40 protein-coding genes and 1 pseudogene are annotated in these 45,628 nt (G+C 54.4%); 29 read left to right on the forward strand and 12 right to left on the reverse strand.

Annotated features, from left to right (window positions below; genetic code table 11):
* Both ADICEAN_RS06145 and ADICEAN_RS06150 read right to left on the reverse strand, forming a co-directional pair.
* The coding region (locus tag ADICEAN_RS06145) for an NAD-dependent epimerase/dehydratase family protein (RefSeq protein WP_040396374.1) at window positions 1-486 on the reverse strand (486 nt) is incomplete at its 3' end.
* Between the two features lie 42 nt (window positions 487-528).
* Window positions 529-1,185: a phosphoadenylyl-sulfate reductase gene (locus ADICEAN_RS06150; protein WP_051068803.1), complete on the reverse strand. Its 657-nt coding sequence runs from the start codon at window positions 1,183-1,185 to the stop codon at window positions 529-531.
* 95 nt (window positions 1,186-1,280) lie between these two features.
* Here ADICEAN_RS06150 and ADICEAN_RS06155 point away from each other — a divergent pair, with 95 nt between their 5' ends.
* Window positions 1,281-2,111 carry a DUF3667 domain-containing protein gene (locus ADICEAN_RS06155; protein WP_009194692.1) on the forward strand — a complete coding sequence of 277 codons (831 nt, stop codon included), beginning with the start codon at window positions 1,281-1,283 and terminating at the stop codon, window positions 2,109-2,111.
* 64 nt (window positions 2,112-2,175) lie between these two features.
* Here the strand turns inward: ADICEAN_RS06155 and ADICEAN_RS06160 are convergent, their stop codons facing one another.
* From ADICEAN_RS06160 to fahA, 3 genes are all read right to left on the reverse strand, one after another.
* Window positions 2,176-2,769: a hypothetical protein gene (locus ADICEAN_RS06160; RefSeq protein ID WP_009194693.1), complete on the reverse strand. Its 594-nt coding sequence runs from the start codon at window positions 2,767-2,769 to the stop codon at window positions 2,176-2,178.
* A 2-nt stretch (window positions 2,770-2,771) separates the two neighbouring features.
* Window positions 2,772-3,680, reverse strand: coding sequence for a flavin reductase family protein (locus ADICEAN_RS06165; protein ID WP_009194694.1), 909 nt, complete (start codon window positions 3,678-3,680; stop codon window positions 2,772-2,774).
* A 72-nt stretch (window positions 3,681-3,752) separates the two neighbouring features.
* Window positions 3,753-5,024 (reverse strand): fumarylacetoacetase, encoded by a 1,272-nt coding sequence (gene fahA / locus ADICEAN_RS06170; RefSeq protein WP_009194695.1) that lies wholly within the window; start codon window positions 5,022-5,024, stop codon window positions 3,753-3,755.
* Window positions 5,025-5,227: 203 nt separating this feature from the next.
* Here fahA and ADICEAN_RS06175 point away from each other — a divergent pair, with 203 nt between their 5' ends.
* Window positions 5,228-7,858, forward strand: a complete 2,631-nt coding sequence (locus ADICEAN_RS06175; protein WP_009194696.1) for a valine--tRNA ligase — start codon at window positions 5,228-5,230, stop codon at window positions 7,856-7,858.
* A 147-nt stretch (window positions 7,859-8,005) separates the two neighbouring features.
* A complete protein-coding gene (locus ADICEAN_RS22935) occupies window positions 8,006-9,178 on the forward strand; it encodes a hypothetical protein (protein ID WP_009194697.1) in 1,173 nt (390 codons plus the stop codon).
* Window positions 9,179-9,227: 49 nt separating this feature from the next.
* Here the strand turns inward: ADICEAN_RS22935 and ADICEAN_RS22580 are convergent, their stop codons facing one another.
* A complete protein-coding gene (locus tag ADICEAN_RS22580) occupies window positions 9,228-9,401 on the reverse strand; it encodes a hypothetical protein (RefSeq protein WP_009194698.1) in 174 nt (57 codons plus the stop codon).
* 8 nt (window positions 9,402-9,409) lie between these two features.
* Complete coding sequence (locus ADICEAN_RS06190) at window positions 9,410-10,285, reverse strand: alpha/beta hydrolase family protein (protein ID WP_009194699.1); 876 nt, start codon at window positions 10,283-10,285, stop codon at window positions 9,410-9,412.
* A gap of 70 nt (window positions 10,286-10,355) precedes the next feature.
* Here ADICEAN_RS06190 and ADICEAN_RS06195 point away from each other — a divergent pair, with 70 nt between their 5' ends.
* Together ADICEAN_RS06195 and ADICEAN_RS06200 are read left to right on the forward strand one after the other, a co-directional pair.
* Window positions 10,356-11,333, forward strand: coding sequence for a polyprenyl synthetase family protein (locus ADICEAN_RS06195; RefSeq protein ID WP_040396377.1), 978 nt, complete (start codon window positions 10,356-10,358; stop codon window positions 11,331-11,333).
* 289 nt (window positions 11,334-11,622) lie between these two features.
* Window positions 11,623-13,737: a TonB-dependent receptor plug domain-containing protein gene (locus tag ADICEAN_RS06200; protein ID WP_009194701.1), complete on the forward strand. Its 2,115-nt coding sequence runs from the start codon at window positions 11,623-11,625 to the stop codon at window positions 13,735-13,737.
* A gap of 243 nt (window positions 13,738-13,980) precedes the next feature.
* Here the strand turns inward: ADICEAN_RS06200 and ADICEAN_RS06205 are convergent, their stop codons facing one another.
* Window positions 13,981-15,246, reverse strand: a complete 1,266-nt coding sequence (locus tag ADICEAN_RS06205) for a TlpA disulfide reductase family protein (protein WP_009194702.1) — start codon at window positions 15,244-15,246, stop codon at window positions 13,981-13,983.
* 564 nt (window positions 15,247-15,810) lie between these two features.
* On the opposite strand from ADICEAN_RS06205, the gene mraZ reads away from it, so the two are divergent.
* The 13 genes and pseudogenes from mraZ (at window position 15,811) to ftsZ (ending at window position 31,216) form a co-directional block, all read left to right on the forward strand.
* Window positions 15,811-16,254 carry a division/cell wall cluster transcriptional repressor MraZ gene (gene mraZ, locus ADICEAN_RS06210; protein WP_009194703.1) on the forward strand — a complete coding sequence of 148 codons (444 nt, stop codon included), beginning with the start codon at window positions 15,811-15,813 and terminating at the stop codon, window positions 16,252-16,254.
* A 6-nt stretch (window positions 16,255-16,260) separates the two neighbouring features.
* Window positions 16,261-17,181, forward strand: coding sequence for a 16S rRNA (cytosine(1402)-N(4))-methyltransferase RsmH (gene rsmH / locus ADICEAN_RS06215; RefSeq protein ID WP_009194704.1), 921 nt, complete (start codon window positions 16,261-16,263; stop codon window positions 17,179-17,181).
* A gap of 12 nt (window positions 17,182-17,193) precedes the next feature.
* Complete coding sequence (locus ADICEAN_RS06220; RefSeq protein WP_009194705.1) at window positions 17,194-17,571, forward strand: FtsL-like putative cell division protein; 378 nt, start codon at window positions 17,194-17,196, stop codon at window positions 17,569-17,571.
* Window positions 17,558-19,651 (forward strand): penicillin-binding protein, encoded by a 2,094-nt coding sequence (locus tag ADICEAN_RS06225; RefSeq protein ID WP_009194706.1) that lies wholly within the window; start codon window positions 17,558-17,560, stop codon window positions 19,649-19,651. The genes ADICEAN_RS06220 and ADICEAN_RS06225 overlap by 14 nt, the downstream gene beginning before the upstream one ends.
* On the forward strand, window positions 19,651-21,114 hold the full coding sequence (locus ADICEAN_RS06230) for a UDP-N-acetylmuramoyl-L-alanyl-D-glutamate--2,6-diaminopimelate ligase (RefSeq protein ID WP_009194707.1): 1,464 nt from the start codon (window positions 19,651-19,653) through the stop codon (window positions 21,112-21,114). Before ADICEAN_RS06225 ends, ADICEAN_RS06230 begins: the two co-directional genes overlap by 1 nt.
* A gap of 83 nt (window positions 21,115-21,197) precedes the next feature.
* A complete protein-coding gene (mraY, locus tag ADICEAN_RS06235; protein WP_009194708.1) occupies window positions 21,198-22,433 on the forward strand; it encodes a phospho-N-acetylmuramoyl-pentapeptide-transferase in 1,236 nt (411 codons plus the stop codon).
* 3 nt (window positions 22,434-22,436) lie between these two features.
* Window positions 22,437-23,798, forward strand: coding sequence for a UDP-N-acetylmuramoyl-L-alanine--D-glutamate ligase (gene murD, locus ADICEAN_RS06240; RefSeq protein WP_009194709.1), 1,362 nt, complete (start codon window positions 22,437-22,439; stop codon window positions 23,796-23,798).
* Window positions 23,799-23,819: 21 nt separating this feature from the next.
* Window positions 23,820-24,976 (forward strand): annotated as a pseudogene (locus ADICEAN_RS06245) (FtsW/RodA/SpoVE family cell cycle protein).
* A gap of 84 nt (window positions 24,977-25,060) precedes the next feature.
* Window positions 25,061-26,170, forward strand: a complete 1,110-nt coding sequence (gene murG, locus ADICEAN_RS06250; protein WP_040396379.1) for an undecaprenyldiphospho-muramoylpentapeptide beta-N-acetylglucosaminyltransferase — start codon at window positions 25,061-25,063, stop codon at window positions 26,168-26,170.
* The gene (gene murC, locus ADICEAN_RS06255; protein ID WP_009194713.1) at window positions 26,167-27,567 is read left to right on the forward strand and encodes a UDP-N-acetylmuramate--L-alanine ligase; all 1,401 of its coding nucleotides are present in this window, start codon (window positions 26,167-26,169) and stop codon (window positions 27,565-27,567) included. The genes murG and murC overlap by 4 nt, the downstream gene beginning before the upstream one ends.
* A gap of 1 nt (window position 27,568) precedes the next feature.
* Window positions 27,569-28,330 (forward strand): cell division protein FtsQ/DivIB, encoded by a 762-nt coding sequence (locus ADICEAN_RS06260; protein ID WP_009194714.1) that lies wholly within the window; start codon window positions 27,569-27,571, stop codon window positions 28,328-28,330.
* Window positions 28,331-28,342: 12 nt separating this feature from the next.
* Complete coding sequence (gene ftsA, locus ADICEAN_RS06265) at window positions 28,343-29,659, forward strand: cell division protein FtsA (protein WP_009194715.1); 1,317 nt, start codon at window positions 28,343-28,345, stop codon at window positions 29,657-29,659.
* 18 nt (window positions 29,660-29,677) lie between these two features.
* The gene (ftsZ, locus tag ADICEAN_RS06270; RefSeq protein WP_009194716.1) at window positions 29,678-31,216 is read left to right on the forward strand and encodes a cell division protein FtsZ; all 1,539 of its coding nucleotides are present in this window, start codon (window positions 29,678-29,680) and stop codon (window positions 31,214-31,216) included.
* 160 nt (window positions 31,217-31,376) lie between these two features.
* On the opposite strand, the gene ADICEAN_RS06275 is transcribed toward ftsZ, so the two are convergent.
* A complete protein-coding gene (locus tag ADICEAN_RS06275) occupies window positions 31,377-31,901 on the reverse strand; it encodes an NADPH-dependent FMN reductase (RefSeq protein ID WP_009194717.1) in 525 nt (174 codons plus the stop codon).
* A 225-nt stretch (window positions 31,902-32,126) separates the two neighbouring features.
* Between ADICEAN_RS06275 and ADICEAN_RS06280 the strand changes: the two genes are divergently transcribed.
* Entirely contained in the window at window positions 32,127-32,948 is an 822-nt protein-coding gene (locus ADICEAN_RS06280) for a purine-nucleoside phosphorylase (protein WP_009194718.1), read from the forward strand.
* Window position 32,949: 1 nt separating this feature from the next.
* Window positions 32,950-33,474 (forward strand): DinB family protein, encoded by a 525-nt coding sequence (locus ADICEAN_RS06285; protein ID WP_009194719.1) that lies wholly within the window; start codon window positions 32,950-32,952, stop codon window positions 33,472-33,474.
* A 70-nt stretch (window positions 33,475-33,544) separates the two neighbouring features.
* Here the strand turns inward: ADICEAN_RS06285 and ADICEAN_RS06290 are convergent, their stop codons facing one another.
* Window positions 33,545-34,165, reverse strand: coding sequence for a hypothetical protein (locus tag ADICEAN_RS06290; RefSeq protein WP_152426332.1), 621 nt, complete (start codon window positions 34,163-34,165; stop codon window positions 33,545-33,547).
* A 308-nt stretch (window positions 34,166-34,473) separates the two neighbouring features.
* Here ADICEAN_RS06290 and ADICEAN_RS06295 point away from each other — a divergent pair, with 308 nt between their 5' ends.
* The 9 genes from ADICEAN_RS06295 to dnaN all read left to right on the forward strand — a co-directional run bounded on the left by ADICEAN_RS06295 (window position 34,474) and on the right by dnaN (window position 43,712).
* Window positions 34,474-35,868: an MATE family efflux transporter gene (locus tag ADICEAN_RS06295; protein WP_009194721.1), complete on the forward strand. Its 1,395-nt coding sequence runs from the start codon at window positions 34,474-34,476 to the stop codon at window positions 35,866-35,868.
* A 237-nt stretch (window positions 35,869-36,105) separates the two neighbouring features.
* Window positions 36,106-36,288 (forward strand): hypothetical protein, encoded by a 183-nt coding sequence (locus ADICEAN_RS22285; RefSeq protein ID WP_009194722.1) that lies wholly within the window; start codon window positions 36,106-36,108, stop codon window positions 36,286-36,288.
* On the forward strand, window positions 36,248-37,663 hold the full coding sequence (locus ADICEAN_RS06300; protein ID WP_009194723.1) for a serine hydrolase: 1,416 nt from the start codon (window positions 36,248-36,250) through the stop codon (window positions 37,661-37,663). The genes ADICEAN_RS22285 and ADICEAN_RS06300 overlap by 41 nt, the downstream gene beginning before the upstream one ends.
* A 255-nt stretch (window positions 37,664-37,918) precedes the next feature.
* The gene (gene gldA / locus ADICEAN_RS06305; RefSeq protein WP_009194724.1) at window positions 37,919-38,848 is read left to right on the forward strand and encodes a gliding motility-associated ABC transporter ATP-binding subunit GldA; all 930 of its coding nucleotides are present in this window, start codon (window positions 37,919-37,921) and stop codon (window positions 38,846-38,848) included.
* On the forward strand, window positions 38,845-39,573 hold the full coding sequence (gldF, locus tag ADICEAN_RS06310; protein ID WP_009194725.1) for a gliding motility-associated ABC transporter permease subunit GldF: 729 nt from the start codon (window positions 38,845-38,847) through the stop codon (window positions 39,571-39,573). The genes gldA and gldF overlap by 4 nt, the downstream gene beginning before the upstream one ends.
* Window positions 39,574-39,578: 5 nt before the next feature.
* Window positions 39,579-40,961: a gliding motility-associated ABC transporter substrate-binding protein GldG gene (gene gldG, locus ADICEAN_RS06315; RefSeq protein WP_236612871.1), complete on the forward strand. Its 1,383-nt coding sequence runs from the start codon at window positions 39,579-39,581 to the stop codon at window positions 40,959-40,961.
* A gap of 2 nt (window positions 40,962-40,963) precedes the next feature.
* Window positions 40,964-41,299 carry a hypothetical protein gene (locus tag ADICEAN_RS23175; RefSeq protein WP_236612872.1) on the forward strand — a complete coding sequence of 112 codons (336 nt, stop codon included), beginning with the start codon at window positions 40,964-40,966 and terminating at the stop codon, window positions 41,297-41,299.
* Window positions 41,296-42,231 carry a hypothetical protein gene (locus ADICEAN_RS22585; protein WP_009194728.1) on the forward strand — a complete coding sequence of 312 codons (936 nt, stop codon included), beginning with the start codon at window positions 41,296-41,298 and terminating at the stop codon, window positions 42,229-42,231. Before ADICEAN_RS23175 ends, ADICEAN_RS22585 begins: the two co-directional genes overlap by 4 nt.
* A gap of 356 nt (window positions 42,232-42,587) precedes the next feature.
* On the forward strand, window positions 42,588-43,712 hold the full coding sequence (dnaN, locus tag ADICEAN_RS06325) for a DNA polymerase III subunit beta (protein ID WP_009194729.1): 1,125 nt from the start codon (window positions 42,588-42,590) through the stop codon (window positions 43,710-43,712).
* 126 nt (window positions 43,713-43,838) lie between these two features.
* Here the strand turns inward: dnaN and ADICEAN_RS06330 are convergent, their stop codons facing one another.
* Both ADICEAN_RS06330 and ADICEAN_RS06335 read right to left on the reverse strand, forming a co-directional pair.
* Window positions 43,839-44,612, reverse strand: coding sequence for a YsnF/AvaK domain-containing protein (locus ADICEAN_RS06330; RefSeq protein WP_009194730.1), 774 nt, complete (start codon window positions 44,610-44,612; stop codon window positions 43,839-43,841).
* Between the two features lie 21 nt (window positions 44,613-44,633).
* Window positions 44,634-45,200, reverse strand: coding sequence for a YsnF/AvaK domain-containing protein (locus tag ADICEAN_RS06335; protein ID WP_009194731.1), 567 nt, complete (start codon window positions 45,198-45,200; stop codon window positions 44,634-44,636).
* Window positions 45,201-45,628: the final 428 nt, after the last annotated feature.

Below are 45,628 nucleotides of genomic sequence, written 5' to 3' on the forward strand. Positions count from 1 at the left end.
AAAAAGACGCTTTACATGTTCTTCTGCTCTGAGCTTGCTGGTGCCGTACAGCGTACTGGGATGGGGCAGGCTTAGCTCATTCATCTCTTCGGCTGAGCTGCCATAGACAGAGGTGCTGCTGGTAAAGATCAGCCGCTGCACGTTACTTTCTTCCAGGGCATACACCAGTTCGGCAGTGCCCCAGTGATTTACCTGCTCGTGCATGTGGCCGTCGGTGTTGGCAAAGGGAGTGGTAACTTTGGCGGCCAGGTGATAGACCACATCGGTGCCCTCCAGCTGTTTGCGCAGCTTTCGGGAATCGAGCAGCTCGCCATGCACAAATTTTACCTTGCCGGCCCCCTGCATACGGTGGCTGATAAACAGGTTGTAATTTCCGCGGCTCAGGTTATCATATACCACTATTTCCTGCACATCGGGCTGTTCGGCCAGCTGTTGCACCAGCGAGGTGCCGATGTAGCCGGCGCCGCCGGTTATAAGAATCTTCATGAGGTGATGGGATGGAGGTGTTTACAAATCAAGCCGAGCAGGTTATTTGGCCACCAGATCGGTGTGCAGGCCGCATTCGGTTTTCTTCAGTCCGTACCAGCGGGCTTCCCGTTCCTGCATGCCCGGATCGGGCCGGCGGGTGCAGGGCTCGCAGCCAATGCTTACATACCCCCTGGCATCCAACGTATGGCGGGGCAGGTCATGCTCCTTGATGTAGCGCCAGATCTGTTGTTTGCTCCAGTTAAGCATGGGGTGGTAGCGCAGGCTTCCGTGGGGGGCAGCCTGTTCCGTGCGCATGGCAGAGCGGGTCTGGCTCTGGTCGGCCCGAATGCCGTTGATCCATACATCGTGCGAACGCAGCACCGCATCCAGCGGCTGGGTCTTGTTCAGGTAGCAGCAATAATCCGGATCGGAGGTAAACAGCAGGCGGCCATCGGCATCACGCTGCATGTGTTTGGGCGTTTGGCTTTTGAGATCGATGAGCGGAAGGCCAAACTGCTGGCAGACCTGCTGGGCAAAGGCAATGGTTTCGGGAAAATGGTAGCCGGTATTGATCAGGTAGACCGGGATGCTGCTGTCGATGCGGCTGAGGATGTGCAGCAGCACCAGGCTATGGGTTTGAAAGGAAGAGGTAGTAAAAAGCCGCAGGCCCTGTGCCTTATAGGCTTCTATTTTATCTTGAATTTCCTTAATTTCCACGGAAAATCTGTTTTGCTCATCAAAGGTACAACACAAAAGTAAAAGGGTTAGCATGCCAGCTGCTTTCTGTTTTCTCACTTGATACCCCAATCGCTATGGAGACCGTAATTCAGCCAGAACTTTCTGCAAAGCCACTTGCTGCCGAAATCCACCACTGCATCCATTGTGGCGAAGCGGTGACCACCCCCTACTGCGGTAGCTGTGGCCAGCGAAAGGGGGTGCCCAAATTAAGCTGGGCCAGCCTACTGCATGAGCTGGGCACTCGCTGGCTGGGCTTTGATAATCAGTTTGCCCGCACCTGGCGAGACCTGAGCCTGCGTCCCGGCCGGGTCATCCACTGCTATCTGGCCGGCGACCGGGTGCGCTATCTGGGGCCGTTTTCCTACTATATTGTGGTTACAGCCCTGGTGCTGCTGCTGATATCCCTGCTGAATATCGACATTGAAGCCATGATGTTAAGCAACAATCAGGCCATGAGCCCGGAAGCCTCCAGCAGCAAATCCCTGGAGATGCAGCAAAAGATCATGCATTACATCAGCCTGGCCTTTCGGTTCTTTGCCATTATTATGCTGCCCTTTTTTGCCCTGGCGCTCAGGTGGGTGTATGGACGTCAAAAGCATAATCTGCTGGAGTATGCTACCATTGTTTTATATGGACTGGCCCATACCTTTGTGCTCAGCTTATTTCAGGGAATCCTCTTTATTACCACCGGCAAACCCTATACCGTACTGGCGCTGCTGTTGAATATAGTTTATTTTGCTTTTCTGATAACAGATTCTCTTTCGCCCCGAAAAAACGGGAAAGCAATTCTGAAGGCAGTTTGGGGATATGTGGTAGGTTACCTGTTATTCATGGGGGGAATATTGCTCGTTTCGCTCTTGCTGGGCGTTATCGTAGGGGTATACATGGGCTATGTCCAGTCCTGATAAGGGAGGGGGGGTAGCAACGTCTGGCTCATGGGTGTATACGAGAAGCATTCGGCCAGACTATTTACATTCGCCCTGTCCAAATCCTAAGCAGGCCATTTTTGGCGTTCTGACCAAACAAAGCAGTGGGAAAGGCGCATGGAGAATAGTGCAGCGCTTTTAGTGCTCCGGGCCGCAGGCTTTCCAAAAGCGATCGGGCCTCATCATGCGGGATGGGCGAACCATCTATAAGAAGAACCGGATCTCCGCTGTTGGAGGATATAGGGGCTGAACGAAAGGCCCGCTTTTCAAAAAGGAGTAAGGCTTCCTGCAGACCTCTTCGAATTTCCCTCCGCTTCTGCTGGTGCAGGCTAGTCAGAATGAGAATGCCGGAGCCGTGCCAATGGGGTAAGGACGCATGTGCCTCCTTAGCTGACAGGTAGTGGATGCTCAGCAGCGCATGGGGACTTAGCCCCTGCTTTGCTTCTTTTCCAAAAAGATCTTCTGCGGAGACAATTACGCCATCCAGAATATACAGGGTAGCGGAGTCCAGGCCTGCCTGGGGGTTGCAGGCCTGTACCCAGGCTTCCAGCTCAGCTCTGATATCTACCTGACCCCTGGCGGTAAAGGCCATCAACCAGAAGCTGGCCAGAAGCAGCAGCCTTGGCAACCAGCCCATGCTTATTGCGGCGTATAGAGCAAAATGCGCCAGGCACTCTCTACTTCATCGCGCTGCAGGTATTTAAGGGCCAGCAGGTGCTGGTGGTACTGGCGTTCGCTTTCCGGCAGGCTGTCCAGGCTATCGGCCAGGCCTTCCAGCTGGGCAAAGGAGCGGATGGAGACCGGGTCGGGCAGCTCCTCTACATTGCCCAGCTTGCCCAGATCATTGCCGGTAAGCACCTTGCTGGTGCGGATACTTTCCGGGATCTGGTCTACGCCAATGCCCTGGTGGCGCAGGGGTTTGGCAACCTCAAAGATGGAGGTACCGCTGGCCCGGCAGTAATAATCGCCGCCCATGCGGGCTACGGCATCCAACTTTTGGGGGTCGATCTTTCCTTTTTCGTTCAGAATACCTTCCTGTACGTGCATCATCAGCACCTCGCAGACCACCAGGTTGCCGGCACCCCCTTCTTCGCCAAGGGGAATGATCTGGGTTACCCGGCACTCAAACGAAGCCGGCGCCTCGGCTACCCGCGGCGGGGCAACGCGCTGGCTGGCAAGGGGGGTAAGGCCGCTTTTGGCAAACTCGTCTACCCCCTTGGGGTACTCGGTACTGGCCAGCGACATTTGCTGCACAATGGGGTAGTTCACAATGTTGATCACCACCTCGGGCACTTCCTGCACATTTTCCAGCGTATGCTTGGTGGTGTTATCGCGCACCCGGCGGGAAGGAGAAAAGACCAGAATAGGCGGGTTGGCGCCAAAACAGTTAAAGAAGCTGAAAGGACTCAGGTTTACATTTCCCTCCTTATCGACCGTGCTGGCAAAGGCAATAGGGCGGGGGGCTACAGCGCCCAGCATCATGCCATGAAATTCGCCAATGGATACCTGTTTGGGGTCAATGCTGATGAACTTCTGTTTTGGGTTCATGGGTCTCTACTTATCAGTGCCTGTTACACAGTTTCTTTTTTTCAGAAAAAGATGGTTAGGTTGGGCAAATGCTTACTCCCTGGCTGGCAGAATGCGGGTGACCACCTCGCCAAAGCCAATACGCACCCCCCCTTTTTCGGCAAAGCCGCGCATGGTAACCACATCGCCATCTTCTATAAAGGTGCGGGTGCTGCCATCGGAAAGCTTCAGGGGTTTGGTGCCTTTCCAGGATAGCTCCAGCATGGAGCCGTAGCTGTCTTTTTTGGGTCCGCTTATGGTGCCGCTGGCATACAGATCGCCCACGCGGATATTACACCCGTTTACTGTCTGGTGGGCCAGTTGCTGGGCCATGTTCCAGTACATGTATTTATAGTTGCTGCGGCAAATGGTGGTTTCTTCCAGCGTATCGGTGCTCAGGGCTACTTCCAGGTTAATGTCGTAATGATGTTTGCCCTCGTACTTCAGGTAATCCAGCGGCTCGGGGTCCTGGGTGGGGCCCTCCACCTTAAAGGGTTCCAGCGCATCCAGGGTCACCACCCAGGGGCTGATGCTGCTGCCGAAGTTCTTGGCCAGGAAGGGTCCCAGGGGTACGTATTCCCATACCTGTATGTCGCGGGCACTCCAGTCGTTGAAAAGAACCAGGCCTATGATGTGGTCTTCGGCCTCGCCCGTGCTGATGCGCTCGCCCAGCCGGGTTTCCCTACAGGTGATAAAAGCCACCTCAAGCTCAAAGTCCAGGCGCTTGCTGGGGCCAAAGGAGGGAGCCTCGGCATCGGGCGCTTTGGTCTGGCCCAGGGGCCGGTGCAGGGGAGTGCCGCTCACCACAATGGAGGAGGCCCGGCCGTGGTAGCCCACCGGCAGGTGTTTCCAGTTGGGAAGCAGGGCATTTTCAGGATCGCGGAACATGGTGCCCACATTGCGGGCATGGTCTTCGGAACTATAGAAGTCGGTATAATCACCTACCTCGATGGGCATGAGCAGTTCGGCCTCCTCCATGGGTACCAGGGCCCGCTTGCGAATGAATTTGATGGTGCCCTTGTCGCAGGCTTCGTTCAGAAATTTGCTGATCTCCTTGCGCACTTTGCCCACTTTTTTGCGGCCCAGGGCAAAGAAGGCATTGAGGCTGGGCTGACGAAAGATCTTGTCGGGCAGCTTGAGCTCTTCCAGAAAACCCCCTTTTTGCAGCATGTGCAGGTCCAGGATGTACTCGCCAATGGCTACCCCGGCCCGGGCCTTTTTAGTGTCGGTCCGGAAAATGCCAAAGGGCAGGTTCTGGATGGGGAAATCGGAACCCTCCGGGATGGTTAGCCAGCTTTTGATCTGTGGGTCATTGGGATGATACATAAAAAAGTAGCGTTCTGGTTAAGGGATAGCAAAGCTAGTTGATAATGCCAATAAAGTAAAATCTTTCTCCGCTTGTTGCAAAGCGGCTTCTGAAAGCACATTGTACCTGTTTTTTCGCTACTTTTGCGCTTTTAGAAGCTACATCCGGAAGGGGCCGCCAGCCGGCATCTTCCTGAGCCACACCCCAATAACCGAGCACGCGCATGTCGATATCCGCCAAATACAACCCCGCCGACGTAGAAGACAAATGGTATGCCTACTGGCTGAAACACAATTTTTTCCACTCCGAGCCCGATGAGCGGGAGCCCTATACCATCGTCATTCCACCCCCTAATGTTACGGGCGTGCTGCACATGGGGCACATGCTTAACAACACCATTCAGGATGTGCTTACCCGCAAGGCCCGCATGGAAGGCAAAAATGCCTGCTGGGTGCCGGGTACCGACCATGCCTCTATTGCTACCGAAGCCCGGGTGGTGGCCATGCTCAAGGAAAAGGGCATTGAAAAGAGCAGCCTGAGCCGGGAGCAGTTCCTGGACTATGCCATGGACTGGAAGGATAAGTACGGCGGCATTATCCTGGAGCAGCTCAAAAAACTGGGCGCCTCCTGCGACTGGGCGCGTACCCGCTTTACCATGGAGCCCGAGATGAGCGCCCAGGTAATCAAAGTATTTGTGGATCTCTATCAGAAGGGGTACATCTACCGCGGCATCCGCATGGTAAACTGGGACCCGCAGGGCAAAACGGCCCTCTCCGACGATGAGGTGATCTACAAGGAAACCCCTGCCAAGCTTTATCACATCCGCTACCAGATAGAAGGCACCACCGATGAGTGGATCACCATTGCCACGGTACGGCCTGAGACCATACTGGGCGATACTGCTATTTGCGTACACCCGGACGATGCCCGCTACCAGCACCTGCACGGCCGCCGGGCATTGATCCCCCTGATCAACCGCCCCATTCCCATCATCACCGATGGGTATGTGGAGCGCGAATTTGGTACCGGCGCCCTGAAGGTAACCCCGGCCCATGACCCCAACGACTACGAACTGGGCCTCAAGCACAACCTGGAGGTGCTGGACATCCTGAATGATGATGGCACCCTCAACGAAAAAGCAGAGATCTACGTAGGGCAGGACCGCTTTGTGGTGCGCAAAAAAATTGCCAAAGAGCTGGAAGAGAAGGAATATCTGGTAAAGACCGAAGACTATAAAAGCAATGTAGGCCATAGTGAGCGTACCAACGCCGTTATTGAGCCCAAAATCTCGCTGCAATGGTTCCTGAAAATGGATACCGTAACCATACCGGCGCTGGAAAATGTACTCAACGATACCGTGCAGCTGCACCCGCCCAAGTTTAAGAACATGTACCGCAGCTGGATGGAAAATGTGCGGGACTGGTGCATCAGCCGCCAGCTCTGGTGGGGCCAGCAAATCCCGGCCTACTACATCAGTGGCAGCCGGGAGTTTGTGGTAGCCGAAACCGCCGAAGAAGCCCTGCAACTGGCCCGCCAGAAAACCGGCAACAACCAGCTGCAACTGGCCGATCTGCAGCAGGACCCCGATGTGCTGGATACCTGGTTCAGCTCCTGGCTGTGGCCCATCTCCGTTTTCAACGGCATTCTGGAGCCTGACAATAAGGATGTGAACTATTATTATCCTACCAACGATCTGGTAACCGCCCCGGAGATCCTCTTTTTCTGGGTGGCGCGCATGATCATAGCCGGATATGAGTACCGGGGCGAGCGCCCCTTTAAGAATGTGTACCTTACCGGCATTGTGCGGGACAAGCAGGGTCGCAAAATGAGCAAGTCGCTGGGCAACAGCCCCGACCCTCTGGAGCTGATGGTGAAATATGGCGCCGATGGCGTACGCACCGGTATGCTCTTTAGCTCACCTGCGGGCAACGACCTTCTGTATGATGAAAAGCTGAGCGAGCAGGGCCGTAACTTCAATAATAAGATCTGGAATGCCTTCCGCCTTATCAAGGGCTGGGAGGTAGATAGCAGCAAGAGGGGCGAGGCCAATGCTGTTGCTATTGCGTGGTTCCGCAACCGCTTTGCCCAGGCGCTGCAAGAGCTGGAAGAGAACTTTGCGGGCTTCCGCATATCGGATGCCCTGCAGACGGTGTACAAGCTCGCTTGGGACGATTTCTGCAGCTGGTACCTGGAGATGATCAAGCCCCCCTTTGGCGAGGCCATTGATGGGGCTACCTACGAGGCTACCCTGGGCTTTATGGAAGACCTTATGAAGGTGCTGCACCCCTTTATGCCCTTTATTACCGAAGAGATCTGGCAGAACTTGAAGGAGCGGCAGGAGGGCGAAAGCCTGTGTGTAAGCGCATGGCCTAAAGCGGATCAGTTCAATGCCGGCTTACTGACCGACGCTACGGTGGCCTTCGAGGTTGTACAGAATGTACGCAACCTGCGCAACAGCAGGGGCATGTCGCCCAAAGATGCGCTGCAGCTGATCATCCGCACCGAGCGTCCGCAGCTGTATCGGGACTGGGACGGTGTAGTGCGCAAGCTGGCCAACCTGAGTGATCTGCAGTTTGGCGACAAGCCCGAAGGGGCCATCAGCATGGTGATTGGGCCGGATGAGCTGTCGATCCCCCTGGCCGGCAGCATCGATGCCGCCGCCGAAAAAGAAAGCCTGCTCAAAGAGCTGGAGTACACCCGGGGCTTTCTGGACTCGGTAGAGAAAAAGCTGGGCAACGAGCGTTTTGTAAACAACGCCAAGCCTGAGGTGGTGGAGGCCGAGCGCAAAAAGAAAGCCGATGCCGAGGCCCGGATAAAGGCGCTGGAAGAAAGTCTTTCAGCCCTGTCAGCCTAAGGTCTTCGAATTATAAAATAAAAGCCAGCTTCCTTCAGGAGGCTGGCTTTTTTGCTGGTGAGCAGACTTGGGCTATTATTTGTTGCTAAAAGCTGAACAGCGCAATTGCTTTACGGGTATACCTACTAGAGAAGAAAAAGGAAAACCATGAGCATTAGCAGCTTTATCAAAAATATCCGCACTGAGGTAAATGTGATCCGGGGCAAGGAGACCAAAGACAAGTATTTTTCGAGCCGCCGCCGCTATCGGGACCGCCAGACGGCCGAGTGGGCCTATGCCCTCTCCAGAGACAAGCTGTTTGCGGTAAACGATTGGTCAAAACTGCCGGGTGTCTCCTCCAGCTTCCGGGTATATGATGGGCAGGGCAACATTAAAGCAAAAGGCATGCCCGAGCTGGGGGACTTTATTTTCATTAATCTGCCTGGCCCCAGCCCGGAGGCCTGGGTGGAAGTGATCGACCTGGTGGATGAAGACTACTGGGCAGAATTTACCGTTTCACCCAGCCATGATCCGCGGGAGCGGGGAGAGAAGGAGGAGGAGATAGAGCACTTTTTTGCCGATGAGGCCACCAGTACCTTTCGGGTAGCCCTCAGCGGCACTACCCTCACTGCCAGCGAAACGGGCCAGGAAGAAGGCGTCAACAACCAGGGAAAAGAAGCAGGGGGAAAAGAACTGGTCAATACCCTGGTGGCGGTAGGGGGCTGGATTGCCTTTCAGGAGATCCAGTGGCGCAAGCTTACCGATTACCTGGTTCATAAGATCGAGCTGGAGGAAGAGGACAGAGACCGCAGCCCCCTGATTCCGGATGATGTGGGCCTGATCCAAAGCCGTTCGGCCCTGGCCCGGCTTGGCATCAGTTCTTTATCCAGCATTGCCGGCACTACGGCCATGACAGCCTTCAGCTATGGTCTTTCCCGCCTTATGCACGAACAGTTTCGGGAGCCGCAGCTACTGAGTTATCTCCTATACAGGAACTCTGTTTTCAAAAGGCTACAGGAGCGCCAGCAGGCAAACCCCAGGGGTTTTCTGCTCCATTACCTGGCCGGGCAGGGCTTTGGTCTGGTGTATGAATATCTATGGAAGCCAGCAGCACGGGAGCGACAGTTAAGCGATGCCGGCCGACCCATGAGCGTGCTGTCAAGCGGCGCAGTCTTTGGTCTGGCGGCCGGTCTGGCAGGGGTAGCCGTATGGGAAGGGGTAATCCGGTTGCGGGAAAAGCCACCCCGGCTCGAGAAGCAAAAGTATTATTCTCACCTGGTGCTGGCCCATGTAGTTTTTGGTGCTACCGCAGCCCTGGTGAGCAGAGCCTTACACAGGTAACAGCTAACAGCGCAGCATTCAGCAAATGGGGAGGGGTACCTCCCTTTTTTTATGCCTCTTTCTTCGCCAGCCAGAAGGAGACCATTACCCCGGCCGGAAAAAGCAGGCTGGCGGCCAGCCAGAACCTGGGGTTAGGCTTGGGCTGGCGCTTTAACCGGCGAAGAACATAGGCAGCCGAAACGCCATGTCCGGCTGCCAGGGTGGCAAATAGTGCTGTAAGCATCGGTATATTTATGATCTGGGGTTCAGGTGTCGTTGCAGAAAGGCTGCCGTAGCCTTTATTACCTCAGTGGTGTCGGCGGGCAATTGGTCCCCCGGCCAGGGGTGCGCCCCCCCAAAGGTATGATTGGCATCGGGTAAAATCAGCAATTCACTCCCTTTTTTCCAGGAAGCAATCTCGTGGGCCATGCTGGAGGGCAGGGTTTCATCGCCGGTGCCATGGATCACCAGCAGGGGCTGCTGCATGCGGGCTACGGCAGCGGGGATGTCGAGCCGCTCCTTATTCTCCCTGAAATTCTCCACCAGCTGGTAATAGAGCGGCATTTGCTGCCCGGTGCGGGCATTGGGAATATGCACCACCCCTTTTTCCTTCCACTCGTCCAGAAAGCTCTTCGGCCAGCGCTGCTCCAAGTTGTGAATGGCCGCCCAGGTAACTACCGCTTTTACGCGGGGGTCTTCGGCCCCCTTGAGCAGCACCAGCCCACCGCCCCGGCTATGGCCAATCAGCGCCAGTCGGTTGGGGTCCATTTCTGCTGCCGGAATGGGGCTTTTCCCTTCTTCCAGTTCATTGATCAGAATGCTGAGATCGTCCAGCTCCAGTATAAAATTATTGTGCCCAAAGGCCTCCAGATCTACAAAATCAAGGGGGTGCTCGGGCGTGGTGCCGTTGTGGGAGAGGTTGAGCTTTGCAAACACATAGCCCTGGCGGGCAAATTCATCGGCAATCAGGGTAAAGGTGCCCCAGTCTTTGAACCCCTTAAAGCCATGCACAAACACAATAACGGGCTTTTTGCGGCCATCGGCCTGGTAGCGGGCATCGTAAATAAAGCGGCGGCTATGCAGAGAGGAGGTGAGAATCTGATCTCCGGTGGTGGTAGGTGTGCTCATACAAAGGTAAAATAAGAAATCATCCTGTTGGTTTGCAAAAATGGGGTTCGTATACTTGTATCCGCTAAAAATGTCGGTTTCGTTAAGCCAAATACAGGATCCCATCGCCACCGAAATGGAGGCTTTTGAGCAAAAGTTCCGTGCCTCCATGCGCACCCGGGTACTTTTGCTGGATAAGATCATGCGCTACATTGTAAAGCGCAAGGGCAAGCAAATGCGCCCCATGTTTGTCTTTCTATCGGCTGGCACGTCTGCCGGCGAGATCAAAGAGCCTACCTACCGCGGTGCCGCCCTTATTGAGCTGCTGCATACCGCCACCCTGGTGCATGATGATGTGGTAGACGATGCCAGCCACCGCCGCGGTTTTTTTTCCGTAAATGCGCTCTGGAAGAACAAAATTGCCGTGCTGGTAGGTGATTACCTGCTAAGCCGCGGCCTGCTGCTGAGCGTGGACAATGGCGATTTTGACCTGCTGAAGATCGTATCCAATGCCGTGCGGGAAATGAGCGAGGGAGAGCTGCTGCAGATTGAAAAGGCCCGGCTGATGGACATTACCGAAGAGGTCTATTACGATATCATCTGCAAAAAGACGGCCAGCCTCATCGCCTCCTGCTGTGCGGTAGGCGCTGCCTCGGTAGGGGGTGCCAAGGATGTAGTAGAGCGCATGCGCCTCTTTGGCGAAAAGGTAGGCATGGCCTTTCAGATCAAAGATGACCTCTTTGATTATGGCGAAGAGGAGATCGGCAAGCCGGTCGGCATCGACATCAAAGAGCGGAAAATGACGCTTCCCCTTATTTACGCACTCAACAAATCGTCCTGGCTGGAGCGCCGCCGCATTATCTACATTGTAAAGAACCAGAGCGACAAGCCCAAAAAAGTGCGGGAGGTGATTGAGTATGTTAAGGCATCCGGCGGCATAGCTTATGCCACCGAGGTGATGAACCGCTACATCAGCGATGCCATGGACCTTCTCAAAGAGATGCCTGACTCAGTCTACAAAACCTCCCTGCAGCAGCTGGTGGTCTACACCATTGAGCGCACTAAATAATCCCTAAAGAGGGTTTTGTAAAAATTTGCTGTAAATCTGCATTTTTTTTCTAAGTATTACTCGTGCCTCATCAGTGCGCCTCTTCATAATATGTATTTCTTTAGCTGAAATTCGGGCCATAAATCATGGCGAAATCGATATTTTTTGTCTGCTATAACTATTCCAAGTCTCTGCTCTACACTTTTCTATCAACTCCATTACATGCGTAAGGTAGGGATAGGGGCAGCTTAAAATATCGAAAAGCGAACCACTACCTTTGGACTGGCTTATTATAATAAGACAATCCTACATGAGAAAATTAGTAAAAACAAGCGTTGTGGCCGCGCTGCTCCTGGGTAGTATGCCGGTGTGGGGACAGGGAACCGAAAAAGATCTCTATGATCTTTCACTGGAAGAGTTGATGAACCTGTCGGTAGTATCAGCATCAAAGCAAGAAGAGCGATTGCGCGATGCGCCTGTTGCAATCTATGCAGTTAGCCGGGAGGAGATCATTAAAGCCGGCGCACTATCCATTCCGGAGGCGCTACGCCTGGTGCCAGGGGTAATTGTACGGGAAACTACCAATGGCAATTATGATGTGCACCTACGGGGATTTGATAATACTGCCCGCTATACGACCACTCCCGATAAGGCCAATAGCCTTACGCTGGTCATGATCAACAATCGCCCGGTATTCAACTACAACATTGGGGGTACCTTTTGGGAAAGCCTGCCGATTGATCTTTCGGATGTTGAACGTATAGAAGTAGTGTTGGGTCCTTCTGCACCGCTCTTCGGGCCAAATGCCGTTACAGGGGTTATCAATATCATTACCAGAAGCTATCAGCAGCAGGAGCTGCTGGTGAGCGGTCAGCTGGTGAGCACCTTTCCCGGTACATCGGCTATAGGCAGCCTGGCCATAGGCAAGTCAGTAACAGAGAGGCTGAGCCTGGGGTTAAGTGGAAACTTTCAGCAACGCCAGCGTCTGGATGATGAGCAATACATTTTCGGTCAGGGAGAGGTGCCGCCGTTCTACGTAAGCAGTCAGGAGTTTCGCAAAGCCGAAGTTGAGAAGAAGGGGCTGGATCCAGAGGCTTCGCTGCGCAGGCAGGGGGTAAATGGGTATGCCACATACGTGCTGTCCGATAAGGTGGAGCTTGATTTTTCGGGCGGATGGCAAAGCAGTCAGGCCCAGAAGGTATTGTTTACGTCGGTTACGCCCCTTACATATAGTGAGTCAAGCAGCTTGTATGGTAACCTTAGCGGCAAGGTGCATGGTCTCTCCATGCGGCTTTCCTATCTGCAGGGCGAGGACGAGTTGCACAAGCTTAGTGAGTATTATACGACAGCCTACACCTATAACTTGCTGGAGGCTACTGCCGAGTATGACCTGCGCCTGAGCAGCAAGCTGCGGCTGCGCCCGGCCCTTAATTACCAGACCACAACCTATAGTGACCTGGACAAGATCTCGGATGCTACCCCTTTAGGAGGGCTTATGAATGCCGAGCAAAGCCTGACGCTGGCTGCAGCCTCGCTTCGTGCCGATTATACCCTGCTGCCGGGCCTGCGCCTGATCGGTAGTGCCCGCATGGATAAGTTTGATGTGCGGGATGATCTGTATACCTCCTATCAGGTTGCAGCTACGTATGCGTTGGGCGATCACTGGACCTTCCGGGCTGTGCATGGCATCTCTTATAGCGGCATGTTCTACAACTATGCCTTTATCGATGCTACCATTCCGGTTAGCCAGAATGCCTACTACCGCCTAACCGGCAATCAGGAGGTAGATCTCACCCACAATACTCTTTCAGAAGTGGGTGCAAGGGTGCAGCTGCGGGAAAACCTGCAGGCTGATCTTACCTTGTTTACCCAGAAGCTCGAAGATGTGATCGGCCTGAAGAATACCGGCATGCAGACGACCCCTATGGGTGTGCTGCTGCTGCACGAGTATCAGGCCATGCCCTACACCGTGCACCAAAACGGGGCTACGCTGGCGCTTAAGTGGATGCCCGGCAAGCAGTGGCAGCTGCAGCCTTTTGTGAGTGTGCAACGCTCAGAACTCCGTAATTTTGATTACCACAACAATCCCAACTATACCGGAAAAACGGTTAAGCATGAAAGTACCCCGGCCATCTATGGCGGCTGGACAGTAAATTATGCACCTGCAGCGCGGTTTAACCTCAACACCTCGGCGTATTTTATGAGCCGGCAACATATTCACCATCAGCAGGATCTGACCTATGCCAATAGCGAGGGTGAGCTGGAGGGCAGATTGCTTATAAACGCGCGTGCTTCCTACCGGCTGATTGACAAGCTGAGCCTGCAAATAGGAGCAAAGAACCTGTTAGATCAGCAAGAACGGGAGCATTATGCTACTGACCGCATGGGGCGCCAGATCTTTGGTGGGATCAGTTATAATTTGTAAATAAGAATACCAGCAAGGCAATTAGGCCTGCCCCGGAAATGTGAAAACTGCCTGCCAGGCTACAGTAGACAGGCAGGCAGTTTTTTTGTTTTTCGGTTCAACAGGTCCGCTACCTGAAGCGTCTAGGCATAAAGCGTTGGCATGAATAAATTTTCTGCTAATGCCACAAGGGCATCGGCTATTGGATAGGCGATTAGTCCCAATAGCAAGGGGCTTGCAGAACCGGAGTTCTAAATTGATAAATTAAGGATTGGCCGGAGCTGGTTCCTGTAGCAGTTCCCGAACCAACTGCTCAAATTCCCTTGTCCATTTTTCATAAGCAGCCCCTGTACCGGGTCCGCTAAAGCCGGTATGGATGCGGCGGATGCGGTGTGCTTTGTCCAGAAAGAGGGTGGTGGGAAATATGCCCACCTCGTTCAGCATGGGCAGGGTCTTGGCGGCTTCCTGCGGGTCAGAGGAACCGGCGATCAGGAAATCATAGCCAACATTCAGTTTCTCTACCATGGTCTGTACCCGCTGTCGGGCGTAGTCGTAGTCCCCTTTTTTCTCATAGGCCAGCCCGATAATGGCTACGTCCTGCTGCTGGTTGCGGCGGTACCAGTCGGCCAGAAAGCGGGTCTCATCCAGGCAGTTGGGGCACCAGCTGCCAAACAGCTGCAGGATTACTACCTTGTTTTGGTAGCGGGGGTCCTCCAGGCTTACCTGTTTGCCCTGCAGATCGGGAAAGCTAAATTCGATCCGTTCATACCCTTCCTTCAGGTAGGTAAGGCTATCGGCAGAGGGCAGGCTCGCCAGGCTATCGCGCCGGGCGGTCCAGCGCTCTTTGCGCCCTTTGCCGCTCCAGAAGGTGCCCTCCAGGCGGTTGCTGTCCTGGGCCTGTCCCTTAAAAAGAAAGGCGCGTTCGCCATCAAAAGCACTCAGGGAAAATGTATTGCCCGAGATGTTGCCCTCCAGATAGCGGTAGTCGCCCGATGGGGTCAGGAAGGTGCCGGTAAGCTGCCCGCCTTTCTGCACAAATTCACCCACGGCCGGGTAGCGCTTTCCTGCTTCCGACTCGCTCGTAAACTGCACTGCCCAGCGGCCGCTCAGGTCGGTAGTTGGCTCACTGTCAGTGGTTTCAAAGCGGTGAGTTTCGCCTTTGCTTGCACGAAAGGGCAGGCGAAAATCGTCCTCATAGCTCTTTTTCCAGTAGCCGGTCAGCTTATCGGTGCCGGTGAGGGCTGCCCGTACTTCCGTATCGAATATGTGCATGGGCATAATGAGCGTATCCTGCTCCAAACGCACCAGTCCGGCATTCAACTGTTCCTCTCCATTAATAAGCGTAAGGGTAAGGCTGTCAGGCAGTTGGCCGCTTAGCCTGAAGTGAAAGGGCAGCTCCTGCTCCTGTAGTTGGATTACCCCCCGCCAAAGGCCGCTCAGTCGGGAACTCTGGCCAGTGGTTTCGGGCTCAGTACAAGAGCTGAAGAGGGCAGGTAAGGCAAGCAGGAAAAGCGCGTAACGGTTTTTCATGGAGCAAAGCTAATGAAATTGGGTAAAATAGCGGTGGTGGGAGAAAGTGGTAAATTTTAGAAGCCTGTGATAGCGCTAAAAATTAGCCCGAACAGCATGATTATGTTAAGTAATATTGGGGAATTGAGAGTAAAAAATGGGGCATATCTCTACAGATCATGGCTGAGAGCTCATTTTATTGTTTAACCAAAATTATGCAAAAATTATACAAACTAAATCTGCGCATGCTTGTCCACAAAATTCATGTGGATAACTTTAAAGTCTACTAAGTAACTACCTGATAACCAGAACTATAGCTGCTGTGGGAAAGTAATGCTTTAAGGAGAGGAAGGCTTCGTAACAGACTGAAATTGAGCGTCTTTGTAAGTAGTAGAGTGCGTAGGATCAAATCTTAATTATTTAATAAAACTAATGACAATGCTTAAAATATTAATTATAAGAGCGTTTGTATTGGATATTTTACATATTGTATGTGGAGTGATTATTTTTCTGTCTTGATGGTGGGAGAAAGTGGTAGAATGTGGATAAACATGTCATGGAAATTTATAGATTTGCAAGAGTACCATGGCATATTTCACCTCCGAATACGAATGCAAGCTGGATGCCAAGGGGCGCATGATGCTCCCTGCCCGCATTAAGTCCGCCCTGCCCGCCTCGGCAGGAGGGGAGCTGGTATTGCGGAGGGGCTTTGAGCCCTGCCTGGTGGTCTATCCCTATACCGAATACAAAAAGATCTTCTCTAAGATTGCTTCGCTCAATGAGTTCAACGAAGAGTTTCGTACCCTTCAGCGCAATTTCTTTCGGGGCAATGTGCAGGTAGAGCTGGATAATAGTGGCCGCCTGCTGATCCCGAAGCCCATGCTGCGCTATGCCGATCTGGACAAGGATGTGATGGTGGTGGGAATGGGCAATCGCTTTGAGCTTTGGAATCCGGAGAAATACGAGGAGTACCTGATCCAGGATGGGGATGAGTTTAGTAAACTGGCCGAGAAATACCTCTCAGAATAAGGTTCTATGCACTATCACCAGCCGGTAATGCTTCGGGAATGCCTGGAAGGCCTGCAACTGCTGCCCCAGGCGCTGGATCCCAATGGAATCTACGTAGACCTGACCTTTGGTGGCGGGGGGCACAGCAAAGCCATACTGGAGCAGCTGGGCCCTGGGGGACGGCTTTTTGGCTTTGATCAGGACAAGGATGCGCAGGAGCAGGCCGCTCAGATAAACGATCCCCGTTTTTCATTTGTGGCGGCTAATTTTCGCCACCTGCGCCGCTACCTGAAGCTGTATGGCGTACGGGCGGTAGATGGCATCCTGGCTGACCTGGGCATTTCCTCGCACCAGATCGATGAGCCGGAGCGCGGATTTTCTACCCGCTTTGATGCCGATCTGGACATGCGCATGAACAGGTCTAGTGAGCTGACGGCCAGCGAGATAGTAAATACATATCCGGAGCGTGAGTTACATCGCATTCTGGGCATGTACGGAGAAATTAAGAATGCCAAATCGCTGGCGGCTGCCCTGGTAGCCCGGCGCATTGGCGGGCCTATTCATACGGTCAATGAGTTAAAGGAAGTGCTGAACCGCTTTGCGCCCAGGGGGAAGGAATTCAAGTACCAGGCGCAGGTATTTCAGGCACTGAGAATTGTAGTGAACGACGAGCTTACGGCACTGGAGGAGATGTTACAGCAGGCGGCGGATGTGCTAAAGCCCGGAGGAAGACTGGTGGTGATGAGTTACCATTCGCTGGAAGACCGGCCGGTAAAACATTTCATGGCCAAGGGTAAATTCTCCGGCGAAGCCGAAAAAGACCTCTATGGCAACCTGCAGCGTCCGCTGGAGCCCGTAACCCGCAAGCCTGTTGAGGCTTCGGCCGATGAAATAACGCAAAATAACCGGGCCCGCAGCGCCCGCTTACGCATTGCCGAAAAATTGTAAGGGAGAAGGGGTATGGCCATTAACAAACCAAAAGTAAAAAAGCCTAAAAAGAAAGCAGCCGGCAAAAGCCTGTTTGCCCGGCTGGAAACCGCTTTTCGCATGCAGCACCTCTTTGATGAGGGGGTGCCGGTGCGCTATTTGCCTTTTGGCCTGTTTCTGATGGTTATTCTGCTAACCTACATTGGCAACAACCACTACGCCGAGCGCATGCACCGCAAGATCCAGAAGCTGGAAAGCGAAGTTGAAGACCTGCGGGCCGATTATACCACCCTTAAGGCCGACTATATGTTTTCCAGCAAACAGTCCGAAGTAGCCCGTAAGGTACAGCCCCTGGGCCTGATCGAAAGCCAGCAACCCCCTGTAAAAATCCTGCTCCATGATAAAGATTAAGCAATCCATACTCCTGCGGGTACGAATTGCTTTCTTGTTTGTATTCCTCTTCGGAGGGGCCATCGTATACCGCATCTTTGACCTGCAAATGGTGCAGGGGCCCAAGTGGCAGAAAATGGCCGAGGCCACCAGCCTGCAGTTTCGGACCATTAAGGCCACCCGAGGCAACATCTATTCTGATAATGGAAGCCTGCTGGCTACCTCGCTGCCCTTTTACCGGGTGTGCATGGATCCCACCATCATGAAAGACGAGGTCTATCGCCAGGGGATTGATTCGCTGGCGCTGGAGCTTTCGCGCTTTTTTGGGGATAGGTCAAAGGCCGAGTACAAGCAAAAGATCAATGATGCCCGCCAGGCCAAGCGCAAATACCTGATCCTGAACCGGCTGCAGATCGGCTATCAGGATAAGAAAAGAATGGAATCCTGGCCCATTTTCCGGGAGGGCCGCTTCAGGGGAGGGGTGATCTTTGAGAAGGTAGAAAAACGCTTTAAGCCCTTCTCCAACCTGGCCAACCGCACCATTGGCTACATCAATGAAAGCGAATCGGGCGCCGGGCTGGAATTCAGCTTTAACGACAACCTCAGGGGCAAGCATGGCGAAGCCCTTTTTCGGCGTGTAGCCGGCGGAAGCTGGCAGCAGGTGTTTGGCGATACCGAAAAACGGCCCGAAGAGGGCTATGACATTGTTACTACCCTGGATGTGAACATACAGGACGTAAGCGAATCCTCACTGCTGCGCCACCTGCAGCACCACAATGCCGACCGGGGCTGTGTGGTGGTGATGGAAGTAGCCACCGGCCACATCAAGGCCATGGCCAACCTGAGCCGCACCTCCTCGGGCTATTATGCCGAATCCTACAACCTGGCCGTAGGGCAGCAGGGCCTGCGGGAGCCCGGCTCTACCTTTAAGCTGGCCTCCATGATCGCCCTCTTTGAGGACAGCAACCTGAAGCTGGCCGATACCATCGATACCGGCAACGGGCAGCACCGCTTTTACAACAACTGGATCCGGGATCATAAGCCCGGCGGTTATGGCAAAATTACGGTACAGGAAGCCTTTGAAAAATCATCCAACATTGCCGTGGCCCGCATGGTGGATACCCATTTTGGCCTGAAGCCCGACAAGTTCATGGACTACATCCGTAAGTTTGGCCTGGCCGACCCCCTGGGTTTTCAGCTAAAAGGGGAGGGGTTACCCAACTTTCCGCCCCGCCAGAAGTGGAGCGGCATTACCCTGCCCTGGATGGCCTACGGCTATGGCTTTGAGATCACCCCCCTGCAAACCCTGGCCTTTTACAATGCCGTAGCCAATGGAGGCAAGCTTATGCGCCCCATGCTGGTATCGGCCATTCGCCGGGCCGACCGGGTAGAGCAGGAGTTTGCCCCCGAGGTGCTGGAGCAGAAAATATGCTCTACCCAAACGCTGGAAAGTGTGCGCCGCATGCTGGAAGGGGTGGTAGAGCGGGGCACGGCTACCAACATTAAAAATGCACATTATGCCATTGCCGGCAAAACCGGTACGGCCCAAACGCTGGTAGAGGGCCGCTATGTAAAAAAATACTATACCTCCTTTGCCGGGTATTTTCCGGCCGACCGGCCCAAGTACAGCGCCATTGTGGTGATTGATAATCCCAAAGGCTACAGCCAGTATGGCAGCGATGTGGCCGCACCTGTTTTTAAGGAAATTGCTGATAAGATCTATGCCCGGGACCTGGAAATGCACCCCCCCTATGCGGCGCCGGTAGCGGAGAAAAAAGGAGATTTTCCGGTAGTGCAGGCAGGCTATATGCCTGAGCTTTACGAAATTTGCAAGCTGCTGGGTGTAAAGCAGCGCACCCCCATCGCCGAAGACTGGGTGAAAGCCCAGGTAGATAGTGCATCCATTGACTGGACCCCCCGGGCCTCTACCGTAGGCCGGGTGCCCGATGTGCGGGGCATGACCCTGCGGGATGCGCTTTACCTGCTGGAGAATAAGGGGCTGAAGGTGCAGTATACCGGTAGGGGCCGGGTACAGCAGCAGTCGCAACTGCCCGGAGACCGGGCCATTAAAGGCAGTTATATAAATCTAAAACTTGGATAATGCCGGTTTTACAAGACATTCTCTACAAGATTCGCCTGCTGGCTGTAAGCGGCCCTACCGATATTGCGGTTGTTGACATTGCTTTTGATTCGCGCCAGGTAAGCCCGGGCAGCATGTTTGTGGCCATACGGGGCACCCAGAGCGATGGGCATGCCTTCATTGCGCAGGCCATAGAAAAGGGGGCAGCCGTAATCATGGCCGAAACCCTGCCCACCCAGCAGGCCGAAGGGGTTACCTGGCTGCAGGTGGCTGACACGGCCGCGGCCCTAGGCATAGCAGCGGCCAATTTCTGGGGCAACCCCTCTGAGAAGCTCAAGATTGTAGCCGTAACCGGCACCAATGGCAAAACCACAACGGCTACGCTGCTCTATAAACTCTTTCGGGCACTGGGCTATTCGTCCGGATTGCTCTCTACAGTGCGCAACCTTATCAACGATAAGGAGATTACCGCCACCCATACCACGCCCGATGCCCTGCAGCTGCAGCGGCTGCTGGCCAAAATGGTGGCCGAGGGCTGTACCCACTGCTTTATGGAGGCTTCCTCCCATGCCATTGTGCAGCACCGCCTGGCAGGCATGAAGCTAACGGGCGCCATTTTCTCCAACATCACCCACGATCACCTGGACTATCACCTGACCTTTGAGGCCTACATTGCCGCCAAAAAGGGCCTGTTTGATATGCTGCCCAAAGAAGCCTGGGCACTTACCAACCTGGACGATAAGCGGGGCATGGTGATGCTGCAAAATACCAAAGCCAGCAAATATACCTATGCCCTGAAAAAGCCGGCCGACTACAAGGCCCGCCTCATCAGCAACACCCTGCAGGGGCTGGAGCTGGATGTGGATGGCAAAATTGTCTGGTTTAAGTTGATTGGCGATTTTAACGCCTACAACCTGCTGTCGGTCTATGGCGCCGCCATGCTGCTGGGCGAGGAGCAGGATGAGGTGCTGATGCAGCTGAGCAATATCTCCACTGCCCCCGGTCGCTTTGAGCAGGTAGCCCAGGGCTCCGATGTGGTGGCGGTGGTAGACTATGCCCATACGCCCGATGCCCTTGAAAATGTGCTGCAGACCATTGCCAACTTCCGGACCGGCAGCGAAAAAGTGATAACCGTAGTAGGCTGCGGTGGCAACCGGGACAAGGCCAAGCGCCCCCTGATGGCCGAGATTGCCGCCAGCCTCAGCGACCGGGTGATCCTTACCTCCGATAACCCCCGCAATGAAGAGCCGGCCCAGATCATCGCCGATATGCAGGCGGGCCTTAGTGCCAGCAATACGCGTAAGGTGATTTCAATCCTGGATCGCCGGGAGGCCATTCGCACCGCCTGCATGATGGCCGAGCCGGGTGATATCATTCTGGTGGCGGGCAAGGGACATGAAACCTATCAGGAAATTGCGGGAGTGAAACACCCCTTCGACGACAGGGAGGTGCTGGCGCAATTTGTGCAGGAGCTGCGACCCTGAAAACTTAGCCCTGATTTGCAGTGATTCCATCTGAAAAAAATATAATTTACAGCCAGCCATTCCTTTAACCCCATCAGCCCCCGATGCTGTACTATATCTTTGATTTTCTAGAACGAGAATATGATTTCCTAGGTGCGCAGGTGTTTCAGTACATTTCGTTCCGGGCCGGCAGTGCCGCCTTCCTGTCGCTGATCATCAGCCTGCTGATCGGAAAAAAGATCATCCGCTACCTGCAAAAGCGCCAGATTGGCGAGATTGTCCGCAACCTGGGCCTTCAGGGGCAGATCGAAAAAAAGGGAACCCCTACCATGGGGGGCATTATCATTATAGCCGCCATTGTAATCCCCACCCTGCTGTTTGCCCAGCTCGATAATATTTATGTGATCCTGATGCTGGTAGCCACCCTCTGGCTGGGCTTTATCGGCTTTATGGACGATTACATCAAGGTATTCCGTAAGAACAAGGAGGGCCTGGCGGGCCGCTTCAAGATTGTAGGGCAGGTAGGTCTGGGCCTGATTGTGGGCCTTACGCTCTACTTTCACAACGACGTGGTAGTGCGCCAGTTTCTGGTAGGCGACCGGCTGGAGATTGAAGTGGACGAGGAACTGGCCGAACCCATTACCGAGCTTACCCCTTATCAGGATGTGAAAAGCACCTCTGCCACCATCCCCTTTGTGAAGCAAAACGAATTTGACTACGCCAACCTGCTGCCCCAGGGCCTGCGCGACTATACCTGGGTGGTGTATGTGCTGGTGGTGATCTTTATTGTAACGGCGGTATCCAATGGCGCCAACATTACCGATGGTATCGATGGGCTGGCAGCCGGGGTCTCGGCCATTATCGGGCTTACCCTGGCTATTTTTGCCTATGTATCCGGCAACGTTATCTTTTCCGACTACCTCAACATCATGTACATCCCCAATACGGGTGAGCTGGTGGTGTTCTGCTCGGCCTTTGTGGGGGCCTGCATTGGCTTTTTGTGGTTCAATGCCTATCCGGCTCAGGTATTCATGGGTGATACCGGCAGCCTTTCGCTGGGCGGCATCATTGCCGTACTGGCCTTCTCGCTGCGCAAGGAATGGCTCATTCCGGTACTCTGCGGCATTTTCCTGATCGAAAACCTGTCGGTCATGTTGCAGGTGAGCTATTTTAAATACACCAAAAAGAAATACGGCGAGGGGCGGCGCATCTTTAAGATGTCGCCCCTGCACCACCATTACCAGAAGATGGACTACCACGAAAGCAAGATCGTAACCCGCTTCTGGATTGTGGGCATTCTGCTGGCCATCATTACCCTGGCAACCCTTAAACTGCGCTAGGCTATGGGCAAACGGGAACAGGTGGTGGTTTTGGGCGGTGGCGAAAGCGGCACCGGAGCTGCGCTGCTGGCAGCCCGTATGGGCTGGGCTGTTTTTCTGTCGGATAAGGGGAAACTGGGCGATGCCTACCGGCAACAGCTGGTGGAAAAGGGGATTCCCTTTGAGGAGGAGGGGCACCATAGCGAAGACTTGATTCTGCAGGCGGCCCTGGTGATCAAAAGCCCGGGAATTCCTGACACAGCCCCGCTGGTACAGCAGCTGCGTCAAAGGGGGGTACCCGTGATCGATGAGCTTTCCTTTGCCCTGCGGCATACCGCTGCAAAGGTGCTGGCCATTACCGGCACCAACGGCAAAACCACCACTACCCTCTTGCTCTATCACCTGCTCAAAGAAGGGGGGCTGAACGTAGGCCTGGGCGGCAATGTGGGCCGCAGCCTGGCCGCCCAGCTGGCTGAGGGTGAACAGTTCGACTGGCTGGTACTGGAGGTGAGCTCCTATCAGCTGGATGGTATGCCGGGCTTTGCACCCCATACGGGTATCCTCACCAACATTACGCCCGACCATCTGGACCGCTACGACTACAAATTTGAAAACTACATCGCCTCCAAAATGCAGCTGGTGCAGCACATGGGCCAGGAGGAGGCGTTTATCTACTATGCCGAAGATCCGGTGATCCGCCAGGCACTGGAGGGGAGAGGCGTAAAGGCGCAGCTGCTTCCTGTAGCGGCAGCCGGACGGCCCGAGGCGGCGGCGATGCTGGAGGCTGAGTGGATCCGCATCAAGGGACCTGTACGGGATACCCTTTTCCTGTATGCCGATATGGTACTGCAGGGAAAACACAATTACATCAATACCGCCTGTGCGGTGCTGGCGGCGTACAGGGCAGGGGTATCGGAACAAGCCATCAGCCGGGGGCTGCGCAGCTTCCAGAATGCACCGCACCGTCTGGAGCCGATCGCTGAAATAAAAGGGGTGGCCTGGATCAACGATTCCAAAGCCACCAATGTGGATTCGGCCTGGTATGCGCTGGATGCCATGCAGCGGCCCATTGTCTGGATAGCAGGGGGTACCGATAAAGGAAATGACTACAGCCAGCTCCTGCCCCTGGTGCAGGAGCGGGTAAAAGCACTGGTGTGCCTGGGGGTAGATACTAGCAAGCTGCAGCAGGCTTTTGAGGGGGTGGTACCGATGCTGTTCCAAACGGGGAGCATGGAAGAAGCGGTGCAGGCGGCCGCCGCCGCTGCCCAGGCAGGTGATGTGGTACTGTTGTCGCCGGCCTGTGCCAGTTTTGATCTTTTTCGAAACTACATCGACAGGGGCGATCAGTTTCGCAGGCAGGTAATGGGGTTATACAACGAGCAGTAATAAGGAGGAGGGCATATGACGATGGAAAGCATAAAACTGTGGATGCAGCGCAACCTGATGGGCGATCCGGTGATCTGGATGGTGGTGTTTGGCCTGTCGGTGATCAGTATACTGGTCGTATACAGCGCTACGGGCTCGCTGGCCTATAAGCGGGATGTGGAGGTAGAGCAATACCTCATCAACCACTCGCTGCTTATGATCCTGAGCCTTGGCGCCATGTGGCTCGCTCATAAGGTAGACTACCGCTACTACAGCCGCTTGTCCCGGGTGGCCATGCTGCTCCCATCCCGCTGCTGCTGTACGCCTATTTCTTTGGCTCCAACATCAACGAGGCCAGCCGCTGGATCGAGATCCCCCTGATCAACAAGACCTTTCAGCCCTCCGACCTTGCCAAGCTGGCCCTTATTGCCAACCTGGCGGCCATGCTCAGCAAGCGGCAGATGAACATCGATGATTTTAAGAAATCCTTCTTTCCCATGATCCTGTGGGTAGGGGTGATCTGCGGGCTTATTGCCCTCTCCAACTTCTCCACAGCCGTGCTGCTGCTGGTTACCTGCCTGCTGCTGATGTTTGTAGGCCGGGTACCGCTTAAGTATATTTTTCTGCTGGTCTTTGTGGGGGTGTTGCTGGGCGGAACAGCCCTGGCTCTGGGCCAGCGCCTGGGTACGGTAATCAGCCGGGTAGAGGATTATATGGATCCCGACCAGCTCTCCTATCAGGCTGAGCAGTCGTTTATAGCCGTCTCCACAGGGGGCATTGCCGGCAAGGGACCGGGCAATAGCGAGCGCAAAAATCTGCTGCCGCACCCCTATTCCGACTTTATTTACGCCATTATCATAGAAGAATACGGCCTTTTCGGGGGCATCACCGTCCTGTTTCTGTACCTGGCGCTACTCTACCGGGGCATGCGGCTGGTCTCCCAAAGCGAGCGGGCCTTTGGAGGGCTCCTCTCAGCCGGGCTGGCCTTTGCGCTGGTGCTGCAAGCCTTTGTGAACATGGGGGTATCGGTGGGCCTTCTGCCCGTAACCGGTCAGCCGCTGCCCATGATCAGCATGGGGGGTACCTCGCTCTTGTTCAACGGATTGGCGCTGGGCATCATCCTGAGTGTAAGCCGGGGCAGAAGCGAGGCTCAGATCGAAGAGCCCAAAGAGGTGGGGAATTATGCCAAATCAGCCTAAGGGGAATGTGGATAAATAATTTAAGTGCAGATTTCCTGAAAACAGGCAAATAGCTGTACATTAATAGGTAAAATTTGTTACGCTATCGCTCCTTCTAAACCATATCGCATCATTATCAGTGGCGGCGGCACCGGCGGTCATATCTATCCGGCTATTGCCATTGCCGATGCGCTGCGCCATCTCCATCCAGATACCGAAATTCTCTTTGTAGGTGCCCAGGGCCGCATGGAAATGCAGAAGGTGCCCGAGGCAGGCTACAAAATAGAGGGTCTCTGGATCAGTGGCCTGCAGCGCCACCTGACCCTGGATAACCTGGCCTTTCCCCTTAAGGTGATCAGCTCGGTGGCCAGGGCTACCAAGCTGGTGAAGAACTTCAAGCCCCATGCCGTGGTGGGGGTAGGGGGCTATGCCAGCGGTCCGCTGGTGTTTGCCGCTACTCGACAGGGGGTGCCTGCCCTGCTGCAGGAGCAAAACGGCTATGCAGGCCTTACCAACAAGCTGCTGGCCCGCTATGTGCAGAAAATCTGTGTGGCCTATCCCGGTCTGGAGGCCTACTTTCCGGCCCAAAAGCTGGTGTTTACCGGTAACCCGGTGCGCCGCGATATTCTGGAGGCGCGCCACCTGAAAGCACAGGGCCTGAAACACTTTGGGCTACGCCCGGAGCGCAAAACACTGCTGATCATAGGGGGTAGCCTGGGAGCACGCACCCTCAACAAAAGCATTCAAAAAGGCCTTGATCAGCTGCTGGAGCAGGGGGTGCAGGTGATCTGGCAAACCGGCAAGTTTTACTATGATACCCTGTATGAAGCAACAAAGCATCAGCAGGGAGAGCTGCTCCGGATCATGCCCTTTATCAAAGAAATGCCCCTGGCCTACGGTGCCGCCGATGTGGTGATCTCCCGGGCCGGGGCCCTGAGCATATCCGAGTTGTGCCTGGCCGCCAAGCCCAGCATTCTGGTGCCCTCGCCCAATGTGGCCGAAGATCACCAGACCAAAAATGCCCGGAACCTGGTGCAGGAGGGAGCCGCCCTGCTGGTGCGCGATGCGCAGGCCCCAGAGGAGCTGGTACCCGAGGCCCTGCGCCTGCTGCAGGATGCAGCACAGCAGCAGGAGCTGAGCCGGAACATCAGCCGGCTGGCCAGACCACAGGCAGCAGAACATATTGCCAACGAAATACTGGGCCTGATCAAGTGAGCATAAAGGACTACCATATCATCTACTTTTTAGGCGTAGGCGGCATTGGCATGAGCGCCCTGGCCCGCTGGTTCCGCACAAACGGGTACCAGGTAGCGGGCTATGACCGTACGCCTACCCCCCTGACCGAAGCTCTGCAGAGCGAAGGCATTGCCATAGGATTTGAAGATAGCCTGGAGGCCCTGCCCGCAGCGGTAAAGGAAGATAAGGCGCATACCCTGGTGATCCTAACGCCGGCCGTACCGGCCCGGCATGCGCAGCTCAACTGGCTAAAGGAGCAGGGCTACACCATCAAGAAAAGAGCCGAGGTGCTGGGCATGCTTACCCACAGCCACCATACGGCGGCGGTAGCGGGCACCCATGGCAAAACCACCACTTCTTCCATGATCGCCCACCTGCTGAAGGATTCCGGCACCCCCTGTTCGGCTTTTCTGGGGGGCATCGCCGCCAATTATGGCAGCAACCTGATTTTGCACGAGGGGCCCGAAGACCCCATTGTGGTGGCCGAGGCCGATGAGTTTGACCGCTCGTTTCTGTGGCTGGAGCCCGAGCTGGCTGTGGTAACCGCCACCGATGCCGACCACCTGGATATTTATGGCGAGGCTGATGCGGTGGTAGAAGCTTTCCGGCAGTTTGTGGGCAAAGTGCTGCCCGGGGGTACTGCCTTTATCAACACCCGCTGCGATGCCTCGCTACTGCAGGCCGCAGGGGAGGGGGTTCGCCTGCTGCGCTATGGGCTGGAGCAGGCCGACTGCCAGGCCAGCCAGGTATGGGTAGCAGAGGGCGCTTTCTATTTTCACTACCAGGGGCTGGGCCATGAGCTGCGCAACCTGGAGCTGGGCATTCCCGGCTTTCATAATGTGGAGAATGCCGTAGCCGCCATCTCGGTGGCGCTGTCGGTAGGGGTAGGGCCGGAGGCCATCCGGCGGGCCCTTAAAAGCTACCGGGGTGTTAAGCGCCGCTTTGAGCTGGTGTACAAGGGAGCAGAACGGGTGCTCATCGATGACTATGCCCACCACCCCGAGGAGATCCGTGCCTTTCTGACTTCGGTGCGGGCGCTCTATCCCGGAAAAAAAATTTCAGTTATTTTTCAGCCTCATTTATATACCAGAACCCGTGATTTTCATGCCGGATTTGCCCAGGCACTAAGCCTTGCAGACGAGGTAATTCTTACAAATATATATCCGGCCCGTGAGGAACCACTTGAAGGAATAGAATCACACATCATCTATAACTTGCTGACTGCGAAAGAGAAGCAGCTGGTAAAGCTGCAGGAGGTTAAAGCATTGGTAGAAGCAGGTGATTTTGATGTATTACTAACGGTTGGAGCGGGTGATATTGACCGACTTATACCCGATCTAAAACGCATATTGGAGCAGAAGGAGCACAGCAGGTAGAATGGATAAGAAAAAGATTTTACGTATATTACCCTGGGGGTTTGTTATAGGCATTCTCCTGTTTAGCATCAGCTGGGTAAGCCTGCGCAGTGATCAGCGCAGCGTACGTAAGGTAGTGGTCACAATTGATAACCAAATCAATAATTATTTTCTGGACGAAGGCGATGTGCTCAGGCTGCTGTCAGATGGAGGAGAGCAAAAAATAGTTGGCGCAGCTGTAGAAAACTTAAGCCTTAAAGTTCTTGAAAATCGACTGAAGAATCATAAGTTTGTAAGAAACACTGAGGTTTCGACCGACTTTCAGGGCAACCTGTTCGTTCGTCTCACCCAGAACAAGCCAATAGCCCGCATTTTGCGGCCAGACGCCCCCGGCGCATACATCAGCAACGAGGGTCAGGTTTTGCCGCTTTCAGACAAATACACAGCCCGGGTGGTAGTGGTAAGCGGCGAGTATAACCGGCAGTTGTGGCTCAACAACCTTAACGAAACCCCCTATGGGCAGCAGTTATTAGCGTTGTTACTTTTTATTGATAATGATCCTTTTTGGAAGGCACAGATTGCAGAGGTTAACATAGACCGGACGGGAGACATACGTCTTTATCCGCAGGTAACCCGGCAGGTTGTAGAGTTCGGCAAGGCCGACGACATTGAAGCGAAATTTGAAAAATTGAAGATTTTTTATACCCGCATACTCCCTGCAGAGGGCTGGGGAAGCTATGAACGGGTAAGCTTAAAATTTGGGAATCAAATAGTTTGTGAATAAACAAGCGCAGGCATGCAGGAAGATAAAATCGTTGTAGGCTTAGACATAGGCACCACTAAGATCTGCGTAATCGTAGGACGCAGAAACGAGTATGGCAAACTCGAGGTGATGGGGATGGGCAAGGCTGTTTCAGACGGTGTTGTTCGGGGAATTGTGACCAACATCGACAAGACCGTTATTGGCATTCAAAAGGCCATAGCCGAGGCAGAGGAGCAATCCGGTATTGATATCCGGGTTGTAAATGTAGGCATTGCCGGTCAGCACATCAAAAGTTCCATCCACCATGGCAGCATCACCCGCAACTCAGCGGATGATGAGATCACGGTAGAAGATATCAATCGGCTCACCAATGACATGTACCGGATCGTAATTCCGCCGGGCAGTGAGATCATCCACGTAATGCCCCAGAGCTATACGGTGGATTATGAAGAGGGCATCAAGGATCCGGTGGGCATGTCGGGCGTAAAACTGGAGGCTGATTTTCACATTATTACCGCTCAGACCAACGCCATTAACAACATCAACAAGTGCGTTCGCCGGGCCAACCTGGAAATTGAAAACCTGATTTTGGAACCCCTGGCCAGCTCGCTGGCCGTACTCAGCGATGAGGAAAAAGAAGCCGGGGTATGTCTGGTGGACATTGGTGGCGGTACTACCGACATTGCCATCTTCCATGACAACATCATTCGCCATACAGCGGTGATCCCCTTTGGCGGCAACATCATAACCTCCGACATCAAGCAGGGCTGCATGGTCATGCAACACCAGGCCGAGCTGCTCAAGACTAAGTTTGGCCGCGCCATTTCCGAAGAGGCCAGCGAAAATGAGATCGTTTCCATACCCGGGCTGCGCAACCGTCCGCCCAAGGAAATCTCCATCCGCAACCTCTCGCACATCATTGAGGCGCGCATGGAAGAGATTGTAGAGCTGGTGCATGCCGAGATCATTGCCAGCGGCTATGACGGGCGCCTGGCAGGGGGTATTGTGATCACCGGTGGTGGCTCGCAGCTGATGGGCATTCGCCAGCTGTTTGAGTACATGATAGGCATGGATGCACGCATTGGCTACCCCAATGAGCACCTGGGCAAAAGCAAGATTGAACTAGTAAAAAGTCCGATGTACGCTACCTCGGTAGGCTTGGTGCTGACGGGCTTTAAGGCGATCGACGACCGCGAAAATATGTACAACGAGCGTCGCCCGCATACCAACAACACCTCTCGTCAGGTAAGGAAAGAGAAAGAAAAAGCATCAGGTGGGTTTTTCAAGAACATTCTGGATCGTACCCGCAACCTGCTGATTGATGATATGGAAGACCAGGACCAGTACTAACGCTAAACGAGAACGATCATGCCGGAGAATAAATACCAATTTGAACTACCTACCCATCAGCGTTCTATCATTAAAGTGATTGGCGTAGGCGGCGGCGGCAGCAATGCCGTAAATCATATGTACAACCAGGGCATCCGCGATGTGGAGTTTGTGGTGGTGAATACCGACTCACAGGCCCTCAAGAGCAGCCCCATTCCCAACCGCCTGCAGATCGGTACCAACCTTACCGAAGGCCTGGGAGCCGGCGCCAATCCTGAAAAAGGAAAGAATGCCGCCATTGAAAGCAAGGAAGAAGTACGGGACCTGCTGAGCAAGGATACCAAAATGGTGTTCATCACCGCCGGAATGGGGGGTGGAACAGGAACTGGTGCAGCCCCTGAGCTGGCCCGTGTAGCCAAGGAGCTGGGCATCCTTACCGTAGGCATTGTAACCCTGCCTTTTGCCTGGGAAGGCAAGAAAAAGCTGGCCCAGGCGGCCAGTGGCATTAACCTGCTGAAAGAAAACTGCGATACCGTAATTGTCATCCTGAACGACAAGCTGCGGGAAATTTACGGCAACCTGCCCATCCGGGAGGCCTTTGCCGAAGCCGATAACATCCTGACCACTGCCGCCAAGGGCATAGCCGAGATCATTACCGTGCCTGGCTATGTGAACGTGGACTTTGAAGACGTTAAGACCGTTATGAAAGACAGCGGTGCTGCCGTGATGGGCTCTTCACTGGCCAAAGGGGAGAACCGTGCCCGCCGCGCCGCCGAAGAAGCCATCTCCTCGCCGCTGCTCAACAGCCGCAATATCCATGGTGCGCAGAAGATCCTGCTCTCCATTATTTCCGGAGAAGAAGCCGAGCTGCAGATGGACGAGCTTACCGAGATCACCGAGTACATTCAGGAAAAAGCCGGCGAAGATGCAGAGATGATCTTCGGCCATGGGGTAGATCCTGAGCTGGGTGAGAACATCCGCGTAACCGTAATTGCCACCGGCTTTATTTCAGAAGAAGAGCCCATTTCCAGCAACGCCCCCTATGTGGAAAATAAGCGGGTGATTGACCTGGAATCGAACAAAACCATCGAAAATAAGCAGAATGCTTTTTTTCAGGCCCCGCAACCGCAGCCTCAGCCAGAGCGGGAGCCAGAAACCACTAACAAGGGCTATGCCTTTGAAAAGCCTGTAGCTGCTTCACCACGGCCCGAGCCACAGCCCGAGCCCGTGCAGCAGGTGCCATTTGAATTCTTCACACACCAGGATGAGACGGATAATGAGCAGGATGAGTGGGTAGATGAGGACCTGATTCGGGAAGAAGAACTGCGCATGAAGCGTCAGGCGCTGATGGACAAAGCCAAGGACCGGGTGCGCAATATCAAGAACCTGCGCCCTGCCACCAACCTGGGCGAGCCTGAGGAATTAAAAGGCCTGCTGGATGTGCCAGCCTATCTGCGCAAGAATGTTCGGCTGAAGGAAGTACCCCACTCCTCAGAAAAGAACATTTCCCGTTACAACCTGAACGATGAGAACCAGATCCTTGGAAACAACAAGTTTCTGCATGATAATGTAGACTAGTGATCGTGTTTGTTTAATTGTTATACCAGAAAGCCCCGCAGGTCAATGATCGGCGGGGCTTTTTTTTGCAGGCTTTCTATGGACATGAAGGCTTTACAGCAAATGGGGAGAAGCTGCAGGAACCTGGCTGCTCAAGACGCAGATTGCTATTGCGCAGCGTTCAGTATACCAATAAGCTCTCTACCTGCTCCTCCAGCAGCTGCTGGTAGAGAGCGTTGGTAAGCCTGTCGCCCTCCAGATTTTTTTCAATCTGGGCCAGGCGGGGTTTTTGGGCCAGCACATGCATGCCCAGGTAATTGAAGATATCCGTCAGGTGGCTCATGGCCATACCGCCGCCCTGCACCCCGGAAGATACGCCTACCAGGGCACATTTTTTTCCCTTAAAGGGGCTGGGGTAGTCCATGCCATCAATAAAGGCTTTGAGCACACCAGGAAAAGAATTGTTGTATTCCGGCACAATAAAGACCATTTTCTGTACCTGCCGCAGGCGGTTGGCCAGCCGGTTAAAGGCTTCATTGGCGCCGGCATTGTCATAGAGGGCCGATACGGTAAAGTCGGCAGGCAGTGCGCTGAGGTCTACAATCTCGCAGCTCTGGCCCCGCTGGCGTAGCAGGTCTGCATAAATTTCTGCAATAGTAGCCGATACAGAGCCCGGCCGGTTGGTGCCGCAAACAATTTCAATCATGGCGTGTAGTCTTTTTAAGGGGCTGTAAAAGGAGTCGCTGGCTGAGTACTTGCAAATAGAGGGATTATTTTTGTATTTGAAAGCGCAAGGGGGAGAGAAAGCAGGGGGAGGCCGAATGGAAACGAACGCCTTGCGGAAAGTTGGGCTTCTCCAATGATAAAAGTCATTTTTCTGCAGTAGCTAAGCTGCCTCCTTTGTAGCGATTTTTAAAGAATACCACCATACATGCAAACACAGATACACGAGGCCGTAGCCGCCATACGCCGCATTACCGATGCAACCCCTCATATAGGCATTATCCTGGGTACCGGCCTGGGACAGCTGGTCAATAAAGTAAGCATTCAGCACCGCATCCCCTATACCGACATTCCCCACTTTCCGGCAGCCACCGTCGAGAGCCATCAGGGCTACCTGATCTTTGGCCAGCTGGGCGGTAAGCCGGTGGTGGTGATGCAAGGGCGCTTCCATTATTATGAGGGCTACAGCATGCAGCAGATTACCCTGCCGGTGCGGGTCATGAAGCTGCTGGGCATCCGCAAACTGTTTATCAGCAATGCAGCCGGCGGCCTTAATCCGGACTACCAGCTGTCCGACCTGATGGCGCTGAACGACCACATTAACCTGCTGCCCGAAAACCCCCTGCGGGGCCCCAACATGAATGACTTCGGTCCGCGCTTTCCCGACATGTACAAGCCCTACGATGAAACCCTTTTGGAGCAGGCCGGTCAGCTGGCGGAAACCCTTGGATTTCCCCTTCGTAAGGGCGTATATGCGAGCGTAACAGGACCTAACCTGGAGACGCCGGCCGAATACCGCTACCTGCGCATTATCGGCGCCGATGCCGTGGGCATGTCTACCGTACCTGAAGCGCTGGTAGCCCGGCACATGAACCTGCCGGTTTTTGCTGTATCCGTTATTACGGATATGGGTACCCCCGAAGGGGTAGAACATGTAACCCTGGAAAAGGTGCTGGCAGCGGCGGCTCAGGCAGAGCCCAAGCTTACAGCCCTTATCGAAGCTTTAGTAGCCACCCAAACCGAAGACTAGTATGCGACCAGCCGAAACTGAATATGCACCCTTTTATCAATCCTATGTAGCGCGTGTAAAAGAGGAGGAAGCCATTCTGGCCCTGGAAAGATCCTATGAGGAGATCCATCATTTTATGCCGCTGCTGCCGGAAGGCCGGGCCGATTTTCGCTATGCCGAGGACAAATGGTCCGTTAAAGAGATGATCCAGCACATTATTGATACCGAGCGCATCATGGCCTATAGGGCGCTCACCTTTGCCCGCGGTGACCAGCGGGAGATTCCCGGCTTTAACCAGGATGGCTACGCAGAGATGGCCAATGTAGACTACCGCAGCCTTCAGGAACTGCGGGAAGAGCTTCAGTTGGTGCGCAAGTCCAGCATCTGCCTGTTTGCCAGCTTTGATGAAGGCAGCCTGAACCGCACCGGCATTGCCAACCGCTACAAGGTAAGTGTGCGGGCGCTTGCCTACATCATCGCCGGGCACCAGAAACACCACTTCGCCCAGCTTCGGGAGCGTTATTTTCCCGATATGCAGATGGCCTAAAATGTAATAAAGCAACTATTCGAAAAGGGATTATCAGCAGGGGTGTGGAAGCAGCAAGAAAAAGGCTGGTCTAATGCCCCTGCTGCAGTTGCTGGCAGTATTGGAGTAGGGTCTTCACACTCGCTTCATCATCATAATCTACCTCTTGCTGTTTCATATACTCTGCAATGGCAGATTTGTGCGAAGAGAATGCCCGTAGCACACTTGATTTCTTTGCCGGATAAAAGCGATTGTTGCGGTCTGAGAAATAAAGCGATTGTTTTATGGTAAATTCCAGGCTGGCATTGGGGCTTAGTTCCTGTAGGGTACCTTCTGCATAGTAGTCACTGGTGCTGGTATTTGATAGTGAATTATAGTCCATGCCAAAGGCTCCTTTGTTTCGCACATTGGTTAGTTCATATTTTTCTTCCTTTAGCAGTTGGAGGTCGCTCAGGCGCTCAACCAGTTTAAGCAATACCTCGCTGCTTCCTTTGTGGTAGTACATGTAGGTATCGTCTCCAATTACAATTGATTTGATCTTGTGCAGCTCATCCAGCGCCAGGGTGTCATTGGCAGCGCTGATAAACTCTATCTGGCCAGTTAGCAGATTGTAGTTGAACTTGCTTTGGGTATAATTACCCTCTACTAAAAATGCCTTGCCGCTGGTAAATTGGGGGTATAAGTAAGCTTTATTCAGCACCTCTTTATTCACCTGGCCTCTGACAGGCGTTACTTTAATTTTTTTTGGAGCCTGAGCCTGAGCAGTAGCAAGCAGAACAAGCCCAAGAACAGCCAATATCAGCCCTTTCAGAAAAGCATGGTGTACCAGCATATGCGTAAGCAGAATGGTGAAAAAATCCTGTTTATTAAATATACTAGAAAATAGCGCATTAATCAATGCTTAGAAGCAAATGCCCGGGGTCTGTTCTGGCAGCGGTTACCAAAAAGAATCTGGCCAATCTGCTGTAAACCTTTGCCGGTTTATGCCGCTCGGAAGAGAAAAAAACTATTTTTGCTCTTATGCGCTCCATGCACAATTTTTTTAAACTGGTCTGGCTATCCATCAAGGGGGTGGAGCAGGACTATACAACCCTGGGCATCCGGCAGGCCATTGTGCTGCTGGCCATCCCCATGATTCTGGAAATGCTCATGGAATCCCTGTTTGCCATTGTCGATATCTTCTTTGTCGGCAGGCTGGGACCCGTAGCGCTGGCCACTGTAGGCCTGACAGAGTCGGTGCTGATGATCATTTACTCGGTGGGCATGGGCGTAAGCATGGCAGCCACCGCCATGATCTCCCGCCGGTTTGGGGAGAAGAATTTCCGGGAGGCGGGCAGCCTAACCTTTCAGCTGTTGCTGACCGGCGGTGTGCTGTCACTGCTCATTGGAGTTGTGGCGGCGGTCTACGCCCCGCAGATCCTGTCGTTCATGGGGGCCGATGCAGCGGTAGTTGCTGCGGGCACTGCCTATGCCCGCATTATCTTTGCCGGCAACCTGGCCATTATCCTGCTGTTTCTGATCAATGGTGCCTTTAGGGGGGCAGGCCAGCCGCACCTGGCCATGCGGGCACTCTGGATCGCCAATGGGGCCAATATCCTGCTGGACCCCCTGCTGATCTTTGGTCTGGGCAGCTGGGAGGGACTTGGGCTTGAAGGTGCCGCCTGGGCTACCACCACTGGCAGAAGCATAGGGGTGGTATACCAGCTTTACCACCTCTTCAATGGAAAACACCAGCTTAGGGTGCTGCGGCACAATCTGGTGGTAAGCTATCGGGTGATTCTGCGCATCCTTAGGGTATCGGCCGGGGGTATGGGCCAGTTTCTGATCGATTCGGCCAGCTGGATCTTTCTAACCCGGCTCATTGCCGAGTTTGGCAGTAATGCCCTGGCCGGCTACACCATTGCTTTTCGGGTGATCGTGTTTGCGCTGCTGCCGGCCTGGGGCTTATCAGGTGCAGCGGCTACCCTAGTGGGCCAGAACCTGGGTGCCGGCAAAGCCAGACGCGCAGAGCTTTCAGTATGGCTTACTGCCCGGTATAATGTGGTTTTTCTGGGGGGTGTAACGGTGCTGTTTCTCTTATTTGGCGAGTACCTGGCAGCCCTGTTCATCTCAGAACCTGAAGTGATCGCTATTGCGTCCAAAGCGCTTCGCATCATTACGTTGGGCTATGTGTTCTTTGGCCTGGGCATGGTTATGGTGCAGGCCTTTAACGGGGCAGGGGATACCCGTACGCCGGCCTACATCAACATTGTGGTGCTCTGGCTCATTGAAATACCGCTGGCTTACCTGTTGGCCATTACACTTGATTTTGCCGCTACCGGAATCTTTATCGCCATCGCCATCTGCCATTCGCTGCATGCCATTGTGAGCTGGTGGTTGTTCAGGCGGGGCAGCTGGAAGAGCATCCGGGTATAGCATCCTTTTATTTTGTATTGTGCGATTTGGAGGAATATTGAGAGTATACCCCTTTATGCCCAACTGACTGCGGCGCCGGTATTGATGTTTAGGCAGGTAGTGATTCGCAGGCTTTTTTTTTATAGTTTTAGGCACTTCACCAGCAGCTCTTTGTTAGCGGTGTTTTGCTGCACGCTCCACTAGTTAAGTTGTCTGGCTGTAGTACCCTAATCCCTTTATCAACTCGTAAACAGGCTCATGAAACGACTACTGCTAGTACTTTTGTTGCTCCCCCTCTGCTGCCTGCAGGTACAGGGGCAGGGCAACTCCCCCAAGCCCGATCTCAAAAAACTCGATCGCTATTACGAACAGGTGGTCAAAGACTGGGGGGTGGCCCGGCATGACGGTGGGTATTGTAAAAGACGGCCAGCTGATCTTTAGCAAGGGGTATGGCGTAAAGGAAGTGGGTAAAATCGAACGGCCCGATGGCAATACCCTTTATGCCATTGCTTCCAATTCTAAAGCCTTTACTTCGGCTATGATTGCCCAGCTGGTGCAGGAAGGCAAGCTCAACTGGAATGATAAGGTAAAGCAGTACCTGCCCTACTTTGAGCTCTACGATCCCTACACCAGCCAGGAGGTTACCATACGGGATTTGCTGAGCCACCGGGTAGGCCTGGGCACCTTTAGTGGTGATCTGATCTGGTACAAGTCTGAACTAAGCCCCGAAGACATCATTAAACGGCTGCAGTACCTGCCAAAGGCGTATGATTTCAGAGCCGGGTATGGGTACTCTAACGTGATGTACATTACCGCCGGAGAGGTAATTGCCAAAGTGACCGGCAAAAGCTGGAGCCAGAATGTGCAGGAACGCCTGCTTGATCCCCTGGGCATGCAGCGCACCATTCCCTCCATCAGCCAGCTGGAGGCAAAGGGAAATGTGGCCACCCCCCATGCAGTCATAGAGGGAGAAACAGTGCCCATTCCCTGGGTAAACTGGGATGCCGTTGCGGCTACCGGGGGGCTTATCTCCAGCACCAATGACATTGCCAACTGGATGCTCTTTAACCTGAACGGGGGCATCTGGAAGGGAGATACCCTGCTGCAGAAAAATTCCCGAAACCTGCTCTGGACCCCGCATAACAATTTTGTGGTGGATCATACCAGCAAAAATGACCTCAACCAGAACTTCAGGGGCTATGGCCTGGGCTGGGACCTGAGTGATTTTCATGGCCGCCTGCGGGTAGGCCACACCGGCGGCTACGATGGCATGCTCTCGTCTATTGCCCTGCTGCCCGATGAGGGCATAGGGGTAGTGGTACTCACCAACGGCACCAGAAGCCCCTTTATGGCTGTCAATCATTATACACTGGAAGTGCTGCTGGGCATCAAGGGCAAAGACTGGTCGGCCTACCTGCTGGAGCGTACCAGGCAGTGGGAAAAGGCAGATACCCATATTGCCGACATCAAAAGCAAGCGCCAGCCGGCCATACAACCCACCCATGCCCTGCAGGCCTATGCCGGCCGCTACGTGGCCGAAAGCTATGGCAGCATAGAGGTAAAGCTGGAGAGGGATCAGCTGAAACTCCATTTTGAGCACAGCCCCGATCTGGCGGCCAGCCTGCACCACTGGCATGGCAATGTATGGGAGATTCGCTGGGATAAGCCCCAGGCCTGGTTCTCCTTCGGTACGGTCCATTTTACGCTTGACCATAACCTGCAGATCAGCGGCCTGGAGTTTGAGGTGCCCAATGACGATTTTCATTTTCAGGAGCTAAAGGCCAAACGAGTGGCGGCTGCTGGATCAGTCCAGTAAAACAGGAACTGAGTTGAAGAACTAAAGGGGGTAGTTGTATCGAATAGATGCGGTTACCCCTTTTCTTGTGCACGGCATTTCACCAAATGCTTCAGCTAGCTGAAAGGCCCACAGGGGCTGGTAGTGCAGTCTGCCCCCTGAAGGGGGTGTAGTGCGGCACTTGCCCTTGCCTGCTGCCTGCTGAAAGTGGAGATCGGTGCCAATAGCGCTTAAGCCATAATAATTTTGTTATATTTGGTGCGTTAAACAGGCTGCATGTCGCTGGAAGTACAAAATCTTTACAAACAATATGGTGAGCAGTGGGCGGTAAACGATGTATCGTTTACAGTGGGAGAAGGGGAGATTGTGGGCTTTTTGGGGCCAAACGGCGCCGGCAAGTCTACCACCATGAAAATTGCCACCTGCTACCTGCCCCCTACCGCCGGTACGGTGCGCATCAATGGACTGGATGTGCTGGAGCACCCCTTGCGGGTACGTCAGCAGCTGGGCTACCTGCCCGAGCATAACCCCCTTTATCTGGATATGTATGTGCACGAGTACCTGCGCTTTATTGGCTCAGTGCATAAATTATCCGGCAAGCGGCTAAAACAGCGCGTAGGGGAGGTAGTAGCTCTTTGTGGCCTGGAGCGGGAGCAGAACAAAAAGATACAGGCGCTCAGCAAGGGCTACCGCCAGCGCGTAGGCCTGGCCCAGGCACTGGTGCACGACCCCTCGGTGCTGATCCTGGACGAGCCCACCACCGGCCTTGACCCAAACCAGATCGAAGAGATCCGGGGCGTGATTCGCTCCATCAGCGCTCGCAAAACAGTGGTGTTCAGCACCCACATCATGCAGGAGGTGCAGGCACTTTGCCAGCGGGTGGTGATCATTAACCGCGGCAGGGTAGTAGCCGATAGTCCGGTGAGCCGCCTGCAGCAACAGCCTGCCGGAGGCCGCCTGATCCGGGTGGAGTTTGAGGCCCCCATCAATCCGGAGCTGTTTGCCCGCCTGGAGGGCATTCGTCAGGTAGAAGAAGCCGGCGCCAGCCAGTACCTGCTCCACACCACCGACGATCTGCAGGTGCGTTCCCGCATCTTTCGCCTGGCCGCCGATAACGACCTGCCCCTGGTGGGCCTGCGGCTGGAGGAGAACTCACTCGAAAACGTATTCCGGGAGCTTACCCAACAACAACCTTCCGAAGCATGAGACACGTTTTTCTGAAAGAAGTAAACGCTTTTCTTAATTCCCTGATCGCCTACATAGTCCTGAGTGTGTTTCTGATTGGGGTAGGGCTGCTGGTATGGGTATTTCCCGAGACCTCGGTGCTGGACTACGGCTATGCCGATCTGGATACCTTTTTTTCCTTTGGCCCCTATGTGCTGCTGTTTCTGCTGCCGGCCATTACCATGCGCACCTTTGCCGAAGAGAAAAAGGCCGGCACTCTGGAGCTGCTTTACACCCGCCCCCTAACCGACTGGCAGATCATCCTGGGAAAATACCTGAGCAGCTTGTTTCTGCTCCTGCTGGCGCTGCTGCCTACGCTGCTGTATTATTACAGCCTGAGCGAGCTGGGCAACCCCCCGGGCAATATTGATGGGGCCGCGGTGGCGGGCTCCTACCTGGGCCTGTTCCTGCTGGGAGCTTCCTTTGCGGCCGTGGGGGTATTTGCTTCTTCGCTTACCGAAAACCAGATTATTTCTTTTCTGGTGGCCCTTTTTCTGTGCTTTCTGCTCTACACCGGCTTTAGCTCCCTGGCGGCGCTGGATGTGCTGGGCAGCACCGGCTATGTGGTGCAGCAGCTGGGCATTCTCTACCACTACGGAGCGCTCAGCAAGGGGCTGATCGATTCCCGCAATGTTCTTTATTTCATCAGCCTGATCCTGCTGATGCTGATGCTGACCAAACTGGTGCTGAGCAGCCGTAAATGGTAACCCCCATGCAGATACCCAAATCACACCATAGCGGTACCCCCAAAAAAATCGAAAGCCTGCTGCGCTTTGGCATCGGGCTTATGCTGCTGCTGATCCTCAACGTATGGGCCGCCGACCATTTTGTGCGGCTGGACCTGACCGAAGACCGCCGCTACACCATTACCCCCGCTACCAAAGCGCTGCTGCAGGAGCTTGATGATGTGGTGTATGTGGATGTGTACCTGCAGGGCGATGTGCCCTCGGGCTTCAAGCGCCTGCAGCGCAGCATCCGCGAAACACTGGAAGAGTTTCAGACCTATGGCGGGGCCAATATTCAGTATACGTTCATAGACCCCACTACGGCCGTAAGCCAGCAGGCCCGCAACGAATTTTACAGCAGCCTGGCCCAAAAGGGCATCCAACCCACCAATATCTTTGATACCCAGGAGGGCAAGCGCACCGAAAAGCTGGTGTTTCCCGGCGCAGTGGTGAGCTATGGCGGGCAGGAGCGGGGCGTAATGCTGCTAAGGGGTAACATGGCTGCCCCTGCCGAAGAGCGGCTCAACCAGTCCATTGAAGGGGTAGAATACCAGCTGGCCTCCGCCATTCGGGAGCTTACCCGGCAGGGCCAGTCCCGGCTGGGCTGGCTGGTGGGCCAGGGCGAGGCCGATTCCCTGCAGGTGCAGAGCATCCGCCAGACCCTGCAGGAGCAATACAGCCTGCAAAACCTGCGGCCCGAACAGCTGGCCGAGCAGCAACCCGCCACCCTGCTCATTGCTAACCCAACCCGGACCTATACCGAACAACAGCTCTTTCTGCTGGATCAGTATGTGATGCGCGGGGGCAATCTGCTGGTGTTTATGGATGCCGTACGGGTGAATATGGACAGCCTTGCCCAGTCTGGAGGGACCATAGCCGTGGCCCAGCCCCTGGGCCTGGAAGACCTGCTCTTTCGCTGGGGCCTTCGCCTGAACCAGAACCTGGTGCAGGACCTGAGCTCGGGCGCCTACCCGGTGGTGGTGGGCAATATGGGCAACCAGCCCCAGATGCGCATGCTGCGCTGGCCCTTTTTTCCGGTGCTCAACAACTATGCGCCGCACCCCATTGTGCGCAACCTGGATGCCACCTATGCCCGCTTTGTCAACAGCCTGGATACTGTAAAAGCTGATGGGGTTCGCAAAACGCCCCTGATCTTTACCTCCCCCTACAGCCGCCTGTTCAATGCCCCGGTGCAGGTGAATATTGAAGATTTGCGCCGCGATGTACGGCAGGAAAGTTACAATGCGGGCCCGCAGGCCGTGGCCTACCTGCTGGAAGGAAACTTCACCTCGCTCTACAAAAACCGCTTTCTGCCCGAGGGGGTAGAGGAGCGGGGCTTTAAGGCCGATGGACAGGGGGCAAAATCATAGTGGTGGCCGATGGGGATTTTCCGCTCAATGAAGTAAACCGTCGCACCCGGGAGGCTCTGCCGCTGGGCGCGGCCCCCTTTACCCAGCAGATCTTTGCCAATGGTGAATTCATCGAAAATGCGCTGGCCTACCTGACTAGTGAAGGGGGGCTGATCATGGCCCGCAATAAGGAAGTGAGCATCCGCCCGCTTGATCCCGTGCGGGTAGAGCGGGAGCGCAGCTGGTGGCAGGGCCTGAACCTGCTGGTGCCGGTGCTGCTGGTGGTGGCCCTGGGCGTGGGGCACGCCTTCTGGCGCAAACGCAAATACGCCCGCTTCTCTAAACCTCCTGAAGCATGACTCGAAAAAACTGGGCGCTTGCCATCATCCTGATTGTTCTGATTGCAGTATTTGGCGTACTGGTAGGCCGCAAAGGCCCCACCAGCAGCCTCCAGATAGAGAAAAGCCTGTTTGCGGTTGCCGACACGGCGGCCCTTGATCTGATTGTGCTGCGCCAGCCCGATGGGGCCGTGCAGCGCCTGGAGCGGCGCCAGGGCCACTGGCAACTCAATGAGCACTATGCCGCCGACCCCTCCATGATGCGGCTGCTGCTGAGCGTACTCAGGCAGGTGCAGGTGCGCCGGCCCGTAGCCCGCAGCCAGCAGGAGGAAGTGCTGAGCCAGCTGGAGCAGCAGGGCGTAGAGGTGGAGCTGCAGGGCGACCCAAATCAACGCTTTCTGGTAGGGGGGCGGGAGGCCGAACGCATCTCTTATTTTGCCCGAAACGGACAGGCGTATGTGATGGAGCTGCCCGGCTATGCCAGCTACTTCAGCAGCATCTTTTTCCTGAAGCAAACGGACCTGCGCAACAAAATGCTGGCCACCCTCAACAGTATGAACTTTCAGGCCCTGGATGTAGCCTACCCGGCCGATACCAGCCAGAATGTGCGCATCCGCTTTCGCAACAACATGCTGGGGGTGGAGGATATTGTGCGGCCCGATAGCTCGGTACTCTTTCAGTACATGATGATCTACGAGCCCCTTGAGGTAGCCGGCTATCTGGCGCCCGGCGAAGACCCCCTGTACGACAGCCTGCTGCAAACCCCTCCGCTGGCCCATTTTCATATGCGCACGGTGGGCAATTCGGAAGGCATGCGCCTGCACCTCTATCCCCAGCTGCCCGGCCGCCGCTACCGCCTGGGCTACCTGCCCCGACAGAAGGAAGCCGTGCTGCTGGACGAGCGCCTGGCCCAGGCCATGCTGATTCGCCGCCGGGATCTGCTGCTGGAGTAAGGCGCAAATGGGTATTCTCTGGTGCGCGCTGATCCCCGGACTGTCGCAGGTTCTCTGAACCTGTGACACAAATCATGGAGTTCCCCGAACTCCACTGACCTGGCAAAGCTATTGCTTCCTAACTACAGTATCCCTCAGAGAAAAAGCAAGCCAGGGTAAGCAACAAACGCCTACTAGTGGAGATATTGGCAGCTGTAGCGGCGCTGGTCTGAGAAATCCGGAAGGATTATGCCGGCTAATCTGCCGGCCGGAAATCTATTCCGAAAAAAGGCGTTATCTTGTGTAGCAAGAGGGTAGCAGCTTAGCTATTTTTTTTAACTTTAGGCCGCAAAATCTTACAATCCCCTTCACCAGATATGAAGTTTATCGTTTCTTCTTCCGCCCTTCTTAAGCAGTTATCGGCCATCAGCGGGGTAATTACCTCTAATCCGGTAGTTCCCATTCTGGAGAACTTTCTGTTTGAGATCAACGAGGGGGCGCTGAGAGTAACAGCTTCCGACCTGCAAACCAGCATGATCACCGAAATGGAGGTGGAAGCCCGGGAAAGTGGCAACATTGCCGTGCCGGCCCGCATCCTGATGGATACCCTTAAGAATTTGCCCGAGCAGCCGGTTACCTTCAGCATTGATGAAGAAACCTATACCATCGAGATCTCATCCGACAATGGCCGCTACAAACTGGCCGGTGAGAATGCCACTGATTTTCCGCGTACACCCGAAGTAAACGATCCCTATGGGGTAGACATTCCGGCCGATACGCTGCAGAACGCCATAGCCAATACGCTCTTTGCCGTAAGCAACGACGAGCTGCGCCCGGCCATGACGGGGGTATACATTCAGCTGCGCGATACCAACGCCACTTTTGTGGCCACCGACGGCCACCGTCTGATCCGCTACCGCCGGGTAGATGTGGCCGCCGATATGGACAACAACATCATTCTGCCCAAAAAGGCGCTGAACCTGCTGCGTACCACGCTGCCTTCTGGCAGTACCCCGGTTACGGTAGAGTTCAATGCCTCCAATGCTTTCTTCAAGTTCAACAACGTGCGGATGATCTGTCGCCTGATCGACGAGCGTTTCCCCGACTATGAGAATGTAATTCCGGTAGATAACAACAACAAGATGGTGATCAACCGCCTGGAGTTCCTGAGCTCCCTGAAGCGGATTGCCATTTATGCCAACAAAACCACCCACCAGGTGCGCCTCAAGATCACCGGCAACGAGCTGCAGATCTCGGCCGAAGACCTGGACTTCTCCAACGAAGCCATGGAGCGCCTAAGCTGCGACCATGATGGCGAGGATATCGAGATCGGCTTCAATGCCCGCTTCCTCATCGAGATGCTCAACAACCTGGACTCTACCGATGTGCAACTGAACCTGAGCAAACCCAACCGCGCCGGCCTGCTCATTCCGCGGGACAAGGATGAGAACGAAGACATCCTGATGCTGGTAATGCCGGTGATGCTGAACAATTATGTGTAGGCAGAATAAGTAGGCGCGCTGGAAGGCGCTTTTGCGGATATCAAAACCTAAAAAAGGCCGCTGCTGAATAGATCAGCAGCGGCCTTTTACATTTGGATAAATACCCTTTCAATTCATCAGATGTTTCTACAGGTCTCTGCCTCTGTCTCGGTCAAGATCCCGCTTGCTGTCGATATGCTTGTCTGACTTGATCTTATCGACATCCACATCGGTTTTGCGGGCGGTTTCATGAATGGTTTCTTTGTGGGTGCTGCTTTCTTTGCCAACCCGCACTTCTTCCACCACACGTGATTCTTTATTAACCAGCGGTACTTCGGCATGCTCCACTACTTTGCTGCTGCCTTCCTTAAAGGAATCGAAGTCGCGCTGGCTGGCGGGGCGGTCTACCGGCCGGCGGTCTACGTGCACATGTTCCTCGCGCAGGCGCAGGGTTTCCTCAATAGGCTTTTCGATGATGCGGCTGCGCAGGCGCACACCCCCGGTCGTTACTTCTTTTTTGCCTACCTCCACATTTTCTTCAATGATGGGGATGGTCTTGTCAGTACCCTGGCTTCCGGCCTGGTTTCCGGAACGGTAGCGGGCGGCATGCTCGTTGGCATCCAGGGCGCCGAACTGGTCCAGAATGGCAGCGGCTTGCTGGGCTTCGCGCTTGTCCTGCGCATGTACGGTTACCACCGAGTTGCGGCGGGCCACCTCGGTATGGTTGGTGGCATCATCACTGCTACCAAAGAGGTTGCGGAAAAAGTTGCCGATGCTGCTGTGGTCATCGTCCTTGTCGGCCGAGGCCCGGCGGGCATGCACGTCAATATGTTCTCGTTTAATTCCCTGGTTTAGCAGGGCCTGTACGGCATCTTGGGCCTGATCAGGCTTGTCAAATAGGGCTACTACGGAATGTCTCATAATTTAAAAAATAGTTTGGTTCTACAAATGGTCCCGTTTTTCGGGATCCTCTTTGGTTGAAGAACCGGAAGTGGGCTGCCTGTTGAGGCGTACCTCTTCCTTTTTGAGGGTAAGGGGGTGGGAGGAGTGGGCGTGTTTTTTATGGCGGGTGATGCGTACCTCTTCCACCAGGATGAGTTGTTTTTCGATCACCTCCTCAAAAACCGGAATGATGATTGTAGTGCCCTCCTGGCGGGGGGCAGGGGGATTATCATCCACATAGCGGGGCGTTACCGCTACGCGTTGCAGGCTTACCTCTTCCTGGCTTGTGCTGTCCTCTACCGTTATGTCTTCTTCGTGTACCCGCTTGCGAAAGCGAATGCTGCCGGTTTGCTGCAGCTCCTTGCGTACAGATGGCCGCTCTTCTACCACAGGGATGGTTTTTTCCTCCAGGTGCTGGTCAGCTTTTGACACTGCAGGAGAGGGGGAAGATGAATGGGGTCTTTTCCGATCTTCTCCTGCTGGAAGAGGGGGGGCTTGTGCCTTTAGCTCTTCAATGGTCTTACGGATTCCCTGCAGGGTTTTATCATGCTCTTCTCGTGCCTTCATCGTATGGGTGAATTAGCGTTGGTCAACTTCACTTTATTTTTGCTGCGCCCTCTACTTTTCTTAACGGAGTCAGCGGCAGAGGGTTGGGCAAAGGGGTAGGCATAACCGCAAAAGCAGCCAAGGAGGGGAGAGGAGAGACCGCAGGCAACAGTCAGCTGCAAGAGGAGCGAAGAAAGCTGTTTCTCCACTGCTTTTCCTAATCTTTACGAGCCTAACTTCGTACCTTATGGAGAGCAGAATAGCCTTCTCTCAGCAGAAGCATAGCTGGGAAGGAAAAACGGAGATAGGAAAAACTGAAGCGGGGGCTATTCTATAGCATGTAGATACGCCATTGGCGCCCGAGTTATGAAAGTTGCCGTAATAGGGTCAAGGACCTTTTCTGATTATGAATTGCTTAAGCAGACCCTGAAATGCTATTATATTTCTGA

Source organism: Cesiribacter andamanensis AMV16, from assembly GCF_000348925.1.
Classification (GTDB): Bacteria; Bacteroidota; Bacteroidia; order Cytophagales; family Cyclobacteriaceae; genus Cesiribacter; species Cesiribacter andamanensis.

What these genes read in the sequence shown, in the direction of transcription:
- ADICEAN_RS06155 (WP_009194692.1), top strand. Translation starts at nt 1,281, where the DNA reads ATGGAGACCGTAATTCAGCCAGAACTTTCTGCAAAGCCACTTGCTGCC.
- ADICEAN_RS06160 (WP_009194693.1), bottom strand. Translation starts at nt 2,769, where the DNA reads ATGGGCTGGTTGCCAAGGCTGCTGCTTCTGGCCAGCTTCTGGTTGATG.
- ADICEAN_RS06165 (WP_009194694.1), bottom strand. Translation starts at nt 3,680, where the DNA reads ATGAACCCAAAACAGAAGTTCATCAGCATTGACCCCAAACAGGTATCC.
- fahA (WP_009194695.1), bottom strand. Translation starts at nt 5,024, where the DNA reads ATGTATCATCCCAATGACCCACAGATCAAAAGCTGGCTAACCATCCCG.
- ADICEAN_RS06175 (WP_009194696.1), top strand. Translation starts at nt 5,228, where the DNA reads ATGTCGATATCCGCCAAATACAACCCCGCCGACGTAGAAGACAAATGG.
- ADICEAN_RS22935 (WP_009194697.1), top strand. Translation starts at nt 8,006, where the DNA reads ATGAGCATTAGCAGCTTTATCAAAAATATCCGCACTGAGGTAAATGTG.
- ADICEAN_RS22580 (WP_009194698.1), bottom strand. Translation starts at nt 9,401, where the DNA reads ATGCTTACAGCACTATTTGCCACCCTGGCAGCCGGACATGGCGTTTCG.
- ADICEAN_RS06190 (WP_009194699.1), bottom strand. Translation starts at nt 10,285, where the DNA reads ATGAGCACACCTACCACCACCGGAGATCAGATTCTCACCTCCTCTCTG.
- ADICEAN_RS06195 (WP_040396377.1), top strand. Translation starts at nt 10,356, where the DNA reads ATGTCGGTTTCGTTAAGCCAAATACAGGATCCCATCGCCACCGAAATG.
- ADICEAN_RS06200 (WP_009194701.1), top strand. Translation starts at nt 11,623, where the DNA reads ATGAGAAAATTAGTAAAAACAAGCGTTGTGGCCGCGCTGCTCCTGGGT.
- ADICEAN_RS06205 (WP_009194702.1), bottom strand. Translation starts at nt 15,246, where the DNA reads ATGAAAAACCGTTACGCGCTTTTCCTGCTTGCCTTACCTGCCCTCTTC.
- mraZ (WP_009194703.1), top strand. Translation starts at nt 15,811, where the DNA reads ATGGCATATTTCACCTCCGAATACGAATGCAAGCTGGATGCCAAGGGG.
- rsmH (WP_009194704.1), top strand. Translation starts at nt 16,261, where the DNA reads ATGCACTATCACCAGCCGGTAATGCTTCGGGAATGCCTGGAAGGCCTG.
- ADICEAN_RS06220 (WP_009194705.1), top strand. Translation starts at nt 17,194, where the DNA reads ATGGCCATTAACAAACCAAAAGTAAAAAAGCCTAAAAAGAAAGCAGCC.
- ADICEAN_RS06225 (WP_009194706.1), top strand. Translation starts at nt 17,558, where the DNA reads ATGATAAAGATTAAGCAATCCATACTCCTGCGGGTACGAATTGCTTTC.
- ADICEAN_RS06230 (WP_009194707.1), top strand. Translation starts at nt 19,651, where the DNA reads ATGCCGGTTTTACAAGACATTCTCTACAAGATTCGCCTGCTGGCTGTA.
- mraY (WP_009194708.1), top strand. Translation starts at nt 21,198, where the DNA reads ATGCTGTACTATATCTTTGATTTTCTAGAACGAGAATATGATTTCCTA.
- murD (WP_009194709.1), top strand. Translation starts at nt 22,437, where the DNA reads ATGGGCAAACGGGAACAGGTGGTGGTTTTGGGCGGTGGCGAAAGCGGC.
- ADICEAN_RS06260 (WP_009194714.1), top strand. Translation starts at nt 27,569, where the DNA reads ATGGATAAGAAAAAGATTTTACGTATATTACCCTGGGGGTTTGTTATA.
- ftsA (WP_009194715.1), top strand. Translation starts at nt 28,343, where the DNA reads ATGCAGGAAGATAAAATCGTTGTAGGCTTAGACATAGGCACCACTAAG.
- ftsZ (WP_009194716.1), top strand. Translation starts at nt 29,678, where the DNA reads ATGCCGGAGAATAAATACCAATTTGAACTACCTACCCATCAGCGTTCT.
- ADICEAN_RS06275 (WP_009194717.1), bottom strand. Translation starts at nt 31,901, where the DNA reads ATGATTGAAATTGTTTGCGGCACCAACCGGCCGGGCTCTGTATCGGCT.
- ADICEAN_RS06280 (WP_009194718.1), top strand. Translation starts at nt 32,127, where the DNA reads ATGCAAACACAGATACACGAGGCCGTAGCCGCCATACGCCGCATTACC.
- ADICEAN_RS06285 (WP_009194719.1), top strand. Translation starts at nt 32,950, where the DNA reads ATGCGACCAGCCGAAACTGAATATGCACCCTTTTATCAATCCTATGTA.
- ADICEAN_RS06295 (WP_009194721.1), top strand. Translation starts at nt 34,474, where the DNA reads ATGCGCTCCATGCACAATTTTTTTAAACTGGTCTGGCTATCCATCAAG.
- ADICEAN_RS22285 (WP_009194722.1), top strand. Translation starts at nt 36,106, where the DNA reads ATGAAACGACTACTGCTAGTACTTTTGTTGCTCCCCCTCTGCTGCCTG.
- ADICEAN_RS06300 (WP_009194723.1), top strand. Translation starts at nt 36,248, where the DNA reads ATGACGGTGGGTATTGTAAAAGACGGCCAGCTGATCTTTAGCAAGGGG.
- gldA (WP_009194724.1), top strand. Translation starts at nt 37,919, where the DNA reads ATGTCGCTGGAAGTACAAAATCTTTACAAACAATATGGTGAGCAGTGG.
- gldF (WP_009194725.1), top strand. Translation starts at nt 38,845, where the DNA reads ATGAGACACGTTTTTCTGAAAGAAGTAAACGCTTTTCTTAATTCCCTG.
- gldG (WP_236612871.1), top strand. Translation starts at nt 39,579, where the DNA reads ATGCAGATACCCAAATCACACCATAGCGGTACCCCCAAAAAAATCGAA.
- ADICEAN_RS22585 (WP_009194728.1), top strand. Translation starts at nt 41,296, where the DNA reads ATGACTCGAAAAAACTGGGCGCTTGCCATCATCCTGATTGTTCTGATT.
- dnaN (WP_009194729.1), top strand. Translation starts at nt 42,588, where the DNA reads ATGAAGTTTATCGTTTCTTCTTCCGCCCTTCTTAAGCAGTTATCGGCC.
- ADICEAN_RS06330 (WP_009194730.1), bottom strand. Translation starts at nt 44,612, where the DNA reads ATGAGACATTCCGTAGTAGCCCTATTTGACAAGCCTGATCAGGCCCAA.
- ADICEAN_RS06335 (WP_009194731.1), bottom strand. Translation starts at nt 45,200, where the DNA reads ATGAAGGCACGAGAAGAGCATGATAAAACCCTGCAGGGAATCCGTAAG.